The organism is Salinivibrio sp. MA440 (assembly GCF_001996265.1).
Lineage (GTDB): Bacteria > Pseudomonadota > Gammaproteobacteria > Enterobacterales > Vibrionaceae > Salinivibrio > Salinivibrio costicola.
This window is the reverse complement of record NZ_MUFI01000007.1, coordinates 115343-163587: the sequence shown is the minus strand read 5'-3', so window position 1 is coordinate 163587 and position 48245 is coordinate 115343. Positions and strand designations below refer to the sequence as shown.

The window sequence follows — 48245 nt, the reverse complement described above, 5'->3', positions numbered from 1 at the left end:
ATATATAATAAAAAGGTTGGCATTAATCTTTCATAAGCAATATGGCCTTAATAAAGAGGCGACACCTTTGTAGCGAGATAAGGAGCGACTTATGACTCAGCCAACCACGACCATGCCCCGTACTAGCTTGCCAACGCCAAACCGTGCGGTTCAAGGCCGCTGCCAGCGTCACTATCACGCCCACACCGAGCGAACAAAAGATCGGACTCCCCACTGATTTTAAGCGGCTGCCTCGTTAAAATAGCGCCGGTGTGATGATAAGGAGCAACCATGACTCAGGCGCAAACGTGGCAGCAGGTGCTGGCCGAGGAAAAACAACACGCGTATTTTCGCGATACCTTAGCGTATGTCGACGGTGAAAGAGCCAAGGGCGTTCCGATCTTTCCCCCCAAAGACGATGTGTTTAATGCTTTTCGATTCACCGAGCTTGGTGATGTAAAGGTGGTGATCTTGGGTCAAGATCCCTATCACGGACCGAACCAAGCACATGGACTGAGCTTTTCGGTACGACCAGGGGTAAAAACACCGCCTTCATTGGTCAATATTTATAAAGAGCTTGCGACTGACATTGACGGTTTTAAGATCCCCTCGCACGGTTACTTACAAAGTTGGGCGCAGCAGGGTGTGTTACTTCTCAATACGGTGCTGACCGTGGAGCAGGGTAAAGCGCATTCACATGCTAAGTTAGGTTGGGAAACATTGACTGACCGCGTGATCGATGTGGTGAATTCGCAATGCGAAGGCGTTGTTTTTTTACTGTGGGGGGCACATGCACAAAAAAAAGGCAAAGCCATTGACCGTGATCGCCACCATGTATTGACGGCGCCTCATCCCTCACCGCTTTCAGCTCATCGTGGTTTTTTTGGTTGTAAACACTTTTCACAAACCAATGCATATTTGCTCGAGCAGGGAAGCAATCCGATTGATTGGCAACCGCGTTTAGATGACGAGATAGCGGATAAGCATGGATGAACGGTGAAGCGCTAGCCGATAAACAGACGCTAAGCGGATAGATGAGCGTTAAGCGGACGGATCCGCGTCGGATTGAAGATAAAAAAGGTGCTCATTGAGCACCTTTTAGTCATTTTATGTTGAGGGTGAGTTAATCGAGGTCCAGTTGAGAGAAATCGCCAAAAATATCGATGTCTTCCAATTCTTTTTTTAGCCGCTGTTTATCTTTCAGCGCTTCAATTTCTCTCCATTTACGTTTGACTGGTTTTGCGCGTCCATTGCGCCGTGGTGGGTCTTGCTCAAACATATCGTTAAAGGCAATGTTTTCCATAGTCACCTCTTTTCACCTTGCGGTTAGTTTTTTAATACCACACTCGCCCCTAACATAAAATTGAACTATTTCTCATTTGTGGCAGTGAGATGAAGTTTTTATGAGATTGCGCTCACTGATTTTCCAAATCAGTGACGATTCACTCAACAGCGGCGAGTTTAAATTGACCTCGGTAGCCGTTCACGCGAAGATTGCGCGCCATATCATCATTCCTTTTTAATATGACGAGGGACAGTCAATTGAGCCTACTCACTTTTATCAATGATCTGATTTGGGGCTCGGTACTCATTTATGTGCTCATTGGCGGAGGTATCTTTTTCTCGCTGACGTTGGGCGGTATCCAATTTCGTCATTTCTCGCATATGTTCTCTGTTATGCGTCATAGCCGCCGCCATGACCACGGTAGCATTTCCTCTTTTCAAGCCCTTTGTACGGGACTCGCAGCGCGCGTGGGCACGGGGAACATGGCCGGTGTGGCGGTGGCATTGTCGTTAGGTGGGCCGGGTGCCATTTTTTGGATGTGGCTGATGGCATTTCTTGGTATGGCAACGGCCTTTGCCGAAAGTACCTTGGCGCAAGTGTATAAGGTACAAGATCCCGACGGTTATTTTCGCGGTGGGCCGGCCTATTATATGGAGCATGGTCTTGGCATGCGTTGGATGGGGATCCTTTTTTCTATTTTACTCATTCTCGCCTTCGGGTTGGTGTTTAACTCGGTCCAAGCCAATTCTATTTCGCAAGCGGCTCAAGTGGCGTTTGGCTGGCCTCCTGCATACGTAGGCGCAGGGTTGGTGCTGGTCAGTGGGTTGATTATTTATGGCGGTCTGCGACAGATAGCCCGAACCGCAGAAGTCGTCGTCCCAGTGATGGCGCTGCTATATCTTTCGCTGTCCTTGTATGTGGTGATCATGCACCTTGATCAGGTGCCAGCCGTCTTTATGCTGGTGATAAAAAGCGCGTTTGGTTTACATGAGGCGGCATCCGGCGCGTTGGGTTATACCTTGGCGCAAGGCATGATCCAAGGGATTAAACGCGGCTTGTTTTCGAATGAGGCCGGGATGGGATCTGCCCCGAACGCGGCAGCGTCAGCGACGCCTTATCCGCCACATCCTGTCTCTCAAGGCTATGTGCAAATGCTCGGGGTTTTTGTCGATACTTTGGTGATTTGTACCGCAACTGTGGCGATCATTCTTCTGTCTGGAGAGTATATTCCCGGGGGGGAAGTGACGGGAGTTGAATTAACACAGCGGGCACTAAGTGCACAAGTTGGGGGGTGGGGAGAACAATTCGTTGCCGTGGCGATTTTTTTCTTTGCATTCACCTCGATTATTGCCAATTACTCGTATGCTGAAACCAATCTACTTTTTATCAATGGCCGCTGGCGTCCGGCACTCCCTTATTTTCGTGCGCTCGTTTTAGGTATGGTCATGTTTGGTGCATTGGCGGAGCTACCGCTTGTTTGGACGCTGGCAGACGCATCCATGGGGATGATGGCGCTCGTCAATATGATCGCGATTTTATTGCTGTCGGGAATAGTGAAACGTCTCGCGGCCGACTATCACACACAACGTTCGTTAGGGCGGGTGCCTGTGTTTGATAGTCGCCGGTTTCCTGAGTTACATAGCCAATTAGATGAAAAAGCGTGGCCGCTTCCTAAGCGCTAGGGGCAACGGTGTTTTTTTTGCACCGGAATGATAGGCTTAGCGATAGACAGACAACAAAGGGGTTAGCAAAATGCTGATTGTGGTTTCTCCGGCAAAAACGCTGGATTATGAGTCACCGTTACCAACCGAACGATACACAAAGCCGCAGTTCACTCCGCATTCAGAGGCGTTGATAGCGGTATGCCGTCAACTGACGCCTGCCGATATCGGCTCATTGATGAAGGTGAGTGATAAAATTGCTAGCCTGAACGCGGTACGCTTTGCTGAGTGGTCACCGACATTTACACCTGACAATGCTCGCCCTGCAGCCTTGGCGTTTAAAGGGGATGTCTATACAGGCTTGGATGCAAATTCGATGTCAGAGCAGGACTTTGACTGGGCACAAGCGCATTTTCGAATGCTTTCTGGCCTTTATGGCCTATTGCGTCCGCTTGATTTGATGCAACCTTATCGCCTGGAAATGGGCACCAAGTTAGCGACGCCGCGTGGCGATAACTTGTACCAGTTTTGGGGCGATATCATCACAGATGCACTCAACGAGACGTTAGCGACGCAAGACAATCCGCTACTGATCAATCTCGCCTCCAATGAATATTTTAAAGCGGTCAACAAGAAAAAACTCGCAGGTGATATTATCACGCCCGTCTTTAAAGACTGCAAAAATGGGCAGTACAAGGTGATCAGTTTCTACGCGAAAAAAGCCCGTGGGATGATGGCGCGTTATTTGATTGATCAACGAGCGACATCCGTGACAGATATTAAAGGGTTTGATGTTGCTGGTTACTACTTCAGTGAAGAACTGTCTAAAGGTAATGAGTTGGTATTTCTGCGCGATGAGCAGTAAAGACAAGACTGTGAGTGGTAAAAAAGCCCCATTTGGGGCTTTTTTTGATCGACGCTACTGGCGCGTTATCTCAGTGTAAGATACGTGCACGTATGGTGCCTTCAATGGCTTTGAGTTTTTTCAATGCTTTATCCGCTTGCTCCATCTCCACATCAATGACCACATAACCAATCTGTGCCGACGTTTGTAGATACTGAGCGGCAATGTTAATGCCCTCATCGGCAAAGGTGGTATTAATTTTGGTGAGCACACCCGGGCGGTTGGTATGAATGTGCAGCAAGCGTGAGCGACCTTGATGCTCAGGCAATGACACTTCAGGGAAATTAACACACGATAGTGTCGACCCGTTGTCCGAGTATTTGATTAATTTTCCTGCCACTTCAAGGCCAATATTTTCTTGGGCTTCATGGGTCGAGCCGCCAATATGTGGCGTGAGTAACGCATTATCAAAGGCCTGCAGCGGTGAACTGAACGCTTCTTTATTGGTTTTTGGTTCCACAGGAAAGACATCGATAGCGGCCCCTGCGAGGTGCTGACTTTCTAAAGCGCCGCAGAGCGCGTCAATATCAACCACGGTCCCTCGTGAAGCATTAATAAAGATTGCACCCGGCTTCATGCGTGCGAACGCGTCGGCATCAATCATATTTTGTGTGCTTGCGGTTTCTGGAACATGCAAAGAAACAATATCACTGCGATTCAGTAACTCTGTTAGCGAGTTAACTTGAATGGCATTACCGAGTGAAAGCTTGTTGTCGACATCATAGTAATAGACTCGCATCCCGAGGTTTTCGGCCAAAATACTGAGCTGGGTACCAATGTGGCCATAGCCAATGATCCCAAGCACTTTGCCGCGCGCCTCGTAAGAACGTTCAGCAGATTTTAACCATTCGCCACGGTGAGCTTTGGCGTTTTTCTCAGGAATGCCGCGCAGTAGCAATAAAATTTCACCCAGTACGAGCTCGGCGACGCTGCGAGTATTTGAGAAAGGCGCGTTGAAAACCGGGATACCGCGTTTCGCGGCGGCATCGAGATCAACTTGATTGGTCCCGATACAAAAGCATCCGACAGCCACCAGTTTTTTGGCCTGCTTAAAAACAGCTTCGGTGAGCTGGGTACGTGAGCGTAACCCAACAAAATGCGCGTCTTTGATCGCGGTTTCAAGGTCTTCACCGGTGAGTGAGCCTTTGTGATACTCGATATTGGTGTAACCCGCTTGTTTGAATGATTCAACGGCTGTGGGGTGGACGCCTTCGAGCAGTAAAATTTTTATCTTATTCTTGTCCAATGAATAGTGTGACATGTGGGCTGTTCTCTTCCTTAGAAACAATAGTGGGTCGCAATGTTGCGCCTGAACGCCGGGGGGTATCGTCACCCTTTCCCCTAGATTTCTGGTGAAGACAGTGCAATGGGTGACGTGGTCAGTAGCCTGATCTTTTTACGCCAAGTCGCACATGGGCCTGCGATGAACCGGTATCAGAACAGTGACCAAGATAACAAAAATTTATATAAGGGGTAAGAATTATCCGTTCTATGCCATAAAAAAAGCACCTTTAAAAAGGTGCTTTTAACTTATTGATTACATTGAGCGCAAACGGTTGGTTTTTAATGCTGCTAATGGGCGGGTATAAGCCGTTGATCTGCAGGATTATGCGTTTATTCTGCCACTTTTTTCACCCCGGAATCGGTGCCGGTTAGGACGATATCGGCACCGCGGTTGGCAAATAAGCCTACAGTCACCACGCCCGGGATCCCATTAATGGTATCTTCGAGACCTTTAGGATCCTGAATCTTGAGGTTATGAACATCCAGGATAACATTGCCGTTATCAGTCACCACGCCTTGACGATAGCAAGGATCACCGCCCAGCTTGACAAGCTCTCGTGCCACGTAAGAGCGGGCCATTGGGATGACTTCGACAGGGAGAGGAAACTCGCCAAGCACATCGACGTGTTTGGTATCATCGATAATACAGATAAATTTATCGGCAATGGCGGCAACAATTTTCTCGCGCGTCAATGCGGCGCCGCCGCCTTTAATCATATGATTGCGCTTATTGATTTCGTCCGCACCGTCAACATAGATATCGAGGTGACCCACTTCGTTGGCATCAAAGACTTCAATCCCTAACGCTTTTAAGCGCTCGGTCGACGCGTCTGAGCTTGATACCGCCCCTTTAATTTTTTCTTTCATTGGCTCAAGGGCATCAATAAAGTAATTCACTGTCGAGCCGGTGCCAACGCCAATAATACTGCCTGGCTTAACATACTCTACCGCCGCTTCACCGGTGGCTTTTTTCTTTTCGTCCTGGGTCATGGTAACTCCTGCGTAACGGGGAATAAGGCGTGATTATAGCGAAGCCAAATCGTGGCGTCAGGCTATGGGTCGCGAAATCGATGTGAGTCAACGTCTAAGTTGGCGAAATGATGGCTCACCAATGCCAGTGTTGGCTTGGTGTCAGTATATGGGGTAAAGGAATATCCCATTGCTCGCAAGGTAATGAATGCCAACGTTGGCAATCATGGGCGAGGCCAATGGCGGTCGCATTTGGCGCGCACAAACCCAGCGTGCGATCATAATAGCCGCCACCCATGCCTAGGCGCTGGCCGTCGGCGTCAAAAGCCACTAATGGCGTGGCGATGATGTCCAGTTTTGAGCTAGGGATTAGGGTGCGAATATCTAAAGTGGGCTCGGCAATGTTATAACGATTAAGGCGCATGCGCGTGTGAGGGTGGTACTGTAAAAACAGCAAATGGCCGCGACTGAACGGATGAACAACCGGTAAATAAACCTGTTTTCCTGCCTGCCAGCAGGCGTTGATTGCCGGTTGGGTATCCAACTCACCGTCAAAAGAGAGGTATAAGGCGATACGCTGCGCATGAACGACGTCAGGTAATGTCATAAAGCGTGCCGCAACCTGCTGGGCCGCCTCGGTTTGCTGTTCAGGCGAGAGCTGGCGACGCGCGTGACGGATGGTTTGGCGAATCTGCTGTCTGGGCTGCATAACTGTCCTTAATGCTAGCCTGTAAAGGAGGGCCCCGGGATGCCGTTGGGATCGATGGCCCTTGAACCCGCTGGTTCAAGGCGGGTGGGTAGTATAAACCGTAGGCTTCTCGGTACGAGCCGAGCTTGCTCAGTAGCTTATAACAACACACCCTTCGGTTTGCTTATCGGCTCAGGGACGTTGATCCGCTGACAAACACCCCAGGGAATTCGATTATTTTTGCGATCCTTGCACTGCCACTGCTTTATCGAGTTGGGCAGTCATCAGGGCGGTCCGTTGCTTGACCTGATCTTCAACTGTCTCCAACGCTTGTTTGGCATCATTTAATTCATGACAAACATTCAAAGCGGCAATGGCAATTAGCTGCTCTGTATTGGTTACTTTAGTGCGCTCTGCCAGCCGATGCAACCGTTGATCGAACTCGTTTGCTGCATCTTTAAGCGCTTGCTCTTGTCCAGGCGGACAATTGACGCGAACAAGGCGATCCAGGATTTTAATTTCAACCGGTTGTGTGTTCATAGTCCCAAGCTGGCTCCTCATACGGCCCGCAATGTCGAGGGCCAGATACAGAATAATGGCGCTATTCTAGCAATTATTTTCCCGAATACACTACATCGAAAGCCGCCTTGGCGAGTGATGCAGAGAATTTAGACAAAAATGGACACCGAGGGGTTGATCTTTATCATCGTGGCAACGGCCTTCCTGCTCTTACACTGGGTTTGTAACCACCATAATGGACAGAATAATTCTGCATCGCACAAGCTGGCCAAGAATCACGGGTTTTTTCGCTGAGTGATTCAGCCCTGTGGTGTGAAATGCTAAACTAACCCACTTATTTTTGAGCGCACGACCAAGGGCAACATTGTGACTGAAACCCGTTTACCCGCATATGCGAAGACTGCAGAAATATTAACAGCAGATAGCCTGGCGGTTACGCCGGCAGAAATGCATGGATTGATCGCCGGCATGCTAAGTGGTGGCTTGGCACTGGAAGAGGGGAGTTGGCTAACCATGCTTTATGATTATACCAACCAAGGAATGGGCTGGCCGACCGAGTCAAAAACCTTGGCCATGCAGAGCTACCATCAATTGAAAACCCAACTGACAGGAACGGATTTAGATCTCGATATTTATGTTCCGGATGATGAACACTCGGGTGTCGTTGCCCGTGCAGAAGCGTTAGTGGAATGGATTAATACCTTTCTTGCTGGCGTTGGTCTGATTGGGACAAAGGGGCGTAAACTATCCAAAGACGTCACAGAAGCGCTCAGCGATTTAAAGGAAGTGGCGCAGTTAGGGATTGACGAAGACGGGGATTTGCAAGAGCAAGCGGACTTGCTTGAGCAGGTTGTTGAGCATGTGCGTGTGTGTAGCTTAGTTGTCCATGCCGAGCTTGGCGCACGTCTTGAAACTGACGACGAGACGCCAAAAACGCGCCATTAACCGCAATGACGTCTGCGGTTTGAGGCATGGTGATGACTCAGGGTGAGGAAAAGTAGGATGAAAGCCTATGACATAGTGATTGCTGGTGGTGCAATGGCCGGCGCAACCGCGGCACTGGCGTTAGATACGCTAAGTGGCGGGATGTTACGTATTGCGGTCGTTGAGGCGATGGTGCCAAACCATGGTGATCACCCAGGTTATGATGCGCGGAGTATCGCGTTAGCCGAGGGCAGTTGCGCTGCTTTTGAGCAACTGGGACTTTGGGAGGCGTTGGCGCCGTTTGGCACACCGATCCAACATATTCACGTTTCAGATCGTGGTCATGCTGGGCAAACGCATATTGATGCGCAAACGCAGGGCGTGTCATATCTCGGTCAGGTCATTGAACTGGCAGATGCCGGCGCGGTATTGCACCAAAAACTGCATGCGCGTCCCGCCATCGATGTCTTTTGTCCTGATGCAGTGATCGCGATTGAACGAAAGCTTGACGCTGTTACTGTCACACTTAAACAAGGACAATCGCTAACGGCATCATTACTCATTGCCGCCGATGGCGGTCGCTCACCTTGTAGTCGTTTGCTCCATCTCCCCCGGCAGCAGCACGACTTTGGCCAAGTGGCTGTGATTGCCAATGTGTCTACGGCGCTTCCGCATCAAGGTCACGCCTTTGAGCGTTTTACCGACACGGGGCCCGTCGCGTTACTGCCCATGTCGCAAGGACGTTGCTCATTAGTGTGGTGCATGACTCCCGATGAGGCGCAACCGCTCACCCAAGTCAGCGATTCGGTTTTTTTACAACGCTTACAACAGGTTTTCGGTTGGCGTCTTGGTAAGTTACTTCATGTCGGAGAACGTCACGCCTACCCGCTGGTGCTCAATCAGGTCGTGCGGCCAGTGAGTCATCGCGTGGCGGTGGTTGGCAACGCAGCACAAAGTTTACATCCCATTGCAGGACAAGGCTTTAACCTCGGCCTGCGAGATGTCATCACGCTGGCTCAAACTGTCAGCGCAGCCTTCCAGCGCGGGCAAGATATTGGCGCGATACCGGTCCTGATGGATTATGCCAGTCAACGCCAGCCAGACAGAGATACAACCGTCGCACTAACATCAGGGCTCGTTCATCTTTTTTCTAATCAGAGTGCACTACTTGCAGCCGCACGGAACGCAGGTTTGGGGTTGATGTCGACCATAGAAAGGGTGAAACAACCCCTCGTGCAACGCACCATAGGATGGGTAGAACCGAAATGAAGATGATCAATGCAGATGTCGCGATTGTAGGTGGCGGAATGGTGGGGCTAACACTTGCCGCCTCACTGGCAGAAACGGACTTACGCATCGTTGTGATTGAAGGTAAAAAACCGGTAACAACACTAGACGATCTACCAGAAAACCGTGTATCGGCACTGAGTCGCGCGAGCGAGAATATGCTTCGTGCCTTAGATGTTTGGCCGGGTATCGTCGCACGCCGACTGGCAAGCTATCAAAAAATGCACGTTTGGGAGAAAGATAGCTTTGCGCAAATTGATTTTGACGCACAGGCATTTGGTCAGCAAAACCTAGGACACATTGTTGAAAACCGCGTGATTCAACTTGCCCTGCTCGACAAAGTGCAGCAGCAGAGTAATGTCACCATGCTCATGCCTGAGCAGTGCCAGTCTATGATGCAAGGTGAGCGCGAAACCTGGTTGCCATTGGCCTCGGGAGGTGGTGTGACGACAAAGCTGGTTGTCGGAGCCGATGGCGCTCGCTCATGGGTGCGCGAGCAAGCACACTTTCCATTGGTTCAGCGAGATTATGGACACCATGCTGTGGTGGCAACGGTACGTACAGAAGCCCCTCATCGAGGCGTTGCGCGTCAGGTTTTTACGCCTGATGGCCCTTTAGCGTTTCTACCACTGTCCGACCCGCATTTATGTTCCATTGTTTGGTCGGTGCCGCCTGAACAAGCGTCGGAGTATCGCGACATGGCGTCTGATGGATTCGAGCGGGCGCTCACGGCTGCCTTTGACGCTAGATTAGGCCGATGTGAGGTGGCCGGACCGCGTGCGAGTTATCCTCTTACCATGCGTTATGCTCAGAATTTTGCCTCTGAGCGCATTGCCCTTATCGGTGATGCCGCACATACCATTCATCCGCTTGCCGGCCAAGGGGTGAATTTAGGGATGTTAGATGCGGCCGCGTTAGCACAGACACTCGCGCAACTTTCAGAAAAAGGGAAAGATGTCGGGGCGTATGCGTCACTGCGTCATTTCGAGCGTTGGCGTAAAGCGGAAGCCATGCAAATGATTGCGGCGATGCAGGGATTCCGGAGCTTGTTTGATGGTCAAAACCCAGTGAAAAAGCTCGTTCGTGGTGTGGGTATGCGCGCGGTGAATCACCTACCCGGCGCCAAACAGCCCTTTATGGCCAAAGCCTTGGGGCTAGAGGGAGAGCTCCCTGATCTCGCGAAGCCACCTGCTCGGCGCGTCCATTTTTCATGATCGTGTGACAACGGAAATTGGCGAAAAAAAGAAAATATGCTAAACAGCATGACGAACAGCTTGTCTGGAAGTTTGTATTTACCGACGGATGTTGCACATTAGCACTGGATACAACCAGAGCACTGGCTACAACCTGAGTATTGGGTATAACAAGGTCATTGGGTCTAACAAGGAACAATATTATGAGCGATATTCCATCCGGATTAAAATTTACTGAGACGCATGAGTGGGTGCGTCCTGAAGGGGAAGGTCTCTTCACCATTGGCATTTCCGATCATGCTCAAGCGTTGCTTGGTGATATGGTTTTTGTTGATTTACCTGATGAAGGTGACACCTTTGATGCCGGGGATGATTGCGCAGTGGCCGAGTCGGTCAAAGCAGCGTCAGATATTTATGCGCCGATTTCCGGGCAAGTGATCGCCGTGAATGAGGAATTGGATAGCGCCCCAGAATTAGTCAACAGCGATCCTTACGGCGATGGTTGGCTCTTTCAAGTTCAAGCCACTGACGAATCAGAAATTGATGCCTTGTTTGATGCACAAGGGTATGAAGAAACCTTAGGCGACCAAGATGCCGATTAAGGTGTAGTACCAACCGTGTGCCACTAGCATTGACAAGTGAGGGATCCTGGCGGGATCCCTTTCTGTTTATTGGCTTCCCGGTAAGTGACGTCGGCGTGATCAAGCGCCGCGGTCACCTGTGTTTGCCAAGCCGCATGGGGAGATGTCAAGCTCACCACTTATTTATCGTCAGTCAGAGAGTAAGGTAGAGGCTCACGCTGCCAGATAAACTCTGGCGCATCCGCTAGGCGAAATGCTGTCTCGTCATCGAGGTTGTTTGGCAGAACCGCTAGCACTGCTGCCTGGCCATTAGCTTGACGGTAACCGGCAATCACGGTTCCACCAGAGCGCCAGTTTTCACCGACAGAACGCTCGACTTTATCCCCTGCCACCGGTGTATGTGTGGCTTGTCCTATGAGTTTATACATAGCCCGCTTGTTTATTCCTCGGTATTTAGCGCGAGCAACGGTCTCTTGGCCGGTATAACAGCCTTTGGTGAAGCTGATGGCATTCAATGCCTGCAAATTCAACGATTGAGGAATAAACTCACCACTGGTTGCGGCTTCTATGCGAGGGAGTGCGGCATCGATTTCATATCGATCCCAATATTCACTGCTGAGAAGGACCGCGGACGACTGATACTGATTCACGAGCGCGGTTGCCGCATCGGGAGTGATCGCGAGTAACCAACGATGAGGCGCGATCATCACCGCCGTTCCCTGCTCGCCCTGGCGGACGTTACCTTGTGGGCCAAAGTGGTCAGTCACCCACTTTTCCGCTTGGGCGCCAACCACGCCAAGAAGTACGCAGTCGACTTTATCAAATGCGATCTTAGAGAAGATGGCGTATTTTTTGACTTCCTGTAATTGGGTTGCCTCAATCGATGCCGGCTGCACCATGGCTAAGCCATCTTGGAAGTGGAAAAAACGTAACACGGACCAGACTTTACCTTTTGGATCGCAATGCGCCGCTAAGGTCGATTGATCCACGTCGAGCTGCTCAATATCGCAAGTGAGCTGGCCTTGTAAGTATGACTTAGTGTCGTCGCCACTAATTTTGGTTAACGCCCAATTATCGAGGGCAACAATGGCCAGTTCCGGCGTCTGGTCACTGGGGTGTTGTGCCACAGGCTCAAAAGCTTGGGTTTGATACCATTCGCTCATATAAATCACGCTCTCCGTTGAGAAAACACAGGCTATCTCTCGTATAGTAATGGTGCATAACAGGCTTGTCAGCCTTTGTATTGTAAGGGTATTGCGCCAAACGACGGATTAACGCTAGAGAGCTCTCAGATTCGTCTTTTCTTTTTTGGGAAAAGTGGTCGTCAGACCCTTGCGTTGATAGTATCCATCCACTGATATCAGTGATAGAGGTCAACATGGTTAACACTGAAGATAAAGCGCGAATTCGTTGGGCATGCCGTCGGGGGATGCTGGAGCTTGATGTATTGGTCATGCCCTATTTTGAGGCATGCTACGACACATTGAATGAAAATGAAAAACAGGATTTTGTCGCATTTTTAGAAAGCGCCGACCCGGATCTGTTTGCCTGGCTGATGGGGCATGGTAAACCTGACGATCCTAAGATGGTCTCTGTTGTCGAGAAGGTAGTTGCCTATAACCGAAGTAAGTTGCGTACATAGCCAACTCCATTGCCCGCGCTATGTCACCGTCTGTTTATTCCTGGTCGGCATGATGGTGGCATGGCTATTGGCGGTGCATGTGTCCCTCCCGCTTTGCGCGCGTGCTTTCCTGATGCTTCACGTTGTCCGTGAATTGATTCACTTTCAACACCGACTGGTCGAGAGTACCGGCTGTGTCACTGTGTATTTTGATGATTGGATAAGGCTACCCAGCGGCGAACGCCAACCCATCACATGTATCTGGGCGACGCCTTGGCTGATGATGCTCAAAGCGCAATCGGATGCGCGCTGTTTGTATTTGTGGCGCCATGGCTTGCCGGACTATCATTTTCGTCTGCTTTATCGGCATTATTGTCAACCAAAGCAGGATAGTTTGTGACATATTTATGACGCCTTGGTTGCCTTGCTTTACTTTTTCCTAACATCGCCGATAGTTAGTGCAAGTACGTGATTAATCCAGTCTTGCTCTGAAGGTGTTGTAGGGTCGTTATGAAAATAAAACACAAGTTACTTTCTCTTACCGTGATGTCGGTGTTGGCATTACTCGCTGTGATGGCTGCGGCTTGGAACGCGGAAACGCGGTTAGATAAAATGCATCGCCAGTTAACCGCGGTGTCCGATCTCGAGGTCGTACTGCTTAATTTACGCCGTAATGAAAAAGACTTTCTTGCTCGGATGGATCCCAAATACCTCTCTCGGTTTGAAAACAACGTCGCAACCTTTAATCAGCAACTGACCGACTTTCGAGCACGCAGTGCCTCCCTTGGGTTAGAAACCGTCACGATTGATGACGTTAAGACAGCCATGCAAGCTTATGCAAATGGGTTCAGCGAACTGGGTGACGGCTACCAAACATTAGGTTTAACGACAGAGCAAGGCTTAAGAGGCCAAATGCAAAGCGCGAGTCAAGCGCTCGTGGCCGCAACTGAAAACGATATTGTGCTAGAAAGCAGTGCTCGCTTGTTAGTGGCGGACGCCAAGCTGTTTGTTCAAAGCAGTCATCTGGATTACATCGACCAATACCAAAATCATATGGATGCCTTAACAGACTATCTTGAAGGTGATCTATTGGCACTGTTTAAAGCTCACCAGTCTGAAGTTGAAAACGTTGTTGCGCAGAAAAAAGCATTAGGTTTGGCGCCAGATAAAGGGCTTTTGGGCGAGATACGGAGTCAAACGCACCAAGTGGAAAATATGTTTGACGCGTTAAGCAAAGAATACCAGCAAGCGATCGATCAAGCGCTACGCCAGACCACGATAGTGACGGGGTCGATAGTATTGGTGTTAGCGATCATCATGACGGTGGTTTCTCTGTGGATGAACCGAGGTATTCAACGGCGCATCGCGCTGTTCAGTCAGCAGATGGCGGCCATTACTCAGCAACGGGATCTGACCTTGCGCGCCGATGAGACTGGGCAAGATGAAATTTCACTGATGGCAAACGATGTCAATCAGATGCTGAGTAGTATTCAAAAAATGGTGGTCGATGTTAGTCGAGCGGTGCAGGCTTTACACCAAAGCGCAGAGCAGGTGGAGTCTCGCACGGCGCAAACCGGCACCGCACTGGCGACGCAGCTGGATGAAACGACCCATGCTGCAACGGCGATGAATGAGATGGAAAGCACGATTCGGGATATTGCCGGCAATACCGATCAGGCGGCTGATAACGCGAGAACCAGCCTAGGTCGTGCGCAAAATGGACAGCAAGTGGTGGATGATACCCGGACGATGATCATGACATTGGCCGAGACACTCAGCAATACCAGTAACGAGGTGCTTGAACTGAGTAAGCTGTCTGAGACCATTGGCTCGGTATTGGATGTCATTAAAGACATTTCAGAGCAAACGAATCTGCTGGCACTCAATGCTGCCATCGAGGCCGCGCGTGCGGGGGAGCAAGGACGAGGGTTTGCAGTAGTCGCGGATGAAGTGCGTCAATTAGCAACTCGTACCCGGCAATCGACCGATGAAATATCGGGCATTATTACCTCGCTGCAGGCGCAAACACAGTCAGTTGCAGAGCGTATGGAGCAAAGTCGAGAAGATGGCGAAAGCTCTGTCACCAAAGTAGATGCCGCCTCGCAAGAGCTGTCACAGATTATGCAAGATATGCAACAGATTATGGATATGAGTACGCATATTGCGACGGCGATAGAGCAGCAAAGCTCGGTTGCCAAAGAAGTTAACCAGAACGTGCACAACATTCAAGACATTGCCCAGACGAGTACTGAACGCGCGAGCCAAAACCGTCAAGCTGCTCATCAAGTCGCAGAAGAAGCGGCTAACTTAGAGCGGGCCGTAAGTGAATTTAAAAGCTAATCATACGGCCAGTCGAGAGACTGGCCGTTGTTTATTGCGACGATACCATGCGCCACATTAGCAAGGCTGATCGGGAACGAGGATGGTTGGGCCTGATTGAGCATGAGCGTCAGGATAGTCAATGGTGTAATGTAGACCACGACTTTCTTTGCGTTGCATGGCACAACGCACCATCAATTCAGCGACTTGGAGTAAATTACGTAATTCGAGCAAGTTATTCGAGACACGAAAATTAGCGTAGTACTCGTGTGTTTCTTGTTTAAGTAGCTCAATGCGACGCAAAGCACGTTCTAAGCGCTTGGTTGAGCGCACAATCCCCATGTAATCCCACATAAACAGGCGCAGCTCATGCCAATTGTGCTGAATCACCACTTCCTCATCGGAACAAATCACTTGGCTCTCATCCCAAGCTGGCAACGCTGTGTGTGGCTCTATATGGTCTGAGTGGGCTTTAATATGCTCAGCGGCAGACCACGCATACACCACACATTCGAGCAAGGAGTTAGAGGCCATGCGATTTGCACCGTGTAGCCCGGTATAACTCACTTCACCAATGGCATATAAACCAGGCAGATCCGTAGTGCCATTTTTATCCACCATCACACCACCACAGGTATAGTGGGCGGCCGGAACTATCGGGATGGCGTCTTGGGTCAAGTCAATGCCGTACTCTTTTAGCTTCTCGTAAATGGTGGGGAAGTGCTTGGTGATAAATTGCGGATCTTTATGGCTGATATCGAGATACATACAATCAGCGCCAAGCCGTTTCATTTCATAATCAATCGCACGCGCCACGACATCACGGGGAGCAAGCTCACCACGCGGATCAAAGTCTTGCATAAAGCGCGATCCATCCGGGCGTTTTAGGTGCGCACCTTCACCACGTAATGCTTCGGTTAGCAAAAAGTTACGCGCGTCAGGGTGGTATAAACAAGTCGGGTGGAACTGATTGAACTCAAGATTCGCGACACGGCAACCTGCTCGCCATGCCATCGCAATGCCATCACCAGAAGAGACGTCTGGGTTAGAGGTGTACTGATACACTTTAGACGCGCCACCTGTTGCCAGCACCACATAATTGCAGCGGACAGTTTCTACAACTTCTTGATTGCGATTCCAAATATAGGCCCCTAACACATGATTAGGGCCGCCGAGTCCGACTTTTTTACGCGTGATAATGTCCAGCGCGTTATGACGCTCGAGTAGGGTGATATTAGGATGTTGTCGAACGTTATCTTGCAATGAATTTTGCACCGCCATACCGGTTGCATCGGCGGTGTGTAGAATACGTCGATGACTATGACCACCTTCGCGAGTGAGATGATAACGCGGGGTTTCATCATCACTGTCTTCTTGATCGAAGGGCACGCCGCCATCAATCAGCCATTGAACACAGTCTTTGGCGTTACGGGCGATAAAGTCGACAACATCGGTATCACAGATACCGCCACCGGCTATTTGTGTATCTTCGACATGGGACTCCACTGAGTCTTGTTCGTCAAAAACAGCGGCGATGCCGCCTTGTGCGTAGAGTGTCGCCCCTTCACTGAGAGGGCCTTTACTGAGTACGATAACCCGGTGCGTGGGCGCCAAACGTAGCGCCAACGATAAGCCAGCGGCACCGCTGCCGATGACCAACACGTCACATTGATGTTCCTGAGTTGTGGTCGTCATGATCCCTAATCCTCTTTCTGCGCTCCCAATGTTACACCAATTTGACGCGGCCGCGCGCGCTAAGATCAAATCCAGTCTTGCTTGGGTGAAAGTTTGCAACCGTGGCATTGTTTGGGGGACAATACACGCAGCCAAAGACGCGCGCTTTGGTCATTCCGTCACAGTAATGTGATTTCACGCATAATAAAACCAACATGGTGAGGAACTTTTCTCCTAAGCGGTCATCGAATTCTCAGCGAAAGCTCGCAAGCGGGTTTAACCGCGCTCTGACAACGTCGGACCTAGAATGTCGATAATCGGGCGAAAAGATCAACCAAGGAGTAAACGCTCGAATGGGCGAGCAGCTAACCGACCAGGTTCTAATAGAACGTGTACAGAATGGTGACAAGCAAGCTTTCAATCTGTTAGTCGTCAAATATCAAAATAAGGTATGTAACCTTATTGCCCGCTATGTAGGCTCACACAGTGGTGATATTCCGGATATCGCACAAGAAGCGTTTATTAAAGCGTATCGTGCTTTGCCGGGGTTTCGTGGCGAAAGTGCGTTTTATACTTGGTTGTATCGCATTGCAGTGAACACCGCGAAAAACCATTTGGTGGCACAAGGACGACGTCCACCAGGCAGCGATATTGACGCCGACGAAGCAGAAAATTACGAAAGTGGGGGGTCGTTAAAAGAAATATCGAACCCTGAAAACTTGATGTTGTCTGAAGAATTGAGGCAGGTGGTGTTTTCGACCATTGAAACACTGCCTGACGACTTAAGAACCGCAATCACCTTACGCGAGCTCGATGGGCTCAGTTATGAGGAAATTGCACAGGTAATGGATTGTCCAGTCGGTACGGTACGGTCGCGTATATTTCGAGCGCGTGAAGCGGTAGAAAAGCGCATCCGGCCACTGATGAAACGGTAACGAGTTTTACTGGCTGCATGACGGTGACTTGAATGACGGATAAAGAAAAAATTTCGGCGTTATTAGATGGCGAACGGGTGGACACGTCGGTGATCCATGACATAGAGCGAGATAATAGCGCACAACAGACCTGGAGCGACTTCGGCATCATTCGTGATGTGATGCGTGGTGACGCGCCTGGCTCGTTGCAATGGAACATTGCCGATTCTGTCGCGTCCGCGTTGGAAGCAGAACCGGCTTATCAAGGCGCTCACGTTGACAGTAACGTGCACCCGATGCACGAGTCACAGCCGCGTCCGAAAAAGGCGCGTCGCCACCTACCTGGCTGGCTGCAACAGCTCACTCAGGTCAGTGTCGCCGCTTGTGTTTCTCTCGCCGTGATCGTAGGCGTGCAGCATTATAACCAGTCTGAACCAACGTCTCCGGGGGTTGGCAATCAAACCCAACCGCCAGTATTGGAAACGATTCCTTTTGCAGGTGCTGCTGAACCGGTGAGTTTAAGCCGGAATGATTTGCGTGCGACGCCTTCAGAATCTGAAATGATGGAGCAGCGTCGGCGCGTAAATGCAATGCTCAAAGACTATGAATTGCAGCTAAGGTTGAATAAGGATAGTCTGTCTAGCAATCAGACAATGGCACCGTCGACAAGCAGTAGTAAGCAATGAAAAAAACTCTGATCGGTGCGCTTGCGCTGGTCAGTTTGATGTCTGCGCAAGCCTCGGCCGAACCCTCTGCCGAGGCTTTGTTACATCAAATGGATACCGCAAGCGATACCTTGGACTATGAACTGTCCTACATTCTCGTTGGCAAAAATAGCCTAGAGCCACTGCGTTTTCGCCATGCACGGGTAGGTGGCGAAGCGTTTGGTCATCTCATGTATTTAAGTGGTCCGTCGCGAGAAGTAATTCGTCGCGGAAAGGAAATCAGTTATTTTGAACCTGGTTATGACCCTTTCACGATCGCCAGTGATCATATGGTGGCACCATTGCCTACCCTCATTCAGGCCGATATTGATATACTGGCAAACCATTATGACTTTGTCTCAATGGGACATGCGCGCGAGGCGGGCATGGATTGCCAGGTTGTACGTATCACACCGAAAGATGGTGAGCGATATTCGTACGTGCTTTGGCTAGACCAAGACAGTCACCTACCGGTGAGAGCCGATTTACTCGACCGAGATGGGGATCCGCTTGAACAGTATCGCGCCTTATCTCTGGTGGTTACGCCCAAAATTAACGACGCGATGCAAAAACTCACGCAGTTAGCCCTGCCGCCGGTATTAACCCTCCCACAAACAACCCGCCGCTCTGACCTGGATTGGCAGGTGACGGTGCTGCCAGATGGCTTTAAGCCTGTATACAGTAACCGCCATCGTTTAATGATGACTAAGCGGGCAGTGGAAAGCCAAATGTTTAGCGACGGCCTTTTTAGTTTTTCTGTTTATTTAGCCAAAGCCGACGATGTCTCCGTGCGTAAACAGATAGTGCGCCAAGGCCGACGGACGCTGCACAGTGTTATCAATGGCAACGCCGAAATTACAGTGGTGGGGGACATTCCACCGGAGACCGCTAAACGGATTGCTGATTCGGTTCGTATTAATCGCATGCCAACATCACAGACAGAGTAAAAGGTTGCACCATGATTAAAGCACTGGCGGAGGTAACAGGGTACCAAGACGGCTGGCTGTCCCTTGCCTGTCAGCAGCAAACCAGCTGTGGCAGCTGCAAATCGCAAAGCCAGTGTGGCACTGGCATTGTGTCCAAGGCCCTACCCGGAAAAGTGAACCATGTCAGCGTTCGTTCGCCAGAACCGCTGCCGACAGGAACCCTCGTTGAAATTGGCCTCGGTGAAGCCACCTTGGTCCGCTCGGCGCTCGTGGTTTATATGGTGCCATTAATGATGATGTTCGTGGGCGCCTTACTGGGGCAATTTTTCTTTGCCGCGTTGGCAGGCAGCGGTGAAGGAGGTGTTATCGCACTAAGCCTAGGCTTCGGTGCCCTTGGGGTCGGTATCGCACGACGTTTAGCGAAATATGTCGGGAGTGCCGAACAGCAGCAACCTGAGCTTCTGCGTGTCATGGGAGAGCCAATTTCCGAGTTGGCAGTGATAAATACCAGACACCAGGATAGCGACTAGCCACTATTTTCGGTAGAATCCAGCCCAATTGATCTTAGGATCCCATTCTTATTGATAACGAGTAAGTCACACCCACTTATGAAGCATATTCGTAACTTTTCGATCATCGCCCATATTGACCACGGTAAGTCGACGCTTTCTGATCGACTCATTCACGTATGCGGCGGCCTTACTGACCGGGAAATGGCAGAGCAGGTCCTTGACTCCATGGATCTGGAACGTGAACGCGGTATCACCATCAAAGCACAAAGTGTGACACTGAACTATAAAGCCAAAGACGGCAATGAGTATCAGTTGAACTTCATCGATACGCCAGGACACGTCGACTTCTCTTATGAGGTGTCGCGCTCACTGAAGGCATGTGAAGGTGCTTTGCTGGTGGTGGATGCAGGACAAGGGGTTGAAGCACAGACGCTCGCCAACTGCTACACCGCAATGGATATGGACCTTGAAGTGGTCCCTGTCCTGAACAAAATCGATTTGCCGGCCGCCGACCCAGACCGTGTGGCGCAAGAAATCGAAGATATTGTTGGTATTGAAGCCATTGAAGCCACGCGTTGTTCAGCCAAAACAGGGGTTGGAGTCGATGGCGTACTCGAAGATATTGTTCGCCTTATTCCACCGCCAGAAGGTAACCCCGACGCCCCCACTCAAGCGTTGATTATCGACTCTTGGTTCGATAAATACCTTGGCGTCGTCTCGTTAGTGCGCATTCGTGAAGGCTCGCTCAAAAAAGGCGACAAAGTGAAAATCATGAGCACGGGCCAAGAATGGAACGTGGACAGCATTGGCATTTTCACGCCCAAGCGTAAAGAGCTTAATGGTTTGCAAACCGGTGAAGTAGGCTGGGTGATCTGTGGGATCAAAGATATCCTCGGCGCACCCGTGGGCGACACCATCACCCATGCCAAAAACGGCTGCGAAAAACGGATTGAAGGGTTCCAAAAAGTTAAGCCTCAGGTGTACGCGGGCTTATTCCCGATTTCATCCGATGATTATGAAAACTTCCGTGATGCCTTGGATAAGTTAAGCCTCAATGATGCGTCGCTTTTCTTTGAGCCAGAGAGCTCTGCGGCGCTTGGCTTCGGTTTCCGTTGTGGTTTCCTTGGCATGCTGCACATGGAGATTATTCAAGAGCGCCTGGAACGAGAATACGACCTTGAGCTGATCACCACAGCCCCTACGGTTGTTTACGAAGTCACGCAAAACGATGGTGAAATCATCTATGTAGACAGCCCAGCCAAGCTGCCCCCAGTGAATGACATTCAAGCCATTGGTGAGCCTATCGCGCGTTGTAATATCTTGGTGCCCAATGAATTCGTCGGCAATGTGATTTCCTTGTGTGTTGAGAAGCGTGGTGCCCAAGTGGATATGGTTTATCACGGCAATCAAGTTGCGCTGACCTATGACATACCGATGGCGGAAGTCGTGTTGGACTTTTTCGACCGTATTAAGTCAACATCGCGCGGTTATGCCTCGTTAGATTATAACTTCGAACGTTATGACGTGTCTGACATGGTACGGGTGGATATCTTACTGAATGGCGAGCGTGTCGATGCACTGGCGATTATTACGCACCGTGCTCATGCGCAACCGCGTGGTCGCGAGCTAGTGGAAAAAATGAAAGAGTTTATTCCGCGTCAGCAGTTTGATATCGCCATCCAAGCCTCGATTGGCAATCACATTATCGCCCGTTCAACCGTCAAGCAGTTGCGTAAAAACGTCACGGCAAAATGTTACGGCGGTGATGTGAGTCGTAAGAAAAAACTATTGCAAAAACAAAAAGAAGGTAAGAAGCGCATGAAGCAGGTCGGTAATGTCGAGCTGCCGCAAGAAGCTTTCTTGGCCATTTTGCATGTGGGCAAAGATAAATAACAACGGATTCCATGATGGCCAATACGTTTTCTTTAATTTTAGTGCTGGTGACCTTGGTCACCGGCTTGGTTTGGGCGTTAGATAAATACCGCTGGGCGCCGCGTCGCCGCCAGGCTGCAGGCAAAGCACTGAAGGTCGCACAGACTGATTTGGATGCCGAACAAGTCGCGAAAGTGATGCCACAACCGAGTTGGGTTGAGAATCTGGCGTCTATTTTCCCGGTGATCGCGGTGGTTTTAGTGTTGCGATCATTCATTTATGAGCCTTTCCAAATTCCGTCCGGATCGATGATGCCAACCTTATTGGTTGGCGATTTTATTTTGGTGGAAAAATTTGCCTATGGGCTGCGTGATCCGGCTTTTCACACTGAACTGGTTGATACTGGCAAACCTGAGCGCGGTGACATTGTGGTGTTTAAATATCCGCCGCAGCCGAATATTGACTACATCAAGCGTACGGTGGGGCTACCCGGCGATACCATTGTGTATGAAGATAAGCGCTTGTGTATTCAGCCTAAAGGCGAAGCGCAGTGCCAGCCTGTCGCGATAGATAACATTCAGCCTAGTGAATTTGCACAAGGTGGTGTGAATCTGGTGCAAGCACAAGAGCAGCTGGGTGAGCAAGCGCATCAGATCCTTGTCCATCCGAATAAGCGCGATCGAATCAGTGCCTATCAGCCACGTCCGGGCGTCAATCGTTGGGTGGTGCCGGAAGGGCATTACTTTATGATGGGTGATAACCGCGATAACAGTGCGGATAGCCGCTTTTGGGGCTTTGTGCCTGAGCGCAACTTAGTCGGCAAAGCGGTGGCTATTTGGGTCAGCTTCGAATTCGAGCGCAACAGTGACAGCTGGCTACCATCGTGGATACCGACAGGGATACGCTTTAACCGTATTGGTGGAATTGATTAATTCTGGACTATGATGACAAAACTAACAGATAAATTGCAGCGAGAGATCGGCTATCAGTTCAGCAGTGCTGCATTGCTTGAACTGGCGTTGACGCACCGTAGTGCCAATGGCACACATAATGAGCGTCTCGAATTTTTGGGTGACTCAATTCTTAGCTTCGTGATTGCCGAGGATCTTTATCATCGCTTTCCGAAAGTGGATGAAGGGGATATGAGTCGGATGCGCGCGACCTTAGTGCGCGGTAATACACTAGCCGAAATTGGGCGGGAGTTTTCTCTGGGCGAAGTCATGCGCCTTGGCCCAGGAGAACTTAAAAGTGGCGGTTTTCGCCGCGATTCGATTTTGGCTGACGCTGTAGAAGCATTGATTGGCGCCATCTTTTTAGACAGTGATATCAACCGGGTACGAGATATTATCTTGCAATGGTATCAGCAGCGACTCGAAACCATTGAACCGGGTGTCAGCCAAAAAGATCCGAAAACCCGTTTGCAAGAGCTCTTGCAGGGAAAACGTAAACCGTTACCGTCTTATACGGTGATGAAAGTGAAGGGTGAAGCACACAACCAAGAGTTTACGGTAGAGTGCCAGATATCAGGACTGGAGCGTTCTGTGATTGGAAAAGGCAGTAGTCGTCGCAAGGCAGAGCAAGCGGCTGCAGAACTCGCACTACAGAAGTTGACATAATGACTGACACACAGCGCTGCGGCTTTATTGCCATTGTTGGCCGCCCGAACGTAGGAAAATCAACATTGCTGAACCGCTTGGTAGGGCAAAAGTTGTCGATTACCTCGCGTAAACCCCAAACCACGCGTCACCGAATCATGGGCGTGGATACCCGGGATAACTACCAGGCGGTGTATGTCGATACGCCTGGGCTACACATTGAAGAAAAGCGCGCCATTAACCGTCTTATGAATCGGGCTGCAAACAGCTCGTTAACCGACGTTGAATTAGTATTGTTTCTCGTGGATGGTACACATTGGACCAATGACGATGAAATGGTGCTTAATAAGCTAGCGCGTTCAGAGTTGCCGACGGTTTTGTTGGTCAACAAAGTGGATAACGTTAAAGAGAAGACGGAGCTGTTTCCGCATCTACAAGCGTTGTCAGAGAAGATGTCGTTTGTCGACGTGATCCCGGTTTCAGCGAAAAACGGGACCAATATTGATGTGGTCGAGCAGCGTGTTCGTGATGCGTTGCCGGCGTCTGAATTCTACTTCCCTGAAGAATATGTTACCGACCGCTCTCAGCGTTTTATGGCCTCAGAAATTATCCGTGAAAAGCTGATGCGTTTTACCGGTGAAGAGCTGCCTTATTCAGTGACGGTTGAAATTGAACGTTTTGACTACAACCCTGAAACCGATGGCTTTCATATTAATGGTTTGATTTTAGTTGAGCGTACCGGCCAGAAGAAAATGGTCATTGGTAAAGGCGGCGAAAAGATCAAACGCATTGGCCGTGAGGCACGCTTAGACATGGAAGATCTCTTCGAACGTAAGGTCTATCTTGAGCTTTGGGTGAAAGTGAAATCCGGCTGGGCTGATGACGAACGCGCGTTGCGCAGTTTAGGCTATATCGACGATCTTTAATTGGCCCGAACATCGGGTCCATGCACTCAGGAGAGGGTGAGTGGACGGCTTTCAACGTGGTTTTGTGATGCATTCGCGCCCCTATAGTGAATCGAGTCTGCTCTTAGATGTGTTCTCTGAGTTCGAGGGGCGTATCACGCTTCTCGCCAAGGGAGCACGTCGTCCCCGTTCGGCCATAAGAGGCGCACTGCAGCCTTTTACTCCCTTGCTGCTCAAGTGGGGGGGACGCGGTGAATTACGTACATTGCGCAGTGCTGAGGCCACAGGCCTCGCGCTGCCTTTATCAGGCAATGCTCTGTATTCCGGCTTTTACCTCAATGAGTTAGTTATGCGTGTGCTTGAGCCTCATACGCCTTACCCAGCGTTATTTTTCGATTATGTCACCGCCTTAACCCAGCTTGCCCGCTATCACAACCCAGAGCCTGCATTACGCTGCTTTGAGCTTGCGCTGTTAGAAGCACTAGGCTATGGCGTTGATTTTCTTCATTGTGCTGGTAGCGGCGACCCGATCAACGATACTATGACGTATCTATATCGTGAGCAGCAAGGCTTTGTCGCGTCGATCATGAAAAGCCAACATCGGCAATTTACTGGCGCTGATCTACGAGCGTTGGCGACACGACATTTTGAAACGGTGGCACAGCTGCGCGCCGCCAAGCGTTTTACACGTATGGCGCTCAAACCTTATCTTGGTCCTAAGCCGCTAAAAAGCAGAGAATTGTTTAGAAGGAAATAATCATGGATAAAATTTACCTCGGTGTGAACATTGATCACGTTGCGACGATACGTAATGCACGTGGTACCGCGTATCCGGATCCGGTTCATGCGGCGGAGTTAGCTGAGCGTGCTGGAGCGGCAGGGATCACCGTGCATCTTCGTGAAGATCGTCGCCACATCACTGATCGCGATGTCCGTTTACTCAAAGAAACGCTACAAACGCGTATGAATCTGGAAATGGCGGTGACCGATGAAATGGTTGAGATTGCGCTCGAGATTCAACCTGAATTTGTTTGTTTGGTCCCGGAAAAACGTGAAGAGCTCACCACCGAAGGGGGCTTGGATGTCGCGGGCCAGCTGGATAAAGTGAAAGCGGCAACCCAGCGTCTAAGCGAAGCTGGGATTAAGGTTTCCCTTTTTATTGATGCTGATCGCAATCAAATTGAAGCGGCTCACCAATGTGGTGCGCCCTTTATTGAACTGCATACGGGCCACTACGCGGATGCAACCAATGACAACGATCGTCAATCGGAGCTTAAAAAGATCTCCGCAGCGGCAAGCTCTGCTGTCGATTTGGGGATCAAAGTGAATGCGGGCCATGGCCTGACGTATCATAACGTCACTCCCATCGCGGCGATGCCTGAAATGCATGAGCTGAATATTGGTCATGCAATCATAGGTCGTGCAATGTTTGATGGCTTGCAAAAAGCGGTGGCGGATATGAAAGCGATTATGGAAGCGGCGCGTCGCTAAATGGCCATTGTTGGAATTGGTACAGACATTGTTGAGATTGCGCGTGTTGAAAAAGCGTTTGCACGCCAATCGCGCTTTGCCGATCGGATCCTAACCGATAGTGAGCGGGACCATATGGCAACACATCATGCGCCTGCTCGTTACTTGGCCAAGCGCTTTGCTGCGAAAGAAGCCGCGGCGAAAGCGCTAGGAACCGGGATTGCCGACGGTGTCACGTTTCATGATTTTACCATTACGAATCAGACTTCCGGCCAGCCAGCCCTAAGCCTTTCTGGCCGTGCTGCCCAATTGGCACGCGAGCGTGGCGTTGCGCACTGTTGGCTGACCTTATCGGATGAAAAGGCCTACGCGGTCGCGTATGTTATCTTAGAAACGGGTTAACAGCCCTGCGCGTTATCGAGATATTGCGGTGCCAGTTGCTCAATATGTGCAATCTCATCTTGGAGCTCTAACAGCTCAGGTTCGACAGCTGTGATATCTGCCCCGGCTTTTAATTGCGTTTCTAACTCGTGACACAGGCTTTTCAGTTGAGGCACACCGCTATAAGCACAGCTACCGTGGAGCTTGTGGATGGCTTGCCATAAGCTATCGGTCTCTGACTCTCCCGCCAACGCACTAGCGACCACCTTCTTCACTGACGTAAAAGAGGCGAGTAACATTTCTAGCATTTCTTTGGCGAGATCGGCCTTGCCTGCTGCTTGGTTGAGCGCCCGCTGCCAATCCAGATGACGCGCACTGTGATCCTGGTTAGCCGAATAAGTGGGTAACGGTGCGGCTTGATGAGGTGCTACCGTGTCATCAAAATGCAGCCAACGACTCAGGGTGCTTTCTAACATGGCCTCTTCAATGGGTTTGGTGAGGTAATCGTCCATCCCGGCATCAATAAGGCGCTCACGCTCACCAGGCATCGCATGAGCGGTTACCGCTACAATCGGCGTTTGCTGGTTGAGTCCCGCTTTACGGATTTCTTGGCTAGCGGTGACACCGTCCATTTCAGGCATTTGAATATCCATCAAAATGATATCAAAGGCGTATTGGTGTGCCAGTGACAGGGCTTTGACGCCATCATCTGCGGTCACGACTTTCTCTACCCGCTCAGCCAACAAGGCCGTGATCAGTTTCAAGTTCGCGGGATTATCATCGACAGTCATCACGGTGTAGGGCGCTTTTTGCGTGGTGTTAGGTTGAGGTAGCGGCAAAGGCGCCGGCTCGGGTGAACCAAGCAGTGTTTCCAATAGTTTACGCTGCGGGATCGGCTTGGCGACACACGCTCGTACACCGGCTTTCAAAAGATGCTCGGATGCTTCGAGTTCGGTGGTGGGTAAGCAAACCACCACTGACTGCGCTTGCTGCTCACAGAGACTGACTGCATCTTGCATCTCACTGAGCGCAGGCATGCTCCCAGCATCAAAACAAAGGAGAGCAAAATGATACTGACGGTCAGTGAGCACATGGGTGCCGGACGCGGTATCAACGTTTAGGCCCACCTGGCTCAGTCGTTTGCGCAAAATCTCTCTGGTACGCGCATTGGGCTCCACAATCAGAATATCGCGCCCGACCAAAGGCTCGATGTCGAGTGGCTGCGATACCGGTAAATCAGTTTGTGTCAGCTGCAGCGTAAACCAGAATGATGAACCTTGGTGAAGGCGACTGGTAAAGCCAATATCGCCGCCCATTTGTTGGACTAATTTTTGCGTGATCACAAGCCCGAGCCCAGTACCGCCATAACGGCGCGAGATACTGGCGTCTGCCTGTCTAAACGCTTGGAAAAGCTGCGCTTGTTGACGTTCAGAGATCCCAATGCCGGTGTCTTTGACCATCAACTGCAGTTCGACGGTTTCATCGTGTAGCTGTTTAAGATCGACACTGACATCAATATTACCTCGCTCGGTAAATTTCGCCGCGTTGCCAATCAAATTGATTAAAACTTGTTGGATACGAAGCGGATCGCCAACCGCTCCCGCAGGAATCCGAGCATCGGTGCGCAGGGTTAGCTCTAGCCCTTTCTCATGCGCCATAGGCGCGAGTAGGCGCATCACTTCGTCGAGCATCTCTTGCACGTCGAACGGAATGTTTTCTAACAGCAACTTACCCGCTTCCAGCTTAGAGAAATCTAAGATGTCATTGATGATCGTCAGCAGGTTATTGGCGGATTTTTCAATGGTGAGAAGGTAATCTCGTTGACTACTACTGAGCTCGGTTTTTAGCATTTGTCGCGTAAAGCCAATCACCCCGTTGAGCGGTGTACGCAGCTCATGGGACATATTGGCGAGAAACTCGGATTTAACCCGTGCCGCTTCTTGCGCGTTTTTCTTGGCAATGTCTAACTCAACGTTTTGGATCTCGAGCTGCTCTAAGGTTTCGCGTAGATCACTGGTCGCCTGATCAATACTTTGTTGCATTTCCAAATGGTATTCGGACAATGAGATTGCCATTGCATTGATGCCATTTTTTAAGGTATCCAGCTCGCCGAGCAGCTCACCTTCAATCCGCACGTCAAGATGGCCTCGTCGAATTCTATCGACCAAGGTCACCATGTTGCCGATTGGATGAGTCACATCGGCAATCAAACGGTAAGCGAAAAAGCAGGAGAGAATCCCGCCCAGCGCGACCATAACCAGCGCTGTGATCATTTCCTGGTACTGTTTCAACCGTACTGAGCTAAGGTCCAACTCCATCGCAATATACCCCAAAGGGCGCTCGACATTGAGTCCGGGGGTAAAGCGTCCAATTTCTAAAATCGGTGCACGCAAAATCAAGGTATCTTGCTGTTGGCTAACCTGTAATTGTGTGGGAATAGGTTGGCCACTATCGACGGAGAGCATGGCTAAATTGCGGTGGTAATTCGAGGTCACAAACAGCTCGTTACGACGATCGAACACGGCAATACTTCTCACAAACTGAGAATGCTGGCGGTGAGCAAAGCCGATGAGCCGGCGCACGTTTTCACGACTGTCATTTTTCAATCCCACTTCGCTGGCAATGGCGAGCGGTTCTATAATCGCAGAACCGGTTACCGTGAGTTGCTGCTCAAGGTCTTGATAGCGGGTGCTGGTGAAAAATGCACTGAGTAATAGCCCAACGATGAGTGTCGGTGCAATAGTGAGTACAGAAACACGAGTGCGGAGGCCATATTTGGTCATGCTAGATAAACTATGGGAAAATAATGACGACAATTAGCGCCAGTGTACATGATTCAATCACAAAATAGTCAGCGAACTATCACAACTCCCACTGGCAGGATCTCTTGACTGGCTTGGCAACAAGCTTTAAACACTGGAATACGACATGGCGCGCTTTTTTAAGCCCGAAAAAAATAAAAAGGTTGAGCAAAAGCATCAGCTGATAACCATTAAACGCTTAGACCATCATGGCGATGGCGTTGGCTTTTTGGATAAAAAACCGGTGTTTGTCCCAGGTACCTTGCCGGAAGAGCAAGCCTTGGTACAGCTGACCGAGCAAAAGCGGCAATATGCGCGCGGCCAATTAATTAAACTCGATAGCCACGCCACACAACGTGTTGAGCCAGGGTGCCCGGTTTATCAGCAGTGCGGTGGTTGCAGCTTGCAGCATCTAAGCCATGAAGGGCAGGTTACGCATAAACAGCAAACGCTGAATGAGCTGATGCAAAAATTTGCTGGGGAAGAGGCAACACTCTCGGCACCTATTACAGATAGGCCATGGCAGTATCGGCGTCGTGCACGCATCAGTCTTCAGGTTGATAAAAAGGGGGCATTGGCAATGGGGTTTCGTGCTCGCCAACGCAGTGCGATTATCAATGTTAGCCATTGTCCGGTCCTGAGTGAGTCATTGAATACTTTGCTTGCGCACTTGCGTCCGTGTTTGGATGGCCTGCGTGGTCGACGTATTTTGGGTCATCTTGATCTGATTGAGGCTGACAACACCACGGTAGTGTCGTTGCGTACCACCAAGGTATTGCATAGTGATGACCGTCAAGCATTGTGCCACTGGGCAGAAACTCAAGGCTGCACCTTTTATCTTCATCAAGGCGATGGCGTACCTGAACGTCTTATCGGCGCCGCGCCAGATTACCAAGTGGCGGGATGTCGCCTTGCGTTTCAACCGAATGACTTTATTCAGGTCAACCCGACGGTCAATCAGAATATGGTGTCACAGGCACTGGATTGGTTAGCACTAGAGAAAGAAGATCGTGTCTTGGATCTCTTTTGTGGATTGGGTAACTTTAGTGTCCCCGCTGCCAAACTGGTTGGGCACGTTGTCGGGGTGGAAGGCGTGCAAGCCATGGTGAATCAGGCGGCAGATAATGCGAAGATAAATGGTTGTGATAACACCGGTTTTTATCAAGCTGATTTAAATAGCGACGCGTTAGAGGGAGAGTGGACCCATTTCGATTTTACCAAAATCTTACTCGATCCGGCACGCGCAGGGGCTGCGGGTGTTATAGACTTTGTGGCACAATCGAGGGCTTCACATATTGTTTATGTGTCCTGTAATCCTGCCACCCTGGCGCGCGATGCCCGCGTGCTGCTTGATAATGGTTATGCACTTGTCAAATTAGGGATGCTGGATATGTTTCCACAAACAGGACACATGGAATCGATGGCCTTGTTTAAGCCGGTGACGAACAAGCGGGCATAAGCGTTTAGTGGCTTGTCGTTATCGACATGCCTCTCTTGTCAGTAAGAGAGTTAAGGATAGGAACAGTTATGGTTGCGGTACGAGAAGCCCACCTACACGAAGATGAAACATTTGAGCTTAACACCTGGGTTAAGCGACTCGGGCAAGACGCATCGACGACACAAGCCTTGTTAGACGGCTACCAATATTGTCGAGCATTGAGTGACGATGAATCAGCACTCAGCCAGCCTTTGTGGCGAGGCCGAGAGATGATCGAAATCCTCGTGACATTAAGCATGGATGCCGACACCTTGCTGGCCGCGCTATTATTTCCGATGGTCGACGCCGAACTGGTCACCCTGGAGACACTGGCGGACGACTATTCGATGTCGATAGTCAACCTGATTCGCGGTGTGCAGCAGACCGCTGCGATTCGGCATTTAAATGCCCAAGCCGACGATGAGGCCACGTCCTCGCAAGTTGATAATGTGCGCCGTATGTTGCTCTCTATGGTGGAAGACTTTCGTTGCGTGGTGATTAAACTCGCCGAGCGTATTTGCCATTTACGTGAAGTGAAAGATGCGCCAGAGTCTGTGCGTCAGCAAGCAGCGAAAGAGAGCGCTAACATTTATGCGCCTTTGGCTAACCGATTGGGAATTGGTCAGCTAAAGTGGGAGCTTGAAGATTACGCGTTCCGTTACCAACATGCGCAAACCTATAAACAAATCGCCAAGCAGCTGGCCGAGCGACGCATTGACCGTGAAAACTATATCAGTGCCTTTGTCGAAGGGCTCCAGCAGGAAATGGAAGCGTCGCATATTAATGCACAGGTATATGGACGCCCGAAGCATATTTATAGTATCTGGCGCAAAATGCAGAAGAAAAACCTGGAGTTTGATGAGTTGTTTGATGTGCGCGCTGTGCGCATCATTGCGGATCAACTTCAGGATTGTTACGCCGCATTAGGTGCCGTCCATACCCAGTTCCGTCATCTGCCCAAAGAATTCGATGATTATGTTGCCAACCCCAAGCCGAACGGTTATCAGTCAATTCACACTGTGGTGTTGGGGCCGGAAGGCAAGCCCGTTGAGATTCAAATTCGCACCAAACAAATGCACGATGATGCAGAGCTAGGTGTAGCGGCCCATTGGAAATATAAAGAAGGCTCAGCCAGTGGCCGCAGTGGCTACGATGAAAAAATCACCTGGCTGCGTAAGCTATTGGCATGGCAAGAAGAAATGTCTGATTCGGGCGAAATGCTTGATGAGTTGCGTAGCCAAGTGTTCGACGATCGGGTGTATGCGTTCACCCCGCGCGGCGATGTCGTCGACTTACCTATAGGGGCAACGCCACTTGATTTTGCCTACCACATCCATTCAGAAGTGGGTCATCGTTGCATTGGTGCCAAAGTAGAAGGGCGAATTGTTCCGTTCACCTATCACCTACAAATGGGCGACCAGGTTGAAATCATCACGCAAAAAGAGCCTAACCCGTCGCGAGATTGGCTCAATCCCAGCCATGGATTTGTTAACTCAAGTCGTGCGCGCGCCAAAATAAATGCTTGGTTCCGCAAGCAAGACAAAGACAAGAACATTGCTGCCGGTAAAGAAATCTTGGATACCGAGCTACAAAAAATTGGCGGCATCAGTAAAGATGCCAATTTGGCGCTAAAACGCTTTAACGTTAACACGCTGGACGAGCTTTATGCCGGCGTGGGCAGTGGTGATTTGCGCATTAATCAGGTAGTGAACCATATTAATGGCCTGATTAATAAACCGAGCCTGGAAGAAGAAGAGCAGCAGTTGTTAGAAAAACTGCAGCAAAGCGAACAAAAACCGAGCACCGGCAAAGCCCACCGCGATGCCGTGGTTGTCGAAGGTGTTGATAACCTGATGACGCATCTCGCGCGCTGCTGCCAGCCGTTGCCGGGTGATGACATTAAAGGATTTGTTACCCAAGGGCGTGGTATTTCGGTCCATCGTGCAGATTGCGAGCAGCTCAATGAGCTTAGCCATCATGCACCGGAGCGGATTATCGCCACGGTGTGGGGGAAAGGCCATATTGGTCAATACCATGTACGCATTCGCCTTTCGGCAAACGAACGAACCGGGCTGGTCAAAGATATCAATAACGTGTTAAGCAATGAGAAAGCACGGGTAGCCGGGATGCAAAGCCGGGTTGATTATAAAAAGCAAATGTCGATCATGGACTTTGATCTCGAAATCTCTGATTTAGATACCTTAAGCCGCGTTGTAAACCGGCTTGAACAAGTGAAAGATGTGGTCGAAGCGAAACGCCTCCGCTAATACATTCGCCCTGTTTCGACAGGGCGTTTTTTTCATGAAGGAACCTTCTTATGGCGTCAATTGACAACTTACTGACGATCATGGCGACCTTACGCGACCCTAATCATGGTTGTGACTGGGACAAGGCACAAACCTTTGCCTCTATCGTGCCTCATACCTTAGAAGAGGCGTACGAAGTGGCTGACGCCATCGAGCGTGAAAACTGGTCGGACCTAAAAGATGAGTTGGGCGACCTTCTTTTTCAAATTGTGTTCTACAGTCAATTAGGGCGCGAACAACATCGATTTGATTTTGACGATGTCGTCAGTGCGGTGTGCGATAAGCTCACGCGTCGTCACCCTCACGTATTCGGTCCTAAAGATGCGGACGGGAAGCCATTAAGCTCGCCTGATTGGGAAGGTATTAAGGCGCAAGAGCGCGCAGAGAAAATGCCCTCAACCCAATCCTGCAGTCTATTAGATGGCGTGACTCAGGGGTTGCCCGCGTTAACTCGCGCCCACAAGCTACAAAAACGATGTGCAAGGGCAGGGTTTGATTGGCCAACCGTGGCGCCGGTTATCGCGAAAGTGCGAGAAGAGCTGGAAGAGGTCGAACATGAATTGGCACAGACACCGGTTGACGCAAGCCGTGTGGAAGACGAAGTTGGCGATCTTTTGTTTGCTGTCGTCAATGTCGCGCGCCACCTAGGCACGGATGCTGAGCAGGCGTTGCGCGCAGCCAATCAGAAATTTGAACGTCGCTTTCGTGGCGTTGAAAATCAATTACGTGATAATGGAGAAAATATTCAACAATGTCAGCTGGATGAACTAGAATCGGCGTGGCAAGCGGTTAAAAAAGACGAGTAAGGCAATATCCTGTAATTGGCATAATTGATTTGTGACAATTAAAAACACCAGGGTGTGTGGTAGCTTTCACATTGTGGGAGTCAGTGGGGTCTGGTATCATAATATCCCGTCCAGAACTTCATTTATTTCCTCTAAATCCAACTCTCAGGTTTAGCATGACGACGAACTACATTTTTGTTACGGGCGGTGTTGTATCCTCCCTCGGTAAGGGTATTGCTGCAGCCTCATTAGCAGCCATTCTTGAAGCGCGTGGCCTTAACGTCACCATCATGAAACTCGACCCTTATATTAACGTGGATCCAGGGACAATGAGCCCTACCCAGCACGGAGAAGTATTCGTCACGGAAGACGGCGCAGAGACCGACCTTGATCTCGGTCACTATGAGCGCTTCATTCGCACTAAAATGACCAAGCGTAATAACTTTACCTCTGGCCGTGTTTATGCGGATGTACTGCGCAAAGAGCGCCGTGGAGACTACCTGGGGGCGACCATTCAGGTGATCCCACATATTACCAACTCGATCAAAGATCGCATCGTCGCAGGCGGTGAAGGTCACGATATTGTGATCGTCGAGATCGGCGGAACGGTCGGTGATATTGAATCATTACCATTTTTGGAAGCGATTCGTCAGTTGACGGTAGACGTGGGCCGCGAACATGCCATGTTCATGCATCTGACATTAGTGCCTTACTTGGCTGCGGCAGGCGAAGTAAAAACCAAGCCGACCCAGCACTCAGTAAAAGAGCTTCTGTCGATTGGTATTCAGCCGGATGTGCTGGTATGCCGTAGTGAGCGTCCAATTCCTGCCAATGAACGCGCTAAGATTGCGCTGTTCTGTAATGTGGCGGAAAAAGCGGTGATCACCATGAAAGACGTCGACTCTATCTACAAGATCCCATCGTTGATCCGTTCGCAAGGGTTGGACGATTTGGTCTGCAAGCGCTTTGGCATTGAAGCCGTAGAAGCTGACTTGTCTGAATGGGAGCAAGTGAGCTACGAAGAAGCCAACCCAATGGGTGAAGTCACCATTGGTATGGTCGGTAAGTACATTGAATTGCCGGATGCGTACAAGTCCGTCAATGAAGCGTTAAAACATGGTGGGTTGAAAAATCGCCTGACCGTCAACATCAAGTACGTGGATTCACAAGATCTTGAAACCCGCGGCAGTGAAATGCTGAAGGACTTGGACGCGATTCTCGTCCCTGGTGGATTTGGTGACCGCGGCATTGAAGGTAAGATCCTTGCGGCACAATATGCACGTGAAAACAATGTGCCGTATCTGGGTATTTGTCTTGGTATGCAGGTGGCGTTGATTGAATACGCACGTAATGTCGCCGGCATGGAAGGCGCTAACTCGACTGAGTTTAGCCAAGCAAGCCCTTATCCTGTCGTTGGCCTGATCACTGAGTGGGTCGATGAAGAAGGCAAAGTGGAAGAGCGTAGCGAGACGTCAGATCTTGGTGGCACCATGCGCCTAGGCGCGCAGCTTTGCCACTTAGCTGAAGGTTCGAAAGCGCATCAGCTCTACGGCAATACCCAAATCCATGAGCGCCATCGCCACCGTTATGAAGTGAATAATCTGCTACGTCCTAAGCTAGAAAAAGCAGGATTGTCAGTTTCTGGTCTGTCTGCCGATAAAAAGCTGGTAGAGATCATTGAAAACCCAGCACATCCTTGGTTCGTGGCGTGCCAGTTCCACCCGGAATTCACTTCAACGCCGCGTGATGGCCATCCACTGTTTGCTGGATTTGTTGCTGCGGCAGGCAAAAAACAGCGCGGTGAGCTATAAACGACATTCGAGCGGTAGCCCAGAAGGCGGCCGCTCTTTATTTTTAAAAACAATGACAGACGAGAGGAATCACAATGTCTAAGATCGTTAAAGTTCTAGGTCGTGAAATTATTGATTCACGCGGTAACCCTACCGTTGAAGCGGAAGTTCACCTAGAAGGTGGTTTCGTTGGTATGGCAGCAGCTCCTTCTGGTGCATCTACGGGTTCTCGCGAAGCACTAGAACTGCGTGACGGTGATAAGTCACGTTTCATGGGTAAAGGCGTACTGAAAGCGATTGAAGCTGTGAATGGCCCAATCGCAGAAGCATTGCTGGGTAAAGACGCTAAAGCGCAAGCAGATATCGACCAAGTGATGATCGATCTCGACGGTACCGAGAACAAATCTCAGTTCGGTGCTAACGCTATCCTCGCGGTTTCCTTGGCGAACGCCAAAGCGGCGGCAGCGGCAAAAGGCATGCCTTTGTTCGAGCATATCGCTGAGCTAAACGGTACTGCGGGTCAGTTCTCTATGCCTCTGCCAATGATGAATATCCTGAATGGTGGTGAGCACGCGGATAACAACGTTGATATCCAAGAGTTCATGATCCAGCCAGTCGGTGCTAAGACGCTAAAAGAAGCGCTGCGTATCGGTGCAGAAGTATTCCACAACCTTGCCAAAGTACTGAAAGCCAAAGGCCTAAGCACTGCTGTTGGTGACGAAGGTGGTTTTGCGCCTAACCTAGAGTCAAACGCAGCAGCACTCGCTGCGATTAAAGAAGCGGTTGAGCAAGCAGGCTACGAGCTGGGTAAAGACATTACTTTAGCAATGGACTGTGCAGCGTCTGAGTTCTATGACAAAGAGCAAGGCATCTACAACATGAAAGGTGAAGGTAAAACCTTCTCTTCAGAAGAGTTTAACCACTATCTTGCTAAGCTGGCTGAAGAGTACCCAATCGTGTCTATCGAAGACGGCCTCGACGAGTCTGATTGGGACGGCTTTAAGCACCAAACCGAACTGCTGGGTGACAAGCTTCAGCTGGTCGGTGATGACCTGTTCGTAACTAACACTAAGATCCTGAAAGAAGGCATCGACAAAGGTGTGGCGAACTCTATCTTGATCAAATTCAACCAGATCGGTTCGTTGACTGAGACGCTGGCTGCAATCAAGATGGCGAAAGACGCCGGTTACACGGCGGTTATCTCTCACCGTTCAGGCGAAACTGAAGACGCAACCATCGCTGACTTAGCGGTGGGTACTGCAGCAGGCCAAATCAAAACCGGTTCGATGAGCCGTTCAGATCGCGTTGCTAAGTACAACCAGCTTATCCGCATCGAAGATGCGCTGGGTGAAAAAGCACCGTTTAACGGTCTAAAAGAAGTGAAAGGCCAATAATCGGCACTTAGACACTTTTATTAGAAAAGCCGCGCCGTTTAACGGCGCGGCTTTTTTTCGTTTAGGAAAACCATGACACCAGCGACCTGATCCGCTAGCCTATGCGACTAGAATTCTATTGTGCAAATACGTCGAGCCGATATAGGAAGGAGTACAGGTATGAGGCTGCTATCGGTTGCGCTGTTTCTCACGCTTGTTTGGCTACAATACGATTTATGGTTAGGCAAAAATGGCGTGACAGATTACTGGCAAATTGAAGCCAATGTCGCCGTGCAGCAACAGGCCAATCAAAAACTCGTGACGCGTAATCAACAAATGTACGCGGAGATTGCGGATTTAAAACGCGGTCAAGAAGCGATTGAAGAGCGCGCACGTAACGAGCTTGGCATGATCAAACCCGACGAAACATTTTTCCGATTGGTCGATACAAGACAATAACCGATTACCGCCTGTAGGCGGTACTAACAAAGAAGATAACTTGTGGTCGAACAAACCTCTTTGCAGCCTGGCGCTTTGCGGTCGGGTATCAGTGCCGTGGTCCCTGCCGCCGGGGTAGGACGGCGAATGCAGGCTCACTGTCCTAAACAATACCTTACTTTAGCAGGCAAAACGCTGCTTCAACATACCGTTGAGCGCTTGCTGGCACACCCTGCGATTAGTTCGGTGGTGATTGCGATTAGCGCTAACGACGGTTACTTTGCGCAAACTGGCCTTGGTGAGCATGCCGATGTGCAGGTTGTGACCGGGGGGCTAACTCGCGCAACCTCTGTACAAGCTGGATTAGCAGCGGTGACAACTCAGTGGGTCATGGTGCATGATGCGGCACGACCGTGTGTGACGCATGCAGACATTGATGCGCTGATCGCGCACGCGCAATCTCATCAAGACGGAGCCTTATTGGCGGCGCCAGTGAGAGACACGATGAAGCGCGCGAATGACGATGGACAAGTGGCACATACGGTTGAGCGCGAAGCGCTTTGGCATGCCCTGACGCCACAAATGTTTTTAACTCAAACACTAAAACGCGCACTGGAAATAGCCGGTGATCAGGTCACCGATGAAGCTTCCGCGATTGAAGCGATCGGCGGACATCCGATTTTGGTGCCTGCGAGTGCTAGCAATATTAAGGTCACCCATCCAGAGGATCAGTGGCTTGCAGCGTTTTACCTTTCACAACAAGAAGGCCAAGCATGATGCGAATTGGACACGGCTTTGACGTGCATAAATTTGGGGGCGATGGCCCGGTTATTATCGGTGGGGTGGCAGTGCCTTATGAGCAAGGACTGATCGCGCATTCAGACGGTGATGTTGCCCTCCATGCGTTATGTGATGCTTTACTGGGCGCGATTGCCGCCGGCGATATTGGCCAGCATTATCCAGATACCTGTGAAGAATGGGCTGGGGCCGATAGCCGGATGTTACTGCGAGACGTTTACACCAAAGTACGAGCGAAAGGCTATCAGCTCGGGAATGCGGATATCACCATTATTGCCCAAGCACCTAAAATGGGCCCGCATATTCAAGCGATGCGCGCGGCGATCGCAAAAGACTTGTGCGTGGAAATGGGCGCGGTCAACGTCAAAGCGACGACGTCAGAGCGTCTTGGTTTTACTGGCCGTAAAGAAGGCATCGCGTGCGAAGCCGTTGTCTTATTGAATAAAGAGGCTCTATGACAGACTTACTGGCACCTTTAGCGTACTTACATGGTCAGCCGACACAGTCCGGGACCTTAAAAGCCTCTCCAGACGATTTTATTGTCTCAGAATCCCTCGGTTTTACGCCATCTGGTCAAGGCGAGCACTTTTTAGTCCGAATTAAAAAGCGGGGTGAAAACACGCAATACGTGGCTAACGAGCTGGCAAAAGCCTGTGGTGTTACCTCGCGCCAAGTCAGCTGGGCCGGTTTAAAAGATCGCCATGCGGTAACAGAGCAATGGTTCAGCGTTCACCTGCCAGGAAAAGATGATCCGGATTTAGCGGCGTTTGTCGAGACCCATCCGGGTGTTGTCAGTATCGAGGGCACCGCACGGCATCAACATAAACTACGTCCGGGTGATTTGATTGGTAATCAGTTTACGCTCTGTATTCGTCAGCTTACCGATCCGCAAGCATTGCTCCCTCGTCTTGAAGCCATTGCTAAAGAGGGCGTCCCTAATTATTTTGGCGCTCAGCGATTTGGTCGCGAGGGCAACAATGTGGCGATAGCTCGTGCTTGGGGGCGTGGAGAGCGTAAAGTTCGGGATAAGAGTAAACGTAGTTTTTATCTCTCAGCTGCGCGTGCGTTGTTGTTTAATCAAGTGGTTTCTGCGCGATTAAAGGCTGGCTTGTTTGACCAGACACTGGCTGGTGATTTATGTATGGACGAGCAAAAACAAACGTATACGGTCGAGGCCGGTCTTCAAAAGCCAACCATTACTGCACCGATGACGGGTGATAATGCTTTACCGACCACCGCTGACGCCGAGCAGTTTGAGTTAAATGTGGTAGAACAAGAGCCAGATTTATTGGCGGTGATTCGCGATAATCGCATGCGTCATGACCGCCGCCTAATACGTTTACTGCCTCAGGCCATGACGTGGTCGCACGATACTGATACCTTGACCGTCAGTTTCTTTTTACCTGCGGGGGCATTTGCGACAGCAGTGATGAGAGAAGTTGTGATTGCAAATGAACAAGGAGAGCGTGATGCGCATATTGATTAGTAACGATGACGGCTACCATGCGCAAGGGATCCAAACATTGACCGAGGTGTTATCGAGTATTGCTGATGTCGTAGTCGCCGCGCCGGATCGTAACTGCTCAGGGGCCTCCAACTCGTTAACGTTGGAAAATCCATTACGGGTACGTGAACTGGGCCCCCAACGTTATGCGGTTCAAGGCACCCCGACGGATTCGGTCCATTTAGCCCTGCGGGAGCTGTTGCCGTGGGAGCCCGATTTTGTGATTACAGGGATCAATCATGGGGCGAATTTGGGTGATGACGTACTGTACTCGGGGACGGTCGCTGCGGCAACAGAAGGCTTTTTCCTCGGCGCGCCAGCAATCGCAGTCTCACTTTGTGGTCATCAACACTTTGACACTGCGGCACATGTGGTGAAACAGTTTTTAGCGAAAAACCAGCGTCATGAGGCGCCGAACCATCGTTTGATCAATATTAATGTGCCGGATGTGCCTCTTGACCGTCTTGCAGGTTGGAAAGTGACCCGTCTTGGCGCCCGCCACCACGCAGAAGATGTGATAAAACAAGGCGATCCGCGAGGTAAACCGATATACTGGATTGGCGCGCCGGGTAAAACACAAGACGCAGGACCAGGAACCGACTTCCACGCGATTTCTGAGCAGTTTGTCTCTATCACACCACTGCAAGTGGATTTAACCGCTCATGATACGCTAGGTGTGTTTTCGCAATGGCTGACTGAGTAGTCCCCTCGCGTGCCATACTGGGCTAGCCGCAATGAGGCGGCAGCCTTATTTATCGATTCAAACTCAGTGATAAAGGAAGCAGACGTTGAGTCAAGCGCAATCACTTATTCAATTTTTGCAACAACAAGGTGTGACAAACACTGACGTTTTAGATGCCATGCAAGCCGTGCCCAGACATTTATTTGTCTCTGAAGCCATGACCCACCAGGCCTACGGAAACAATGCGTTACCGATTGGTTGGGGACAAACCATTTCACAACCTTATATTGTGGCTAAGATGACATCGCTACTCAATTTGCAACGAGATAGTCGCATTTTGGAAATTGGCACTGGGTCCGGTTATCAAACCGCCATCCTCGCGAACTTGGTCGATCATGTTTATTCTGTCGAACGGATTAAACAATTACAAATGCTGGCCAAACGGCGCCTTAAACAGCTGGATATTTATAACGTTTCCACCAAGCATGGAGATGGTTGGCAAGGTTGGCCGAGTAAAGGACCGTATGATGCTATTATGGTCACCGCGGCAGCCGCCAACATTCCGGAGGCTTTGTGTGAACAACTTAATGATGGCGGTGTGATGTTGATTCCCATTGGTGATGCTGAGCAAACGCTGATGAAAGTCACGCGTGACGGAACGAGATTCGACACCGAGATGGTTGAATCGGTTAAATTTGTTCCCCTTGTTGCGGGTGAACTGGCATAAACTGCCTGAGCGATGGAGCTGTGTTTTAAAATAGATGAAAATCGCGCTTTTTCTGTCACTATTAGTTTTTTTATCTGGTTGTTCCTGGCGAGGACCGGCACCGGTATCCAGTGTGACGCCCGATTACACCAGTGTGGATAGAGGCAGCTACCGCGGTAGCTATTATGAAGTGAAAAAAGGCGACACGCTTTACTACATCGCTTACATCACGGATCGCGATATTGACGATATCATCGAGCATAATAATTTACAGCCTCCTTACACCATTTATCCCGGGCAGACACTGGCATTGTGGAAGCCCGCTTATCAGCGTCCCGATGTGGCTAAATCGCCCACTAGGGACCAATCTTCCTCATCTTCTTCTGCTGCCGAGGTCGTCGCCAATGGCGCTTCTGTGGCCGCTGCCACAAAAGCCACTGCAAGTGCTGCGTCGGTAGCAGCATCTTCTAGAAAAGGCGCCGATCCTGGCAAATTCGAGGGGAAAAAGAAGTCAAAAACCGCGACTCAACGCACAAAAGACGTTGAATCGGACCCTTCAGCGGGGTACAGTCAAGTAAAAGAAAAAAGTAAAAAAGTTGTTAATAAGCGGACCGCTAGCGTATCTAACCAACAGATTACCTGGCAATGGCCAGCAAAAGGCCGAATGGTGTCCCGATTTTCTAGTACAGAGCGAGGCAATAAGGGCATAGATATTGCTGGGCAACGAGGACAACGTATTCAGGCAGCGGCAGATGGAAAAGTCGTTTACGCCGGAAGCGCGCTTCGAGGTTACGGTAAATTAATAATAGTGAAACACAATGATGATTATCTGAGTGCGTACGCGCACAACGATTCGTTTTATGTTTCAGAAGGCCAAGCTGTCACGAAGGGGCAAAAAATAGCTTCAATGGGCAGTTCTGGTGCAAACAGTGTTCGGTTGCATTTTGAAATTCGCTACAAAGGAAAATCGGTCAATCCGTTGCATTATCTGCCAAAGCGTTAGCACAGGGGCAAAACCAAAGTGATAACGCTGCAGCCACCGATGTGACGGGGCCGGTTAAAGCAGAAACACATTCTGCTTTGCTGCTACGTCATAAGGGAGGCGCTATGAGCCAAACAAATACCGCAAAAAAACTGGACGGCTTGAATCAAGACGTGGAATTGGACACCGTTGAGGCGCAAGCCACAGAGGTGGCCGAAGAAGTCGAAGAGGCTGTTCAGCAACAAGCAGCCACGTCCAAAGCCTCTGATGCCACCCAACTTTACCTAAGTGAAATCGGCTTCTCACCACTTCTTACTGCCGAAGAAGAGGTGCTTTATGCACGTCGAGCGCTACGGGGTGATGAGGTTGCGCGTAAACGTATGATTGAGAGTAACTTGCGATTGRTGGTTAAAATTTCGCGTCGTTACTCGAATCGGGGGCTAGCGTTATTGGATCTGGTTGAAGAAGGGAACCTTGGCCTGATCCGTGCCGTAGAAAAGTTTGACCCAGAGCGCGGCTTCCGTTTTTCAACCTATGCAACCTGGTGGATTCGCCAAACCATTGAGCGTGCCATTATGAACCAGACGCGTACCATTCGTCTGCCTATTCATGTCGTCAAAGAGTTGAATGTGTATCTGCGTACTGCCCGTGAATTAGCGCAAAAGCTAGATCATGAGCCGACAGCGGAAGATATTGCCGCGCAGCTTGATAAGCCGGTTGAAGATGTAAATCGTATGCTCCGCCTCAATGAACGTATTGGCTCTGTGGATAATCCGATTGGTGGTGACTCAGAAAAAGCGCTGTTGGATATCATCCCTGACGAAAAGCAGGATGGCCCTGAATACACCACGCAAGACGATGATATGAAGAAATCGATTGTGCAATGGCTACAGGAGCTGAATCCGAAGCAACGCGAAGTGTTGTCGCGCCGGTTTGGTCTTCTGGGACATGAAGCCTCTACGCTGGAAGATGTTGGGCGTGAAATTGGCCTAACCCGTGAGCGGGTTCGTCAAATTCAAGTGGAAGGCCTACGTCGTTTACGCGACATGCTGACCCATCAAGGGCTAAGTATTGAATCGCTCTTTAATGTCGAACAATAGACAACACTACCCAAATCATAGAGCAACATTAAAACGGGACAGCAAAGGCTGTCCCGTTTTTTGTTGTGCGGTCATCGATGCTTTGGTGATGATTAATGCGCGATAATCAATGCGAATGGCTTCACCTGGCGTGATTAACGTGATTGCTGCAATGCTTTAAGGGCATAAAGCGCATCTAAGGCCTGACGCGGGGTCATTTCATCTGGATTGAGTGCATCAATTGCATGATCTAATTCACTGGGCTCGGGGAGCAAAGGCAATTGCGTCGGTATTATTTTACCGACCGACTGTTCGGTATTTGCCGTGTGCTGGCCGCTTTGCTCAAGTTGGGCCAGCTTATGTTTGGCGCGGCGAATGACGGGTTTGGGAACCCCGGCCAGGCTTGCGACTGCTAAACCATAAGATTTACTGGCTGCTCCCTCTTGTACCGCGTGCATAAAGGCGATTTCATCGCCATGCTCCATCGCATCTAGATGAACGTTGACCAAGCCTTCCATTTGTCCTGGCAGTTCGGTGAGCTCAAAGTAATGTGTGGCAAATAGGGTCATGGCATGGATTTTTTCTGCCAGCCACTCGGCACTGGCCCATGCTAAGGACAAGCCATCATAAGTACTGGTGCCGCGTCCAATTTCATCCATTAACACCAAGCTGTTGGCCGTGGCATTGTGAAGAATGTTCGCGGTTTCTGTCATCTCTACCATAAATGTCGAACGCCCTGAGGCAAGGTCATCGGACGCGCCAATACGGGTAAAGATACGATCAACAGGTCCAATGGAGGCGTGCTCGGCGGGCACATAGGCACCGATATGACTTAGCAAGGTGATCAAGGCTGTTTGACGCATATAGGTGGATTTACCCCCCATATTCGGACCGGTAATGATCAGCATGCGGCGTTCAGGATTTAATGTGATCGGGTTGGGGATAAATGGATCCGTCATGACCTGCTCAACCACCGGGTGTCGACCCGCTTCGATATCGATCCCCGGTTGTTCGGTCAATGTTGGGCGATGATAGTTGAGGCTATCAGCACGCTCCGCGAGGTTACACAATACATCTAACGCGGATAACGCCTCTGACGCTTGCTGTAATCGCGCCAAATGTGGCAGTAACTGATCAAACAATTCGTCCCATAAGCGTTTTTCGAGCGCCAACGCATTAGACCGAGAGCTTAATACTTTGTCTTCATGCTCTTTTAATTCTGGGATGATGTAGCGCTCGGCATTTTTAAGCGTTTGACGGCGAATATAGTGCGCAGGTACCCGATCACTTTGCGCGCGGCTGATTTGAATATAGAAACCATGCACCTGGTTATAACCCACTTTCAGCGTGTCGATGCCATGTTGCTCGCGCTCGCGGGTTTCTAGTTCTTCTAAGTAACGTGATGCGCCTTCGGACAGGTCGCGCCACTCATCCAGTTCCGCGTTATACCCTGGCGCAATCACGCCGCCATCACGGATCACTACCGGTGGATTGTCGACGACGGCCCGCGTGAGTAGATCGTGTAACTCCGGCATCGGAGTGGTGGCTTTTTGGTGATCGGAGAAGGCACTGTGGTCAAGCTCGGTGAGCAATGTTTGCACCTCAGGTAGCTGCGCCAATGCAGTACGTAGCCTTGCCATATCACGCGGGCGCGCTGAACGCATGGCCAAGCGAGCAAGGACACGTTCAATGTCTCCCACCGGCTTGAGGGCGTCGCTAAGATCCGTGTACAAGCTATTGTCTAGCAGGGTGCCAATGGCATCTAAGCGCTGATTGAGCACTTGGCGATCGCGCAAGGGTTGATGCAACCAGCGTTTGAGTAAACGGCTGCCCATCGGTGTCGTGGTTTGGTCTAGCACCTCGGCCAGCGTGTTATCGGTGCCACCGGCGAGATTTTGGGTGATTTCTAAATTACGTCGTGTTGCAGCATCAAGCACGACAGAGCTATCTTGCTGATCTTTAACAATGGCACGAATGTGAGGCAGTGCCGTACGCTGCGTTTCTTTAGCGTATTGTAATACACAGCCTGCCGCGCTTAGCCCAAGAGAGCAGTCCTCGACGCCAAAGCCAACTAAATCGCGCGTACCAAACTGGCCGGTCAATTGGCTGCGTGCCGTGTCTAAATCAAACTCCCATATTGGACGGCGTCTTGCACCACGGCTCACCGATAAGAGGTCGGGGTAGGGGAAGTCCTCTGGATACAAGAGTTCGACAGGCTGAGTACGCTGCAATTCCGCCTGCATCTGCTCATAGGTTGTCGGCTCAGTCAGAACGAATCGCCCAGAGGTGATATCTAAAGTTGCAAAGCCAAACTGGTCGTTATCGCACGTCAATGCGGCCACTAGGTTGTCGACGCGTTCACTCAGCAATGCCTCATCAGAGACGGTACCCGGTGTCACGATGCGTACCACCTGGCGCTCAACCGGGCCTTTACTGGTGGCAGGATCACCAATTTGCTCGCAAATGGCAACGGGTTCACCCAATTGCACCAACTTGGCTAAATAGCCTTCCACGGCATGATAGGGCACGCCTGCCATGGGGATCGGTTCACCGCCTGAACTGCCGCGTTTGGTCAACGAAATATCTAATAATTGAGAGGCGCGTTTGGCATCGTCGTAAAAGAGTTCGTAAAAATCTCCCATACGATAAAAGAGCAGCTCTTCAGGATGCTGCGCTTTAAGTTTGAGATACTGTTGCATCATGGGAGTGTGCTTTTCGAGCGCTTGTACTGTCACGACTAGACCTGCAAAATGGAACGTTAAGGGCGTTAGAATACGTGATCGGACCGCAAGGGGTAAAGTTGTGGTGCAGGTTTCTCAACCCAATAAAAAGGAGTGCGCAGTGGACCCTTTATTCTCATTGGCAAAGCGTTTGGGTGATGCCCTATTGGATACAGAATTAACCGTGACTACCGCGGAGTCATGCACCGGCGGCGGTATTGCCTATTGCCTGACCGATGTGCCAGGCAGCTCGCAGTGGTTTCAGCAGGCATGGGTTGCCTATAGCAACACCGCAAAGCAAGCATTAGTTCATGTCCCCACGGATTTACTGGCCCAGTATGGCGCAGTGAGCGAGCCTGTGGTCAGCGCGATGGCGGAAGGTGCATTGGCCGAGGCTAACGCAGGATTAGCGATTGCGGTCAGTGGTGTTGCAGGACCGAGTGGTGGTAGCGATGATAAACCGATCGGTACTGTTTGGTTTGCTTGGGCGTGGCACAATGGTGAAACGGATAGTGAAGTATGTCATTTTGATGGTGATCGGCGCGCCGTGCGTGAACAAACCATTGAACATGCACTCTCATTTGCGCTACAGCGATTGTCGCCATAATCGGAGGCGTGTCGCATCCGATAGATTTTTTCTAAACAGGGCTAGACACTGTATAAATGGACAGTATACTTAGCCCATTAATGATAGCTTTTATCTCATAGAGATAGCGTTTTATTTCCTGGAGACCGAAATGGACGATAACAAAGAAAAGGCGCTCGCAGCCGCACTCGGGCAAATCGAAAAGCAATTTGGCAAAGGCTCAATCATGCGTCTGGGTGATGACCGTACCATGGACATCGAAACCGTATCGACCGGCTCTTTGTCTCTGGATATTGCGCTAGGTGCAGGTGGCCTACCATTTGGTCGTATCATCGAAATCTATGGACCTGAGTCATCAGGTAAAACGACATTGACCCTAGAAGCCATCGCTGAAGCACAAAAAAAGGGCAAGACTTGTGCGTTCATTGACGCGGAACACGCACTCGACCCAATCTATGCGCGCAAGCTGGGTGTCGATATTGATAACCTGTTGGTGTCTCAGCCCGATACTGGCGAACAAGCTTTGGAAATTGCTGATGCGCTGACGCGTTCCGGGGCCGTTGATATGATTGTTATCGACTCGGTCGCAGCCTTGACGCCAAAAGCTGAGATTGAAGGCGAAATGGGCGACTCCCACATGGGTCTGCAAGCACGTATGCTGTCACAAGCGATGCGTAAGCTGACCGCCAACATCAAAAACAGCAATACCATGATGGTCTTTATCAACCAAATTCGGATGAAGATTGGTGTGATGTTTGGTAACCCAGAAACGACCACAGGCGGTAATGCATTGAAGTTCTATGCATCGGTCCGTTTAGATATTCGCCGCATTGGTGCGATTAAAGAAGGCGATGAAGTGGTGGGTAACGAAACCCGCGTCAAAGTGGTAAAAAACAAAGTCGCCGCACCGTTTAAACAAGCAGAGTTCCAAATTCTTTATGGTCAGGGTATTAACTTGCAGGGCGAGCTGGTGGATCTGGGTGTGAAACATAAGCTGGTGGAAAAAGCCGGTGCCTGGTACAGCTATAAAGGTGACAAAATTGGCCAAGGTAAAGCCAATGCATGTAAATACCTGAAAGAAAACCCCCATATTGCTGAAGAAATTGACACCACCTTGCGAGAGATGTTGCTGCAGCCAGGCCTGAACAACGAAGCTGTAGACGCCAACGTTGAGGCAGATACTGAGGACGAGAAGCTGTAATGGCGGCATCGTGCCAAGAAATAGCGGTGGGCCTGTTGGCTCGCCGCGATCACTCTGTCCACGAGCTAACACAAAAATTGTCTCAACGCGGATTTGATGACGACGCAATTACCCTCACTATTAATGACTGCTTAGAACGAGGCTGGTTAGATGACGCGCGCTTTGCTACCAGCCTGTTGCGTCAGGGAATAAACAAACATCATGGCTGGTTGCGTATCTGCCAAGATGCGAAACGTAAAGGCGTTGATATTGAGCTACTCGCCCGCGCAGAGCAAGACGCTGAAGTGGATTGGTACCTAGTCGCCAAAGAAACAGCGATACGTAAGTATGCTGACCTAGATGGCCGTCTTCCTCCTGTTGAACACAAGGTGAAAGCGAAACGCATGCGTTTTTTACAATCGCGCGGTTTTAACTTTGATCAAATCCAATACGCGCTGAATGACGACGATATCGACCCGCATTTCTAAACCAATCCTACTCTGTCTCTTTTCCCCACGCGATCGGTTGTTTACAATGGCGTAAACAATACGATGCTCCCATCGCGTCATTACCATAACCGGTTGCTAACGCAATATTCGATTATCAGGATTAGCCAATGTATATGAGCACTGATGAGATCCGTACAGCGTTTCTCAAGTTCTTTGAAAGCAAAGGGCACCAGATTGTGCCTAGCTCATCGCTCGTCCCTGCCGACGACCCAACACTGTTGTTCACTAATGCAGGCATGAACCAATTTAAGGACACCTTCTTAGGGGCCGAGAAGCGAGACTACACACGTGCGACCTCAGCACAACGTTGTGTGCGCGCCGGCGGTAAACATAACGACCTTGAAAATGTAGGCTTTACCGCT

The 48245-nt window shown here is 50.3% G+C and carries 48 protein-coding genes and 1 other RNA gene (1 of these 49 cut by a window edge); 39 read left to right on the top strand and 10 right to left on the bottom strand.

All coding sequences use genetic code 11. From position 1 onward, the window contains the following. The first annotated feature begins 91 nt into the window (after nt 1-91). Together BZG80_RS16200 and ung are read left to right on the top strand one after the other, a co-directional pair. Complete coding sequence (locus tag BZG80_RS16200; protein WP_274532491.1) at nt 92-217, top strand: hypothetical protein; 126 nt, start codon at nt 92-94, stop codon at nt 215-217. A 53-nt stretch (nt 218-270) separates the two neighbouring features. Further along, the gene (ung, locus tag BZG80_RS03990; protein WP_077678786.1) at nt 271-972 is read left to right on the top strand and encodes a uracil-DNA glycosylase; all 702 of its coding nucleotides are present in this window, start codon (nt 271-273) and stop codon (nt 970-972) included. 130 nt (nt 973-1102) lie between these two features. Here the strand turns inward: ung and BZG80_RS03985 are convergent, their stop codons facing one another. Next, nucleotides 1103-1282 carry a DUF3545 family protein gene (locus BZG80_RS03985; protein WP_025674805.1) on the bottom strand — a complete coding sequence of 60 codons (180 nt, stop codon included), beginning with the start codon at nt 1280-1282 and terminating at the stop codon, nt 1103-1105. A gap of 239 nt (nt 1283-1521) precedes the next feature. Here BZG80_RS03985 and BZG80_RS03980 point away from each other — a divergent pair, with 239 nt between their 5' ends. Together BZG80_RS03980 and yaaA are read left to right on the top strand one after the other, a co-directional pair. Continuing rightward, nucleotides 1522-2946 carry an alanine/glycine:cation symporter family protein gene (locus tag BZG80_RS03980; RefSeq protein ID WP_236719522.1) on the top strand — a complete coding sequence of 475 codons (1425 nt, stop codon included), beginning with the start codon at nt 1522-1524 and terminating at the stop codon, nt 2944-2946. 70 nt (nt 2947-3016) lie between these two features. After that, nucleotides 3017-3790, top strand: a complete 774-nt coding sequence (gene yaaA / locus BZG80_RS03975) for a peroxide stress protein YaaA (RefSeq protein ID WP_077459804.1) — start codon at nt 3017-3019, stop codon at nt 3788-3790. A 70-nt stretch (nt 3791-3860) separates the two neighbouring features. On the opposite strand, the gene serA is transcribed toward yaaA, so the two are convergent. The 5 genes from serA to zapA all read right to left on the bottom strand — a co-directional run bounded on the left by serA (nt 3861) and on the right by zapA (nt 7310). Then, nucleotides 3861-5090, bottom strand: coding sequence for a phosphoglycerate dehydrogenase (serA, locus tag BZG80_RS03970; protein WP_077678785.1), 1230 nt, complete (start codon nt 5088-5090; stop codon nt 3861-3863). 353 nt (nt 5091-5443) lie between these two features. Further along, nucleotides 5444-6103: a ribose-5-phosphate isomerase RpiA gene (rpiA, locus tag BZG80_RS03965; protein WP_077576426.1), complete on the bottom strand. Its 660-nt coding sequence runs from the start codon at nt 6101-6103 to the stop codon at nt 5444-5446. A gap of 115 nt (nt 6104-6218) precedes the next feature. Next, nucleotides 6219-6791, bottom strand: coding sequence for a 5-formyltetrahydrofolate cyclo-ligase (locus BZG80_RS03960; protein ID WP_021022117.1), 573 nt, complete (start codon nt 6789-6791; stop codon nt 6219-6221). Between the two features lie 27 nt (nt 6792-6818). After that, nucleotides 6819-7001, bottom strand: a non-coding RNA gene (gene ssrS, locus BZG80_RS03955) — 6S RNA. Between the two features lie 3 nt (nt 7002-7004). Further along, complete coding sequence (gene zapA, locus BZG80_RS03950; protein ID WP_077459802.1) at nt 7005-7310, bottom strand: cell division protein ZapA; 306 nt, start codon at nt 7308-7310, stop codon at nt 7005-7007. 345 nt (nt 7311-7655) lie between these two features. Here zapA and BZG80_RS03945 point away from each other — a divergent pair, with 345 nt between their 5' ends. From BZG80_RS03945 to gcvH, 4 genes are all read left to right on the top strand, one after another. Continuing rightward, nucleotides 7656-8234: a UPF0149 family protein gene (locus tag BZG80_RS03945; protein WP_077459801.1), complete on the top strand. Its 579-nt coding sequence runs from the start codon at nt 7656-7658 to the stop codon at nt 8232-8234. A gap of 57 nt (nt 8235-8291) precedes the next feature. Then, a complete protein-coding gene (gene ubiH, locus BZG80_RS03940; RefSeq protein WP_077678784.1) occupies nt 8292-9482 on the top strand; it encodes a 2-octaprenyl-6-methoxyphenyl hydroxylase in 1191 nt (396 codons plus the stop codon). After that, nucleotides 9479-10714 carry an FAD-dependent 2-octaprenylphenol hydroxylase gene (locus BZG80_RS03935; RefSeq protein ID WP_077678783.1) on the top strand — a complete coding sequence of 412 codons (1236 nt, stop codon included), beginning with the start codon at nt 9479-9481 and terminating at the stop codon, nt 10712-10714. Before ubiH ends, BZG80_RS03935 begins: the two co-directional genes overlap by 4 nt. Before the next feature lie 182 nt (nt 10715-10896). After that, nucleotides 10897-11295 carry a glycine cleavage system protein GcvH gene (gcvH, locus tag BZG80_RS03930; protein ID WP_021022112.1) on the top strand — a complete coding sequence of 133 codons (399 nt, stop codon included), beginning with the start codon at nt 10897-10899 and terminating at the stop codon, nt 11293-11295. Nucleotides 11296-11453: 158 nt separating this feature from the next. Here the strand turns inward: gcvH and ygfZ are convergent, their stop codons facing one another. After that, a complete protein-coding gene (ygfZ, locus tag BZG80_RS03925; protein ID WP_077678782.1) occupies nt 11454-12437 on the bottom strand; it encodes a tRNA-modifying protein YgfZ in 984 nt (327 codons plus the stop codon). Nucleotides 12438-12652: 215 nt separating this feature from the next. Between ygfZ and BZG80_RS03920 the strand changes: the two genes are divergently transcribed. From BZG80_RS03920 to BZG80_RS03910, 3 genes are all read left to right on the top strand, one after another. Continuing rightward, nucleotides 12653-12916, top strand: coding sequence for an FAD assembly factor SdhE (locus BZG80_RS03920; RefSeq protein WP_021022110.1), 264 nt, complete (start codon nt 12653-12655; stop codon nt 12914-12916). Continuing rightward, nucleotides 12885-13295: a hypothetical protein gene (locus tag BZG80_RS03915; protein WP_131826334.1), complete on the top strand. Its 411-nt coding sequence runs from the start codon at nt 12885-12887 to the stop codon at nt 13293-13295. The genes BZG80_RS03920 and BZG80_RS03915 overlap by 32 nt, the downstream gene beginning before the upstream one ends. A 110-nt stretch (nt 13296-13405) precedes the next feature. Then, nucleotides 13406-15235: a methyl-accepting chemotaxis protein gene (locus tag BZG80_RS03910; RefSeq protein WP_077459796.1), complete on the top strand. Its 1830-nt coding sequence runs from the start codon at nt 13406-13408 to the stop codon at nt 15233-15235. Nucleotides 15236-15292: 57 nt separating this feature from the next. Here the strand turns inward: BZG80_RS03910 and nadB are convergent, their stop codons facing one another. Next, complete coding sequence (gene nadB, locus BZG80_RS03905; RefSeq protein ID WP_077459795.1) at nt 15293-16909, bottom strand: L-aspartate oxidase; 1617 nt, start codon at nt 16907-16909, stop codon at nt 15293-15295. Between the two features lie 332 nt (nt 16910-17241). Here nadB and rpoE point away from each other — a divergent pair, with 332 nt between their 5' ends. From rpoE to acpS, 11 genes are all read left to right on the top strand, one after another. Next, nucleotides 17242-17823, top strand: a complete 582-nt coding sequence (gene rpoE / locus BZG80_RS03900) for an RNA polymerase sigma factor RpoE (RefSeq protein ID WP_021022105.1) — start codon at nt 17242-17244, stop codon at nt 17821-17823. 32 nt (nt 17824-17855) lie between these two features. Beyond that, the gene (locus BZG80_RS03895) at nt 17856-18488 is read left to right on the top strand and encodes an RseA family anti-sigma factor (protein ID WP_077678781.1); all 633 of its coding nucleotides are present in this window, start codon (nt 17856-17858) and stop codon (nt 18486-18488) included. Beyond that, entirely contained in the window at nt 18485-19453 is a 969-nt protein-coding gene (gene rseB / locus BZG80_RS03890) for a sigma-E factor regulatory protein RseB (RefSeq protein WP_077459793.1), read from the top strand. Before BZG80_RS03895 ends, rseB begins: the two co-directional genes overlap by 4 nt. A gap of 11 nt (nt 19454-19464) precedes the next feature. Next, entirely contained in the window at nt 19465-19962 is a 498-nt protein-coding gene (locus BZG80_RS03885) for a SoxR reducing system RseC family protein (protein ID WP_077678780.1), read from the top strand. 78 nt (nt 19963-20040) lie between these two features. Then, nucleotides 20041-21837, top strand: coding sequence for a translation elongation factor 4 (gene lepA, locus BZG80_RS03880; RefSeq protein WP_077646664.1), 1797 nt, complete (start codon nt 20041-20043; stop codon nt 21835-21837). 14 nt (nt 21838-21851) lie between these two features. Beyond that, entirely contained in the window at nt 21852-22748 is an 897-nt protein-coding gene (lepB, locus tag BZG80_RS03875) for a signal peptidase I (protein ID WP_077678779.1), read from the top strand. 12 nt (nt 22749-22760) lie between these two features. Next, on the top strand, nt 22761-23432 hold the full coding sequence (gene rnc, locus BZG80_RS03870; protein WP_028569567.1) for a ribonuclease III: 672 nt from the start codon (nt 22761-22763) through the stop codon (nt 23430-23432). Next, nucleotides 23432-24337, top strand: a complete 906-nt coding sequence (gene era, locus BZG80_RS03865) for a GTPase Era (RefSeq protein WP_077678778.1) — start codon at nt 23432-23434, stop codon at nt 24335-24337. Before rnc ends, era begins: the two co-directional genes overlap by 1 nt. Before the next feature lie 40 nt (nt 24338-24377). Continuing rightward, a complete protein-coding gene (gene recO, locus BZG80_RS03860; RefSeq protein ID WP_077678777.1) occupies nt 24378-25073 on the top strand; it encodes a DNA repair protein RecO in 696 nt (231 codons plus the stop codon). Between the two features lie 2 nt (nt 25074-25075). After that, a complete protein-coding gene (gene pdxJ, locus BZG80_RS03855) occupies nt 25076-25807 on the top strand; it encodes a pyridoxine 5'-phosphate synthase (protein WP_021022096.1) in 732 nt (243 codons plus the stop codon). Beyond that, complete coding sequence (gene acpS / locus BZG80_RS03850) at nt 25808-26188, top strand: holo-ACP synthase (RefSeq protein WP_077678776.1); 381 nt, start codon at nt 25808-25810, stop codon at nt 26186-26188. Here the strand turns inward: acpS and barA are convergent. Continuing rightward, entirely contained in the window at nt 26185-28950 is a 2766-nt protein-coding gene (gene barA, locus BZG80_RS03845) for a two-component sensor histidine kinase BarA (RefSeq protein ID WP_077678775.1), read from the bottom strand. The two genes, acpS and barA, sit on opposite strands and share 4 nt — an antisense overlap. 145 nt (nt 28951-29095) lie before the next feature. Between barA and rlmD the strand changes: the two genes are divergently transcribed. The 13 genes from rlmD to rpoS all read left to right on the top strand — a co-directional run bounded on the left by rlmD (nt 29096) and on the right by rpoS (nt 42909). Further along, nucleotides 29096-30427 (top strand): 23S rRNA (uracil(1939)-C(5))-methyltransferase RlmD, encoded by a 1332-nt coding sequence (rlmD, locus tag BZG80_RS03840; protein ID WP_077678774.1) that lies wholly within the window; start codon nt 29096-29098, stop codon nt 30425-30427. Between the two features lie 68 nt (nt 30428-30495). Continuing rightward, the gene (gene relA, locus BZG80_RS03835; RefSeq protein ID WP_077678773.1) at nt 30496-32712 is read left to right on the top strand and encodes a GTP diphosphokinase; all 2217 of its coding nucleotides are present in this window, start codon (nt 30496-30498) and stop codon (nt 32710-32712) included. 50 nt (nt 32713-32762) lie between these two features. Further along, nucleotides 32763-33557 carry a nucleoside triphosphate pyrophosphohydrolase gene (gene mazG, locus BZG80_RS03830; RefSeq protein WP_077678772.1) on the top strand — a complete coding sequence of 265 codons (795 nt, stop codon included), beginning with the start codon at nt 32763-32765 and terminating at the stop codon, nt 33555-33557. 155 nt (nt 33558-33712) lie between these two features. Continuing rightward, a complete protein-coding gene (locus BZG80_RS03825) occupies nt 33713-35347 on the top strand; it encodes a CTP synthase (RefSeq protein ID WP_077660066.1) in 1635 nt (544 codons plus the stop codon). A 74-nt stretch (nt 35348-35421) separates the two neighbouring features. Then, on the top strand, nt 35422-36720 hold the full coding sequence (eno, locus tag BZG80_RS03820) for a phosphopyruvate hydratase (RefSeq protein WP_077459783.1): 1299 nt from the start codon (nt 35422-35424) through the stop codon (nt 36718-36720). Between the two features lie 159 nt (nt 36721-36879). Beyond that, entirely contained in the window at nt 36880-37158 is a 279-nt protein-coding gene (gene ftsB, locus BZG80_RS03815; protein WP_021022088.1) for a cell division protein FtsB, read from the top strand. 42 nt (nt 37159-37200) lie between these two features. Continuing rightward, nucleotides 37201-37914, top strand: coding sequence for a 2-C-methyl-D-erythritol 4-phosphate cytidylyltransferase (ispD, locus tag BZG80_RS03810; protein ID WP_274533585.1), 714 nt, complete (start codon nt 37201-37203; stop codon nt 37912-37914). Beyond that, entirely contained in the window at nt 37914-38393 is a 480-nt protein-coding gene (ispF, locus tag BZG80_RS03805; protein ID WP_077646658.1) for a 2-C-methyl-D-erythritol 2,4-cyclodiphosphate synthase, read from the top strand. Before ispD ends, ispF begins: the two co-directional genes overlap by 1 nt. Beyond that, nucleotides 38390-39421, top strand: a complete 1032-nt coding sequence (truD, locus tag BZG80_RS03800) for a tRNA pseudouridine(13) synthase TruD (protein ID WP_077646657.1) — start codon at nt 38390-38392, stop codon at nt 39419-39421. The genes ispF and truD overlap by 4 nt, the downstream gene beginning before the upstream one ends. Next, nucleotides 39405-40142, top strand: coding sequence for a 5'/3'-nucleotidase SurE (gene surE, locus BZG80_RS03795; protein ID WP_077459780.1), 738 nt, complete (start codon nt 39405-39407; stop codon nt 40140-40142). Before truD ends, surE begins: the two co-directional genes overlap by 17 nt. A gap of 85 nt (nt 40143-40227) precedes the next feature. Next, the gene (locus BZG80_RS03790) at nt 40228-40848 is read left to right on the top strand and encodes a protein-L-isoaspartate(D-aspartate) O-methyltransferase (protein ID WP_077459779.1); all 621 of its coding nucleotides are present in this window, start codon (nt 40228-40230) and stop codon (nt 40846-40848) included. Between the two features lie 34 nt (nt 40849-40882). Next, nucleotides 40883-41830, top strand: a complete 948-nt coding sequence (locus tag BZG80_RS03785) for a peptidoglycan DD-metalloendopeptidase family protein (protein WP_077660062.1) — start codon at nt 40883-40885, stop codon at nt 41828-41830. Between the two features lie 104 nt (nt 41831-41934). Further along, entirely contained in the window at nt 41935-42909 is a 975-nt protein-coding gene (rpoS, locus tag BZG80_RS03780; RefSeq protein WP_077678771.1) for an RNA polymerase sigma factor RpoS, read from the top strand. 134 nt (nt 42910-43043) lie between these two features. Here rpoS and mutS read toward each other — a convergent pair whose 3' ends face one another. Next, a complete protein-coding gene (gene mutS, locus BZG80_RS03775; RefSeq protein ID WP_198532918.1) occupies nt 43044-45590 on the bottom strand; it encodes a DNA mismatch repair protein MutS in 2547 nt (848 codons plus the stop codon). 139 nt (nt 45591-45729) lie between these two features. Between mutS and BZG80_RS03770 the strand changes: the two genes are divergently transcribed. From BZG80_RS03770 to alaS, 4 genes are all read left to right on the top strand, one after another. Next, nucleotides 45730-46215 (top strand): CinA family protein, encoded by a 486-nt coding sequence (locus tag BZG80_RS03770; protein WP_198532917.1) that lies wholly within the window; start codon nt 45730-45732, stop codon nt 46213-46215. Between the two features lie 130 nt (nt 46216-46345). Then, complete coding sequence (gene recA, locus BZG80_RS03765) at nt 46346-47395, top strand: recombinase RecA (RefSeq protein ID WP_021022081.1); 1050 nt, start codon at nt 46346-46348, stop codon at nt 47393-47395. Then, nucleotides 47395-47862 (top strand): regulatory protein RecX, encoded by a 468-nt coding sequence (locus tag BZG80_RS03760; protein WP_021022080.1) that lies wholly within the window; start codon nt 47395-47397, stop codon nt 47860-47862. The genes recA and BZG80_RS03760 overlap by 1 nt, the downstream gene beginning before the upstream one ends. Nucleotides 47863-47990: 128 nt before the next feature. Then, on the top strand, nt 47991-48245 hold the beginning of the coding sequence (alaS, locus tag BZG80_RS03755; protein ID WP_077678769.1) for an alanine--tRNA ligase. Its footprint extends 2328 nt past the window's final position; only the first 255 of its 2583 coding nucleotides appear in the window; its start codon is at nt 47991-47993; its stop codon lies beyond the right edge, outside the window.

Excerpts from the sequence above, each read along its gene's own strand:
- zapA (WP_077459802.1), bottom strand. The coding sequence starts at position 7,310 with ATGAACACACAACCGGTTGAAATTAAAATCCTGGATCGCCTTGTTCGC.
- ung (WP_077678786.1), top strand. The coding sequence starts at position 271 with ATGACTCAGGCGCAAACGTGGCAGCAGGTGCTGGCCGAGGAAAAACAA.
- mutS (WP_198532918.1), bottom strand. The coding sequence starts at position 45,590 with ATGATGCAACAGTATCTCAAACTTAAAGCGCAGCATCCTGAAGAGCTG.
- gcvH (WP_021022112.1), top strand. The coding sequence starts at position 10,897 with ATGAGCGATATTCCATCCGGATTAAAATTTACTGAGACGCATGAGTGG.
- era (WP_077678778.1), top strand. The coding sequence starts at position 23,432 with ATGACTGACACACAGCGCTGCGGCTTTATTGCCATTGTTGGCCGCCCG.
- rlmD (WP_077678774.1), top strand. The coding sequence starts at position 29,096 with ATGGCGCGCTTTTTTAAGCCCGAAAAAAATAAAAAGGTTGAGCAAAAG.
- BZG80_RS03760 (WP_021022080.1), top strand. The coding sequence starts at position 47,395 with ATGGCGGCATCGTGCCAAGAAATAGCGGTGGGCCTGTTGGCTCGCCGC.
- relA (WP_077678773.1), top strand. The coding sequence starts at position 30,496 with ATGGTTGCGGTACGAGAAGCCCACCTACACGAAGATGAAACATTTGAG.
- rnc (WP_028569567.1), top strand. The coding sequence starts at position 22,761 with ATGACAAAACTAACAGATAAATTGCAGCGAGAGATCGGCTATCAGTTC.
- lepA (WP_077646664.1), top strand. The coding sequence starts at position 20,041 with ATGAAGCATATTCGTAACTTTTCGATCATCGCCCATATTGACCACGGT.
- ubiH (WP_077678784.1), top strand. The coding sequence starts at position 8,292 with ATGAAAGCCTATGACATAGTGATTGCTGGTGGTGCAATGGCCGGCGCA.
- BZG80_RS03935 (WP_077678783.1), top strand. The coding sequence starts at position 9,479 with ATGAAGATGATCAATGCAGATGTCGCGATTGTAGGTGGCGGAATGGTG.
- truD (WP_077646657.1), top strand. The coding sequence starts at position 38,390 with ATGACAGACTTACTGGCACCTTTAGCGTACTTACATGGTCAGCCGACA.
- ispF (WP_077646658.1), top strand. The coding sequence starts at position 37,914 with ATGCGAATTGGACACGGCTTTGACGTGCATAAATTTGGGGGCGATGGC.
- ygfZ (WP_077678782.1), bottom strand. The coding sequence starts at position 12,437 with ATGAGCGAATGGTATCAAACCCAAGCTTTTGAGCCTGTGGCACAACAC.
- BZG80_RS03985 (WP_025674805.1), bottom strand. The coding sequence starts at position 1,282 with ATGGAAAACATTGCCTTTAACGATATGTTTGAGCAAGACCCACCACGG.
- mazG (WP_077678772.1), top strand. The coding sequence starts at position 32,763 with ATGGCGTCAATTGACAACTTACTGACGATCATGGCGACCTTACGCGAC.
- nadB (WP_077459795.1), bottom strand. The coding sequence starts at position 16,909 with ATGACGACCACAACTCAGGAACATCAATGTGACGTGTTGGTCATCGGC.
- BZG80_RS03910 (WP_077459796.1), top strand. The coding sequence starts at position 13,406 with ATGAAAATAAAACACAAGTTACTTTCTCTTACCGTGATGTCGGTGTTG.
- rpiA (WP_077576426.1), bottom strand. The coding sequence starts at position 6,103 with ATGACCCAGGACGAAAAGAAAAAAGCCACCGGTGAAGCGGCGGTAGAG.
- recA (WP_021022081.1), top strand. The coding sequence starts at position 46,346 with ATGGACGATAACAAAGAAAAGGCGCTCGCAGCCGCACTCGGGCAAATC.
- barA (WP_077678775.1), bottom strand. The coding sequence starts at position 28,950 with ATGACCAAATATGGCCTCCGCACTCGTGTTTCTGTACTCACTATTGCA.
- lepB (WP_077678779.1), top strand. The coding sequence starts at position 21,852 with ATGGCCAATACGTTTTCTTTAATTTTAGTGCTGGTGACCTTGGTCACC.
- BZG80_RS03825 (WP_077660066.1), top strand. The coding sequence starts at position 33,713 with ATGACGACGAACTACATTTTTGTTACGGGCGGTGTTGTATCCTCCCTC.
- BZG80_RS03895 (WP_077678781.1), top strand. The coding sequence starts at position 17,856 with ATGACGGATAAAGAAAAAATTTCGGCGTTATTAGATGGCGAACGGGTG.
- BZG80_RS03920 (WP_021022110.1), top strand. The coding sequence starts at position 12,653 with ATGGTTAACACTGAAGATAAAGCGCGAATTCGTTGGGCATGCCGTCGG.
- BZG80_RS16200 (WP_274532491.1), top strand. The coding sequence starts at position 92 with ATGACTCAGCCAACCACGACCATGCCCCGTACTAGCTTGCCAACGCCA.
- BZG80_RS03785 (WP_077660062.1), top strand. The coding sequence starts at position 40,883 with ATGAAAATCGCGCTTTTTCTGTCACTATTAGTTTTTTTATCTGGTTGT.
- rseB (WP_077459793.1), top strand. The coding sequence starts at position 18,485 with ATGAAAAAAACTCTGATCGGTGCGCTTGCGCTGGTCAGTTTGATGTCT.
- eno (WP_077459783.1), top strand. The coding sequence starts at position 35,422 with ATGTCTAAGATCGTTAAAGTTCTAGGTCGTGAAATTATTGATTCACGC.
- serA (WP_077678785.1), bottom strand. The coding sequence starts at position 5,090 with ATGTCACACTATTCATTGGACAAGAATAAGATAAAAATTTTACTGCTC.
- rpoE (WP_021022105.1), top strand. The coding sequence starts at position 17,242 with ATGGGCGAGCAGCTAACCGACCAGGTTCTAATAGAACGTGTACAGAAT.
- yaaA (WP_077459804.1), top strand. The coding sequence starts at position 3,017 with ATGCTGATTGTGGTTTCTCCGGCAAAAACGCTGGATTATGAGTCACCG.
- BZG80_RS03960 (WP_021022117.1), bottom strand. The coding sequence starts at position 6,791 with ATGCAGCCCAGACAGCAGATTCGCCAAACCATCCGTCACGCGCGTCGC.
- ftsB (WP_021022088.1), top strand. The coding sequence starts at position 36,880 with ATGAGGCTGCTATCGGTTGCGCTGTTTCTCACGCTTGTTTGGCTACAA.
- BZG80_RS03885 (WP_077678780.1), top strand. The coding sequence starts at position 19,465 with ATGATTAAAGCACTGGCGGAGGTAACAGGGTACCAAGACGGCTGGCTG.
- surE (WP_077459780.1), top strand. The coding sequence starts at position 39,405 with ATGCGCATATTGATTAGTAACGATGACGGCTACCATGCGCAAGGGATC.
- acpS (WP_077678776.1), top strand. The coding sequence starts at position 25,808 with ATGGCCATTGTTGGAATTGGTACAGACATTGTTGAGATTGCGCGTGTT.
- pdxJ (WP_021022096.1), top strand. The coding sequence starts at position 25,076 with ATGGATAAAATTTACCTCGGTGTGAACATTGATCACGTTGCGACGATA.